Below are 57,671 nucleotides of genomic sequence, written 5' to 3'. Positions count from 1 at the left end.
TGGTTGCGCTGCTGCTCTTTAGTGCGGTGCTGCTGATTGTGTTGATTGGCACGCTCTACCCGATGATTTACGGGCTGTTCGGCTGGGGACGGCTCTCCGTAGGCGCACCGTACTTTAACCGTGCTACGCTGCCCTTTGGCCTGCTGATGCTGCTGGTTATCGTGCTGGCAACGGTCAGAAGCCGCAACGTGTCTTTCCGCATCCAGCTTCCGGCACTGCTGGCGCATGCCGGGGTGCTGGTGTTTGCGGCGGGGATCGTCTTTTCCAGCGGTAGCCGTCAGGAGATAAGCCTGAACCTGAGCCCTGGGCAGCAGGTTGAACTGGCGGGTTACATTTTCCGTTTTGAGCGTCTCGACCTGGAAGCCAAAGGTAACTACACCAGTGAAAAAGCGCAGATCACGCTGTGGCACAATGAGAAACGTATTGGCAGCCTGCAACCTGAAAGGCGCTTCTATGCCGCGCGCCGTCAACAGATGATGGAGCCGGGGATCCGCTGGAATCTGATGCATGACTGGTACGCGGTAATGGGTGAAAAAACCGGACCTGACCGCTATGCCATGCGTTTGTACGTGCAGACCGGCGTGCGCTGGATTTGGGGTGGGGGACTATTAATGGTCTTTGGCGCGCTGCTGAGCGCGTGGCGAGGGAGAAAGCGCGATGCGTAAATTAATTACAACGTTGCCGGATGGCAGCGTAAACGCCTTATCCGGCCTACAGGTAGCGCGAACCGTAGGCCGGATAAGCGCAGCGCCATCCGGCAAAAAGTTTTTACTCTTAACGCTCGTCCTGTTTTTCATCACTTTCGCTACACATGCCCAGGTTGTGGATACCTGGCGCTTTGAAAATCCGCAACAGCAGGAACAAGCGCTGTCCATTGCCAGCCAGCTTCGCTGCCCACAGTGTCAGAACCAAAACCTACTGGAATCCAATGCGCCGGTAGCGGTCAGTATGCGCCATCAGGTTTATAGCATGGTGGCGGAAGGGAAAAGCGAAGCTGAGATCACGACATGGATGACCGAGCGTTACGGTGACTTCGTTCGTTATAATCCGCCGCTGAATGAGCAAACGCTGCTGCTGTGGGCGTTGCCGTGCCTGCTGTTATTGCTGGTAGGTGTGGTGGTCTGGCGAGTGAGAAGACGTCAGCATACGGAGGAAGGTGAACAATGAACCAGTCCGAACCGCTGTTACGCCCAATGCCTGTGAAGCGGCTGACCGCTGCGGCGGTGCTGATGGTTGTGGCCTGCATTGGAGGCTACTTGTTGACGCCAAAATGGCAGGCGGTTCGTCAGGAGCAAACGAGACTGGCAGACCCTTTACATGCTTTCTCCGATGAAAATGTTCAGGAAAAACAGTTGCTTTTGCTGCAATCGCAGATTCGCGCTAATCCCCAGGACGGCGTGAAATGGGCGCAACTCGGGGAGTACTATCTTTGGCAAAACGCGTATCATAATGCGCTGCTGGCCTACGAGCAGGCGCTGCGTGTCGGCGGTGAAAATGCTGAGATCTATTCCGCGATGGCAACGGTATTGTATTACCAGGCCGGACAACATATGACGCCACCCACTCGCGAGATGATTGATAAGGCTCTGGCGCTGGATCCGGCAGAGGTCACCGCGCTGATGCTGTTAGCCTCAGATGCGTTTATGCAGGCAGACTACGCCCTGGCTGTTTCAGTGTGGCAAAAGGTTATGGATTTAAACTCGCCTAGGGTGAACCGGGCACAGCTCGTTGACTCTATTAATATGGCGAAGTTATTGCAGAATCGGCAAAAATAAATTTGTTTTTTTTGTGATTTGTATCATTTGGCCTGTTTAAAAAACAGGCAAACGAACAAATGGGCGAAAAAAACTCACACCATGACTTCTTCATTTTTGAACATATTAAAATTCTTTTATAACAAAAAGTTATTCATCAATACCGCGATAAAATTGCATTTTTATGCATAAAATCAGCCAAAAGCCCTGTTCTTAGAGGGTTGCGCGGAATGCCATGCAGATGATAATGATAATAAGCGTTAAAAAACTCCATAAACGAACGCAACACAATTCATACCCTTTCAGTATGTACTATTCCCACACACCGCATGTGGAATAGCGCTCCATCGAGGAAGTCCGTTGTTATGAAAAATTTGAAAGTCAGCCTGGCATGGCAGATTCTAATCGCCATGGTGCTGGGCATTCTGCTAGGGAGTTACCTGCATTACCATAGTGACAGCCGTGAATGGCTGGTTGTAAACCTGCTGTCACCGGCGGGCGATATCTTTATCCATCTGATCAAAATGATCGTTGTGCCCATTGTCATCTCTACGCTGGTTGTCGGTATTGCCGGAGTCGGTGATGCAAAACAGCTGGGCCGCATTGGCGCCAAAACTATTCTCTATTTCGAAGTGATCACCACCGTGGCGATTATCCTTGGGATCACGCTGGCTAATGTGTTCCAGCCGGGTTCCGGGATTGATATGTCGCAACTGGCGACCGTGGATATTTCGAAATATCAAAGCACGACTGCAGAAGTACAGAGCCACGCGCATGGTTTGATGGGGACAATTTTGTCACTGGTGCCGACCAATATCGTCGCCTCGATGGCAAAAGGCGATATGCTGCCAATTATCTTCTTCTCGGTGCTGTTCGGTTTAGGCTTGTCTTCCCTGCCGGCAACTCACCGCGAACCGCTGGTGACCGTGTTCCGCTCTATTTCCGAAACCATGTTTAAAGTGACCCACATGGTTATGCGCTATGCGCCAGTCGGCGTTTTCGCGCTGATTGCCGTTACCGTCGCAAACTTCGGTTTTGCCTCCCTGTGGCCGCTGGCGAAGCTGGTGCTGTTGGTGCACTTTGCCATCCTGTTCTTCGCGCTGGTGGTGCTGGGGATTGTCGCGCGTATCTGTGGGTTGAGCATTTGGATCCTGATCCGCATTCTGAAAGACGAGTTGATTCTGGCTTACTCTACCGCCAGCTCCGAGAGCGTACTGCCGCGTATTATCGAGAAGATGGAAGCCTACGGCGCACCGGCGTCAATCACCAGCTTTGTGGTGCCGACCGGCTACTCATTCAACCTTGATGGTTCAACGCTGTACCAGAGTATTGCCGCGATCTTTATTGCGCAGCTGTATGGTATCGACCTGTCGCTGTGGCAGGAAATCGTGCTGGTGTTGACGTTGATGGTGACCTCGAAAGGGATTGCGGGCGTGCCGGGCGTATCATTCGTCGTGCTGCTGGCAACGCTGGGCAGCGTGGGGATCCCGCTGGAAGGCCTGGCGTTTATTGCCGGTGTTGATCGTATCCTCGACATGGCGCGTACCGCGCTTAATGTGGTGGGTAACGCACTGGCGGTGCTGGTTATCTCCAAGTGGGAACACAAATTTGACCGCAAAAAAGCGCTGGCCTATGAGCGCGAAGTATTAGGTAAGTTTGATAAGACCGCCTTGTAGGCCGGATAAGGCAACGCCGCCATCCGGCAACCTGCTCCGGGTTGCCTGATGGCGCTACGCTTATCAGGCCTACAACGACTACCCGTTGGTTAACTTATCAAACTCTTCGCAGCCGGTATCGAATCCTTCCGTACAGCTCAGATTCAGCCAGTGCAGTGCCTTCTGTTTATTCTTCACGATAAAACCCTGCTCACCGTTTAAGAACATCATCCCGGCCCAGTATTCGGAATAACCGGTGCGGGAGATGGCTGAGCTACGTTTGAAATACCACGTCGCTTTCTCATCGTCTGCGGGAATACCCACGCCGTTGGCGTAAATCAGCCCAAGCAGCATTTGCGCGTCGACGGCAGAATCATTTTCCAGGTCTTCGGAGGCGTTTTGCAGCAAGGTAATGGCTTTGGGGTAATCGGTGTGTCCAGCCTGAGTGTTGACCAGAATACGCGCCAGCGTAATTTCCCCGGTTTTACTGCCTGCCAGGGTCGCTTTTTCCGCCAGCGTTTTGGCCTGGGGGTAATCCAGACTGACCGGATTGGTAATCTTAATCTGTGCCAGCAATGCGTAAGCATCGGCATCACCATTGTCGGCGGCTTTTTGCGCCCAATATTCCGCTTTACCCAAATCGCCTGAGCTAAACCAGGTATCAGCGAGGAAATATTGTGCACGTCGATCTCCGGACTCGGCGGCTTTCAAAAACTGACTACCGGGCTCTTCGGCATGGACAAAGCATGTCATTAACACCATCAAGGCGAAAAGTCGTTTCATCTTATATTTAGATTTAGTGTAGGGAATGAACAGTATAGAGAGATTATTTGCATAAAAAAACGGCCTCCGAATGGAGGCCGTCAGGGGAAGCTTAACCCATCGCGCTTTCGCGCAGGCTGGCTTTCAGCTTGGTGTACTCATCAATGACATACTGCTCGGCAGCGCGCTGATCGGCAATGCGTTCAACGTTTACAGCACAGTACTTGTACTCCGGCGTTTTGGTAATCGGACTTAAGTTCTCGGTTACCAGTTCATTACATGCGCCAATCCACCACTGGTAGGTCATGTAAATCGCACCTTTGTTTGGACGATCGCTGACTGCCGCACGGGTAATGACCCGGCCTTTACGCGAGTTCACCCACACCAGCTCTTCATCCTGGATGCCCAGGCGTTCTGCGTCGGCGGTGTTGATCTGGGCATAGCCCGGTTCATCCGCCAGCGCGGCCAACGCCGCACAGTTACCGGTCATCGAACGGCAAGAGTAGTGGCCGACTTCACGCACTGTAGACAGTACCATCGGGTACTCCTCAGTGAGTTTGTCGATTGGCGCTACCCAGTCGCAGGTGAAGAACTGCGCCAGGCCGTTCGGGGTGTCGAACTTCTCTTTGAAGAGATAAGACGTACCCTGGTCGGCTTCTGAGGTGTCGCGGCAAGGCCACTGGATATAACCCAGTTCGCCCATTTTCTCGTAAGTGGCACCATAGAAATCCGGGCACAGATGACGCAACTCGTCCCAGATTTCCTGGGTGTTGTTGTAGTGCATCGGATAGCCCATACGGGTGGCGATTTCACTGATAATCTGCCAGTCCGTTTTCAGATCCCACTTCGGCTCAACGGCTTTAAAGAAGCGCTGGAAGCCACGGTCAGCTGCGGAGAATACGCCTTCATGCTCACCCCATGACGTAGACGGTAAAATAACGTCTGCGGCAGCGGCAGTTTTGGTCATGAAGATATCCTGCACGATGACCAGTTCCAGATCCTCAAAGCCTTTGCGCACTGCGGAGAGTTCAGCATCGGTTTGTAATGGATCTTCACCCATGATGTACGCCGCGCGTACTTCGCCATGCGCTGCACGGTGCGGCAGTTCGCTGATGCGATAACCGGTATGAGCAGGCAGACTTTCCACGCCCCAGGCTTTAGCGAACTTCTCGCGGTTAGCCGGATCTTTCACATACTGATAGCCCGGATAAGTATCCGGCAGCGCGCCCATGTCACATGCGCCCTGAACGTTGTTCTGCCCACGAACCGGGTTAACGCCCACGCTCGGCTTACCGAGGTTGCCGGTCAGCATTGCGAGGCTAGTCAGTGAACGCACGGTTTCCACGCCCTGATAGAACTGGGTAACACCCATGCCCCACAGGATGGCCGCGCTTTTCGCCGTGGCATACATACGTGCAGCCTGACGAATATCCTGCGCGCTAACGCCAGTGATATCTTCGACGGACTCCGGCGTGTAGCCTTCGACGATCTTGCTGTACTCTTCGAATCCTTCCGTACGGGAGGCGACGAACGCCTGGTCGTACAGTTTTTCTTCGATGATGACATGACCCATAGCATTGAGCAGCGCGATGTTCGAGCCGTTTTTCAACGCGATGTGCATGTCGGCAATACGCGCGGTTTCAATTTTGCGCGGATCGCAGACGATGATTTTCGCCCCGTTACGTTTAGCATTAATCACGTGATTCGCCACGATCGGGTGGGAATCCGCCGGGTTGTACCCGAAGATGAATACTAAATCTGTGTTATCAATTTCATTGATAGCATTACTCATTGCGCCGTTACCGACCGATTGGTGCAGACCTGCAACCGATGGGCCGTGTCAGACGCGAGCGCAGCAGTCAACGTTATTGGTACCAATAACGGCGCGCGCGAATTTTTGCATTACATAGTTGGTTTCGTTACCCGTACCGCGAGATGAACCGGTCGTCTGAATAGCGTCCGGGCCATACTTCGCTTTGATGGCGCTCAGACGACTGGCGACGTAATCAAGCGCTTCATCCCAGGAAACGGATTCCAGTTTGCCGCCACGCTGGCGACGGATCATAGGGGTTTTCAGACGAGGGGTCAGGATCTGGGTATCATTGATAAAATCCCAGCCATAGTAGCCCTTCAGACACAGGGTACCCTGGTTGGTTTTCCCCTGCGCCGCTTCAGCCCGGACGATTTTGCCGTTATCGACCACCAGGTTGATTTTGCAACCTGATGCGCAATATGGGCAAACCGTGACGACTTTTTTCATCGGTCTCGCTCCAGTTAATCAAATCGCGCATACGCGCTTGTCGTTTTTGTTATGCATCTTTTATGCCATGTTTTTATCAGGGGCATTAGTCGATATTACGGGCGAATTTTGCGCAAAACCCTGACGAAAAACAGTCTGTCGTCATATTTGACGTGACGAATCTCCAATACGTGACGCCCCGGCAGTGTGACCGAGGTTATGTTTCCCGCACATCCTTGTGCCTTATCGCTGTCACTCTGTGCAGAATCAATCACACTCATTTAAGTTGGCCAGAAATGGGGAAAAACAATGAAGCCAGCCATACTGGTTGTGGATGATGACATCGCTGTCTGCACGCTTTTACAGGATGTGCTGAGCGAACACGTCTTTACGGTGACCGCCTGTCACACCGGGCAGGAGGCGCTGCGCTGCATTGAGACTCAGCCGGATATCGCTCTGGTATTACTGGATATGATGTTGCCCGATACTAACGGCCTGATGGTGCTACAACAGGTGCAGAAGTTGAGGCCCGGATTACCGGTGGTGATGCTGACCGGGCTTGGCAGCGAGTCGGATGTAGTTGTTGGGTTGGAAATGGGGGCTGACGACTATATCGGTAAGCCGTTCAATGCGCGGGTGCTGGTGGCTCGGGTAAAGGCGGTGCTCAGACGCGTTGGCGTGTTAACGGCAGAAAGCGGCGGCCCACAGACCACGGGGCTTTCTTTTAATGGCTGGCATCTGGATACCGCCGGTTGCCAGTTACATAATCCCCAGCAGTTGAAGGTGGAGTTGACGCAAGGGGAATACAGCCTGCTGTTGGCGCTGGCCCAAAATGCCCGGCGGGTGCTGAGCCGAGAACAACTGCTGGAGCTGACGCGCAGCGACAGCGTTGAGGTGTTTGACCGCACTATTGACGTGTTAATCATGCGGCTGCGGCGAAAAATAGAGAACAACCCGCACCAGCCAATGTTGATCAAAACCCTGCGCGGGCTGGGTTATGTGTTTGCCGCCGACGTGCAACATCACGATAAGGCGGCGTGATCGTGCGCAGTTGCCGGATGCAGCGTAAACGCCTTATCCGGCCTACAAAAGCGATAACAACTCCGTAGGCCTGATAAGCGTAGCGCATCAGGCGTCAGCCATTTCTGCTTTCAACTCTGCCAGCGTCTTCGCGCCATCTATCGCATTCGCGCACAGCAAACTTGCCCGCGCACAGGCGTGTGCCAACCTGACGCTGTCCGTCAGCGACCAGCGCTCATGACAGCCATACAAAAATCCAGCGCAAAACGCATCTCCCGCCCCGACGCTGCCAACGATCTCCTCCTGCGCCAGGTACTGCGACGGGATCCAGACGCCCGGCAGATCCGGCGCTTCACCCCAGGCACCTTCCGGACAGTGGATCACCACCCGCTGGCGTACACCTGCATCCAATAATTCGCGTGCGGCGGTGGCGATGTGCGCAATATGCAGTTCGCCGTTGGGCTGGCGGATCTCCAGCCCGCTGAACTCCCCGGCTTCCAGCTCGTTAATCACCAGATAGTCGAGATGGCGCAGGGCTGGCATCACCAGCGGTTGATAGCGCGGGTCGCCCTTGCGTGAGACCAGATCCAGCGACGTTTCAAAGCCGTTGTCGCGCATTTGCGCCAGCAGCCGTGCGCTACGCGTCCCGTACTCCTCATCCGGCATGTCCAGACTGTCTAGCAGCAGCAGATATCCCAGATGGAAGATTTTCATCGAGGTATCCAGTTGCTCAAACGCAGGCAGATCGAGTAGCCGATTGGCACCCGGTGAGTGGAAAAAGGTGCGCTGACCGCTGGGATCGGTCATCACCTGCGACATCGACGTGGGGGCGAATGTGGTGCGCTGCACGTGTTGGCGATTAACGTGATACTGCTCCAGCATCGCCATGATGTAGTCGCCGTCGCTGTCCTGACCGATTAACCCCACCGCCTGCAACGGCAGCCCAGTGTGCATTTTTGCCAGCGTCAGCAGCACATTAAGCGGCGCACCGCCCGTGGCGCGTTCGCTACGGGTGATTTCCGCCAGCCAGCCACGTTCCGGCCACTGCACAATTTGATGCACGTGATCGACCAGCATGTTGCCTGCGGCGATAACGCCTTTGCGTTCCATCAGACCCGTCCCGCGCTGCCAAAAATGCGCATCTGTTCCGAAACGGTATCGGTAATGGCCTCTTCAATGCCGAGCAGCAGTTCGGCGAATTCGTCGTACAGCGGCTGGCGATTCGCCATCCGTGTTTCTACCGCCGACAGCGCCGCCTGCGACATGCCGGTATAGAAGTTGATTTTGTGAATGCCGATTTCAATCGCGCGCTTGAAATCGTCGTCGCTGATACCGGAGCCGCCATGCAGTACCAGCGGGATTGCCGCCTGCTGGCGAATGGCGTCCAGACGCGGGAAGTCGAGCAGCGGTTCGCCTTTGTATTTGCCGTGGGCATTGCCAATGGCGACCGCCAGCGCGTCAATCCCGGTTCTGTCGACGAAATCACGCGCCATCATTGGGTCGGTAAACAGCGACTCGTCGGCATGACCGTACAGCGCGCCGCCCTCATCACCGCCCACCGCACCCAGTTCGGCTTCCACCGACACGCCGACGGCATGGCACATTTTCACCACTTCGCGGGTCTGGCGGATATTTTCTTCATACTCCAGCGTGGAGCCATCGAACATCACTGAACTGAACCCTAAGCGTAGTGCCCGCACTACCGATTCAAAGTGCAGGCCGTGGTCAAGGTTTAGCACCACCGGAATGTCATGCCGCGCGGCTTCGAACTTGACCGCCTCGACCAGAGAATCCAGCGAGATATATTTAAAATGTACTTCGGCGATATTGATGATAAACGGCGAACGTTCCTGCTTTGCCGCGGCAAACAGCGCGCGCAGGAAGTGTGAATCCAGAACATTAAATGCCCCTAAGGCATAGTGATGCTCACGGGCATGGGCAAGGCCATCAGCGAGAGATATCAACGGCATAATGCGCTCCTTGGTTAGCGGAACAGGCGATATTCGTTACACAGCACCAGCTGCGCCGGCTCGTCTTCTTCAATGTCGTTATAGCGGGCGATCGGTTGCAAAAAGTGATTATCGTGGTCGTCGTCATTAACAGAAGAAACCTCGCCGACCAGCACATCGCCAAAACCTTCTTCCGCCCAGAAGCTGTGATACAGGCCCGGCGGCAGGCAGATGCTTTCACCCGGCGTCAGGCGTAACTGACTGCCCGCTGCATGGGTTTGCCGACAGCCGTCAATTACCACGCTGACGTCGGTCTCCTCCGTTTGTTCCCGGATCCCCGCATTCCACAGTTCCACAATTAAATTGCCGCCGCCGCGATTGATAATGTCTTCGCGTTTGCGCCAGTGAAAATGCATCGGCGTGACCTGCGCATCGCGAACATGCATGATTTTCTCGGCGTAGCATTTCTCGTAAGGCATGCCTTTCGGCGAGCCATTACGCAGAGTGAACAGCGTTAACCCTTGCGCGGCGAAATTGTTGCCGCCAAATGCGGTGACATCCCAACCGAGCTTAAGGTCGAACACTTCGCTCCAGGCTGTGGCATCAAGCTTGCGCCATTGGGTCGGGGGGAAGCTGGCAAAAGGGGGGAGATGCACGTCGTGCTGAGAGAAAAACTGGCGCGTGTGGCCAAGGATCTCGTTTATTGCGGAGCGTTTCATCGGCTGAATCCTCCTTAATATAATGCCGGATGGCACCGCGCTTATCCGGCCTACAAATTCATAGCGATCTTGTAGGCCGGATAGGGCATTTTTGCCGCCATCCGGCGTTGTTGTGGCGGGCTATTTAACCGTCCAACCCTTATAACTGCCGACGTTGTTTTTATCGATCATCGTCACCGGGATCAGCACGGGTTCTTTCGGGGCGGGTTTCCCCTGCAATATGTCATAGCCGATTTCGACCACTTTGGCAGCCATCACCTGCGGATCTTGTGCCGGAGTCGCCACAAATAGTGAGTTTTCGCGCTTCAGCGCTTCTTCACCGTCCGGGGATCCATCTACGCCGACAATAAAGAATTCGCTACGCTGCGCCTGTTTTGCCGCCAGATCGGCACCGATCGCCGTCGGATCGTTAATGGCGAATACGCCGTCGATCTTCGGATTCGCCGCCAGCAACGCGGTCATGATCTCCAGCCCGCCTTCGCGACTGCCTTTGGCGTTTTGGTTATGCGACAGCACCTTGATGTCCGGGTGGCGTTTGAACTCAGTCTGGCAGCCTTCCACGCGGTTCTGGACGGCGGAAACCGGCGGCCCGTTGATGATGACGACGTTGCCTTTGCCTTTCAGGCGGTCGGTAATGTATTTACAGGCCATTTCACCTGCCTGGGTGTTATCGGAGGTAATGGTCGCGTCTGCGCCTTCCGCCGCCACGTCAACGGCAACCACCACGATCCCGGCGTCTTTCGCGCGTTTTACCGCCGGGCCGATGCCTTTAGAGTCGGCGGCGTTAAGGATAATCATGTCGACTTTGGCGGCAATAAAGTTGTCGATCTGCGACACCTGTTGACCCAGATCGTAGCCGCTGGAAACCAGCGTTACTTTAACGCTATCACCTGCCAGCTTGCGTGCTTCCAGCTCCGCGCCTTTGGTGATCTGCACGAAGAACGGGTTGGCCAGATCGCCCACCGTAACGCCAATCGATTTCAGTTCTTTTGCCTGCACAAACGGAGCTGCAGCAAGCAGGGCGCCAGCACAGAGCGCGGTTACTAATGGCTTCAAACGCATACTCGTTTCCTCACGTAGGGTATTGTTGTTATACGCCTGATGGCGCTGCGCTTATCAGGCCTACGAATGAGCAGGCCAGTAAGCTTGTCTATGCACTTTGATGGTGTCGGGTACGGTATTTGTCGATCAGCACCGCTATGATGATCACCGCCCCTTTGATCACCAGTTGCCAGAAATAGGAGACGCCCATCAGCGTCATGCCGTTATTGAGCGTGGCGATTATCAACGCCCCCACCAGCGTGCCGGTGATGGTGCCGATCCCGCCAACAAAGCTGGTGCCGCCGAGGATCACCGCCGCGATGGCGTCCAGCTCGTAACCCATGCCTAAGTTGCCGTTGGCGCTATACAGCCGCGAGGCGCTCATCACCCCGCCAAGGCCTGAGAGCAAACCGCTCATGCCGTAGACGAACAGCAGCACCAGCCACACTTTGATCCCGGTTAAACGTGCGGCCTGCATATTGCCGCCGACCGCGTAGATATGAACGCCGAGCGTGGTGCGGCGCAGAATGAACCAGCACACCACCACCACCGCCAGCGCAATGACCACCAGCCACGGAACCGGGCCGAGATAGTTGTTACCGATCCACTCAAAGCTGATATTGGAGTTAATCACCGTTGTACCGTCGGCCAGCAGATAGGCCGCACCGCGCAGCGCCGTATAGGTTCCAAGCGTGACGATAAACGGCGGTAGTCCGGCAAAAGCAACCAGCGCGCCGTTAAACAGCCCCAGCACCAGACCGAGCATCAGCGCCGCCGGAATCGACAGCATGGCAAGCTCAGGAATAAGAGAAACGACCATGGCTGCGACAGCGGTGGTACCGAGAATCGAGCCAACCGAGAGGTCGATCCCGCCGGTCAAAATAATGAAGGTCATGCCAGCTGCCAGCACGATGTTGATTGAGGCCTGACGGGTAATATTCAGCAGGTTACTTTCGGTAAAAAAGTTAGGCGCGATAAAGCCAAATACCGCCACAATCAGGATGAGAATCGGTAAGATGCCGACCGTTTGCATCAGATCGCTCATCAGCATTTTTTTTGCGGAGGCGGATTTCGCCACCTGCTGGGGAGTGGTTGGATTATTCATGGGGCACCGCCTGATGGTGGGAGTCGTTCACGCCGGTTGCCAGCGTCATAATATTTTCCTGGGTAATGCTTTGTCCGTTCAGCTCGCCGGCAATACTGCCTTCCCGCATGACGTACACGCGATCGCTCATACCGACGACTTCCGGCAGTTCGCTGGAGATCATCAGGATCGCTACGCCTTTGCGCGCCATATCGTTCATGATCCGGTAGATCTCGCTTTTGGCACCGACGTCCACGCCGCGCGTGGGTTCATCGAGGATCAAAATACGTGGGCCGATCGCGACCCAGCGTGAAATCAGCAGTTTTTGCTGATTTCCGCCGGACAGCCCACCCGCGCGTACCTGTGCGTGCGGAACGCGGATGTTGAGCAGCTTGATGGCGTCATCGGAAATAGCCTGCGCCTTTTTGCGATCGAGCATGCCCCAGTTGGCGTCACGCTCCAGCGTTGCCATGGTGATGTTTTCTGCCGCTGCCAGCTCTAAAAATAATCCCTGTTCTTTGCGGTTTTCCGTCAGAAAGCCAATGCCGTGGTCAATCGCCTCGCGCGGGGAGTGGATCACTACCGGTTCACCGTCTACTTCAATCATGCCGCCGATGGCTTTACGCACGCCAAAAATAAGCTGAGCCAGTTCAGAACGCCCGGCACCGACTAGCCCGGCCAGGCCGACGATCTCCCCGGAGCGCACCAGCAAGCTGCACGGCTGGACTTTATGGCCGTCGGTCAGGTGATGAACATTGAGGCGTGCTTTACCTAAGGGAATATCGCGCTCTTTGTTGAACAGATCGCTCAACGGACGGCCCACCATCATGCGTACCAGCTCCGAGGCGTTGAGCTTGTCGCGGGTCAGGCTGCCAACATATTGCCCATCGCGCAGGACGCTGACGCGGTCCGAGAGTTCGTACACTTCCGCCATGCGGTGGCTGATGTAGATAATCGCCATCCCCTCATCGCGCAGGCGCATGATCAGTTCAAACAGGCGGTGAGTTTCACGTGAGGAGAGGGCGGCGGTGGGTTCATCCATTACCAGAATGCGGCTGTTACGGTGCAGGGCGCGGGCAATTTCCACCTGCTGCTGTTCGGCGATGGTCAATGTCATCACACGGTCGCTGGCCTTAAACTGGGCGCCGAGTCGGTCGATGACTTTCTGCGACTGCATGACCATCTCTTTACGCTGGACCAGCCCGCCGCGCGACAGCTCGCTGCCAAGAAAGATATTTTCCGCTACCGTCAGGTTCGGCGCGAGCTGCATCTCCTGATAAATCAGCGTGATGCCTGCGCTAAGCGCATCTTTAGGACCGCGAATATGGAACGGCTGACCGTCAATCAGGATCTCACCGCTGGTGGCGGTATAGGCGCCTGCGAGGATCTTCATCAGGGTGCTCTTCCCCGCGCCATTCTCGCCCATCAGGGCATGAATCTCGCCCGGCCAGACCGTTAAATCGACCCCTTTCAGCGCGTAAAATTTGCCAAACGCTTTAGCAATGTTGCGCATCTCCAGAACCGGTGTCCTGCTCATGGCGGATCTCCTGTGGGGTGGCCGATATCAGCAGTCCATCACAGGAATGTAAATGCAAAATGTCAGAAGCCGTTCATATTTGTCATATTGCGATTTTTCTTCACGGAGCGTGATATGCCGCAACCGGGACGTCACTTTCTCGCCAGTGCGCGCGGACGATTGCTGTTCTTCAATCTGCTGGTGGTGGCTGTCACGCTGATGGTGAGCGGCGTGGCGGTGCTGGGTTTTCAGCATGCCAGTCAGATTCAGGAGCAGGTGCAGCAGCAAACCGTTGACGACATGACCGGCAGCATGAACCTGGCGCGGGATACGGCGAACGTGGCGACGGCGGCAGTGCGGTTGTCGCAGGTGGTCGGGGCGCTGGAATACAAAGGGGAAGCGGAGCGGCTGCAGGAGACGCAAAGGGCGCTGAAGCAGTCGCTGGAACAACTGGCTACCGCGCCGCTGGCACAGCAAGAGCCGGTGCTGGTCGAGCGTATTATCCAGCGCAGTAATGAACTACAAAGCAGCGTAGAAGGGATGTTGCAGCGCGGGCAGCGGCGACACCTGGAGCGTAACGCGTTGCTCAGTTCGCTATATCAAAATCAAAGCTATTTACGTCATCTGCAAAAGTTGACCGGCGCGCAGGATAATGTGCTGCTGGGGCAGATGGACCGCTTAATTGTTGCCGCCATCGACACGCCCACGCCGCGTTCGGTGGTGAAACAACTGGATGCGGTGATGTCTGCGCTTCCCTTGCGCCATGCTAGTCCGCTGATTAGCGGTATCCTCAACGACTTCAACCAGGAGCTGCATAAGCTGGAGCCGCTCTCTTCCGCGCTGGAGCAGAGCGATTTGGCCATCAACTGGTATATGTTTCATATCAAAGCGCTGGTGGCGATCCTCAACAGCGATATCAATCAGTATGCCTCGCAGGTGGCGCTGATCTCAGAGCAACGGGTGGCGCAAAGCCATCAGGAACTGCAATCCGGCGCGTTGTTTATTTTAGTGTTTGCGCTGCTGGCGGTGGTGATCACCGGTTTTGCCGGGTGGTATATCTACCGTAATCTCGGTTCCAACCTGACGGCCATTTCACGGGCGATGACCCGGCTGGCGCACGGTGAATCAGACGTCAGCGTACCGGCCCTGCAGCGTCGTGATGAGTTAGGCGAGCTGGCCCGCGCCTTTAGCGTCTTTGCCCGGAATACGGCGTCGCTGGAGCACACCACCCGACTGCTAAAAGAAAAAACCAGCCAGATGGAAATCGATCGCACCGAACGTCAGGGGCTGGAAGAAGCGCTGTTGCACAGCCAAAAGCTGAAGGCGGTGGGGCAATTGACGGGCGGATTAGCACATGATTTCAATAACCTGCTGGCGGTTATTATTGGCAGTCTGGATCTGGTGAATCCGGAGTCGCCCGATGCGCCACGGGTAAATCGGGCGCTAAAAGCCGCCGAGCGTGGGGCGTTGCTTACCCAGCGACTGCTGGCCTTTTCGCGCAAACAGTCGTTGCACCCTCATGCGGTGGAACTGAAAACGCTGCTGGAAAATCTGGGCGAACTGATGCGCCACTCTCTTCCGGCCACGTTGACGCTGGAGATTGAAGCCCAGTCTCCCGCCTGGCCCGCGTGGATTGACGTCAGCCAACTGGAAAACGCCATTATCAATCTGGTGATGAACGCCCGTGACGCCATGGACGGGCAGGCGGGCACGATTAAAATCCGTACCTGGAATCAGCGGGTCACGCGCAGCGATGGGCGCAAGCAGGATATGGTGATGCTGGAGGTGGCCGACCAGGGTAGCGGGATGTCGCAGGAGGTGAAAGCCCAGGTCTTCGAGCCGTTTTTCACCACCAAACAGACCGGTAGCGGCAGCGGACTGGGGCTGTCGATGGTTTACGGTTTTGTGCGCCAGTCCGGAGGTCGGGTGGAGATTGAAAGCGCTCCCGGGCAGGGAACGACGGTCAGGCTACAACTGCCTCGCGCCGTTGTGCCAGTGCAGGCTCAGGCAGAACCGGTGGCGGTACATGCGGCGAACAGCGGTGAAAAACTGGTGTTGGTGCTCGAGGATGAGGACGATGTACGCCAGACGTTGTGCGAGCAATTACACCTGCTGGGCTACCTGACGTTAGAGGCCGCCAACGGCGAACAGGCGATGCATATGCTGGCGGCTTCATCCGAGATTGATATTTTTATCAGCGACTTAATGCTGCCAGGTGGTTTAAGCGGCGTGGATGTGGTTAACCATGCCCAGGCACATTATCCGCAGTTGTCCATCCTGCTGATAAGCGGTCAGGATTTACGTCCGGCGCATAACCCGGCGTTGCCGGATGTGGCGCTATTGCGTAAGCCTTTTACTCGGGGAGAGCTGGCGCAGGCGCTGCGGCATTCGCGTAATTGAGATTCCTCCGCTACCCGTGCAAATACGCTTTGATTACCGTGGGGCGAGTTTCTTGATGAGGCTGGTTTTATGCAACGCTCCGCGACATTCCTTCTTTTTAGTTTGCTAATGCTGACCACCGTATCGGCACAGGCGGATATTATCGATGACGCCATTGGTAATATTCAGCAGGCGATTAACGACGCATACAAACCGGACAACGGGCGGGATTATGATGATTCGCGTGACGAAAGCTGGCAGCGCCAGATGAGTGACGACCGGCGCAGGCAATATGACAATCGCCGCCGCCAGTTTGAAGATCGACGTCGCCAACTGGATGACCGTCAGCGCCAGCTCGATCAAGAACGGGGTCAGTTAGAAGACGAAGAACGCAGAATGGAAGAAGATTACGATCGTTAGCGGTAACGATTAAATTTATGTGTATTTTATCTTTCTGGCAGGGATTTACCTGCTCGCCCAACAGCTCACCATTTTATGTTAATGAATGCACTTGAGCACAGTGCATGTATGCACTACAATCTCTCTATGCTTATGGAAAAGGTGCTGGCAATGGAATGTCTAAATCATTAAATATCAGAAATTTTCGGGATACATGGCTTGAAGATTTTTTTGAACGGGCGACATCGCACAGAAAAATACCTGCGGATATTCACACTGCATTAGCCAGAAAGTTGGATATCATTAATGCGGCTGTTTCGCATCGGGATTTGCGCTCGCCACCCGGTAACAGATATGAAGAGTTAACCGGAAAATTACAGGAATATTCTTCAATCAGAGTAAACAAGCAGTACCGATTAATATTTAAATGGATTAATGGTAAGGCCGAAGATGTGTACTTAGATCCACACATCTATTAGAGAAAACGTAAGGTAACGATATGAAACAGGCATCCAGAAAACCAACGACTGTGGGTGATATCCTGCAATATGAATACCTGGAACCGCTTGATCTGAAAATCAACGATCTGGCTGAAATTCTGCATGTTCACCGCAATACAGTGAGCGCACTGGTCAACAATAATCGCAAATTAACAACGGATATGGCGTTTCGTTTGGCAAAAGCGTTCGATACCTCCGTTGATTTCTGGCGTAACCTACAGGCGGCGGTTGACCTGTGGGAAGTTGAAAATGACATGCGGGCGCAAGAAGAACTGAACCGGATTGTTTCAGTTAAAGATTTTATTGCGCAGCGAGATGTCGGCGCAAAAAAAGTCGCTTAATCATCTGTTTGTAGGCCGGATAAGATGTTTTCATCGCATCCGGCAAATTTCCTTACTCCAGCACAATCTCCATTCCGTCATATCCTGCCTCAAACCCTACTGGTAGCGGATGTTCCATCATCCACAGATCAAACTGATGGCTGATATGCGTCAGGATCACCCATGGGCAGCGGATGACGTCGTTCAATGCGATAACGGTGTTTAAATCACAATGATTGCGCGGTGGCTCGGCGCGCGGGGCATGGCTGCAGTCAATGATAATCACCTGAGGCTGGTTATTGTGGAGAAACTTCAACGTCTTGTCGGGAAGTACGGCGGTATCGGAGAGCCACGCCACGCGGCTATGTGCGGTCTCCAGCAGATAACCAAACGTCAGCTTTGAATGGTTGAGCGGTAGCGGCGTTACCTGCAATCCTTGCAGGTCGAACACCACGAACGGTGCCACGGTATGGCTAAAATCGAGGATGCCGGGATGCTTAAACAGATCGTCGCAACCCTGTTCATCCGGCGGACCGTACACCGGGATGGTCGCCCCGACACCCCAGCGCAACGGAAACAGCCCTTGCACATGATCCATATGATAGTGGGTCAGCAAAAACTGCTGGAAGCTGCCCGCCGGCCAGTCGTCCATCAGATGCGGGATCCCCGCGTCCAGCAGCGTCACCGCATTATTGAACCTGACCACTCCGCTACAAGGGCGTCGACGGTATTGCGCCTGTAAGCGTGCTCGTTGGCAGGCCGCACAGTCGCAGCCAAATGTCGGCACCAGCTGCGCGCCGCCCGTTCCCGTCAGCGTAATGGTCAGACTCATGGCTCCCCCTACAACGGTTTAGTGAAGCGAAAATGGCTCTGGGTATAGCCTTCGCGCTGATAAAAACGGTGAGCGTTAAGGCGTTGAGTGCTGGTGGAAAGCTCGGTCATCTCTGCACCCGCTTCGCGCGCGGTGGCTTCGGCCCAGGCCAGTAACTGACTACCTACCGTTAATCCTCGCGCCTGCGGCATCACCACCAGTTCCTGTATTTCGCCAATCCAGTTAGCGTGGTGCAGATGAAACTGCAGGTGCAGACCGATCAAGCCGACGACCTGTCCGTCGAGCTGCGCCAGTTGGTAGTGCATATTGGGATCTTGCAGATTTGCGGCGTATCCGGCACTAAAGGCCTGCAGGTCGAATTGACCCTGTTTCAACTCACAGATGAGCGCATAAACCGCATCGGTATCGTATAGCGTAGCGCGGCGTAATTCACAGACAGACATGTTTCTTCTCCTTGCGTCCCATCAGTGTGAGTAGTGTATCGACAGACTGTAGCAAACTTCCATCGTTGTTCAGGACGTGGCAGTCATACGGGGCGTAGCGGGCTGCGCGCTCAAGACGGGCGGCGATTTCCGTTTCGCTCTCCCGTCCACGAGCCTGCAAGCGCTGGCGTAAAATCGCCGGAGAAACCTGTAAGCAAATGGGGAGTAAAGATGTGCCGTAACGGGCCTGCGCCTGGGGCAGATGCGCCCGTGAGCCGTTGACCACCACATCAAAACCGGCGTGTAGCCAGAGGTCAATCTCCACGCCAACGCCGTAGTAGAAGCCATTGGCGTGCCAGCTCAGCGCCAGCAGGTTCTGCCCGGCGCGGGTAAAAAACTCTTGTTCGCTCAGCGCAATATGATTTTCATTCCCGGCGTTGGCGGCGCGGGTGATGTAACGGTGCGCCACCAGCAGTTGCGCCGGTTCCTGCTGGCGGAGTTCGGCCAGCAGACTGTCCTTACCGGAGCCGGATGGCCCCATCAGCCAGATCAGTTTACCCATAGTCAGAATACCCTTTTGCCCTGACGCCAGACGTGGTCGATATGGATGTTGCCGCCTTTGCGGTGTGCCAGCACCAGATCCGCGCGTTTGCCTTCGGCAACAACGCCACGATCGTCGAGATTTAATGCCCGCGCCGGATTGCGGGTCACCAGACGAATGGCCTGTGGCAGCGTAAAGCGGTTGGCGTCGTCGTCCGCTACGCGAAACGCCGCATCGAGCAGGCTGGCGGGGTAGTAGTCGGAAGAGAGAATATCCAAAAGCCCCAGCTCAGCCAGCTTATGCGCGGCCACGTTGCCGGAGTGAGAACCGCCGCGCACGATGTTGGGCGCGCCCATCAGCACGTTCATACCATGCTGGCGCGAGGCTTCAGCCGCTTCGAAGGTAGTGGGGAATTCGGCGATCACGCTGCCAAGCTGGTGCGATTCCAGCACATGATCATGGGTGGCATCATCATGGCTCGCCAGCGCAATCTGGCGCTCACGACACATCTGGGCAATCGCCGTGCGATTGGGCTGTGACCAACGCGCCGCCAGCGCTAATTGTTCTTCTTCATAGCGGGCCATCTGCTCGTCGGTGAGCGAATACTTGCCTTGATAATACTCGCGGTACTTCTCGCGATTGGCGAACTGACGCTGGCCTGGCGAGTGATCCATCAGTGACACCAGCGTTACCGGCTCGCGGCCGACCAGCTTTTCAAACAGCGGCAGGGTAGTGTGATGCGGCAGCTCACAGCGCAGGTGCAGGCGATGCTCGGCGCGATTGACCCCGCGCTTTTGCGTCTCTTCGACCGCATTGATCATCTTCTCCAGATTTTCCAGACGGTCGCCGCCGTCGCGCACATCGCCAATTGCCACCGCGTCCAGCACGGTGGTAATGCCGCTGGCGACCATTAGCGCGTCGTGGCTGCTCATCGCCGAGTGGGCAGGCCAGTCTACCTTCGGGCGCGGGGTGAAAAATTTGTCGAGATTATCGGTATGCAGCTCGATAAGCCCTGGTAGCAGCCAGCCGCCTTCGCCGTCCAGCGCCTCAGGTAGGCTGCTCGGACTTTCTGCAAAGGTGCGAATGACCCCGCCCTCGATTTCCAGCGATCCATGCACCACTTCATCTTCCAGTACCAGCTTTACATTATTGATAATCATGCTGTTGTTCCCATCAGATGCAGACGATCCGCTACGCGGTCGCGCACGGTTTGATCGTGAAAAATGCCGACAATTGCTGCGCCGCGGGCTTTCGCCTCTTCAATTAATGCGACGACGGCGGCGCTATTTTTGGCGTCCAGCGAGGCGGTAGGCTCATCGAGCAGAAGAATTGGGTAATCGACGATAAACCCGCGAGCGATGTTGACGCGCTGCTGTTCGCCGCCGGAAAAGGTCGACGGCGCCAGGTGCCACAACCGCTCCGGCACGTTCAGGCGGGTAAGCAGGTTAGCTGCTTTGGCTGCACACTCCTCACGGGAGACCCCCAGATCCAGCAGCGGTTGCATCACCACATCCAGCGCGGAAATCCTCGGGATCACGCGCAGGAACTGGCTCACCCAGCCGATGGTTGAACGGCGAACTTCCAGTACTTTGCGCGCCGGGGCCTGCACCAGATCAACCCATTCATCGCTGTGGCGGATGTGGATGTGTCCTTCATCCGGCAGGTAGTTGGCGTACAGCGAACGCAGCAATGTGGATTTGCCGCTGCCCGAGTGACCGTGCAGCACCACGCATTCGCCGCTTTTAACGTCCAGAGTGGCGTTTTGCAGCACCGGCAGACGCACGCCGTTTTGCTGATGCAGGACAAAGGTTTTACTGACATTTTCAACGCGGATCGCGTTCATTTTTAGCCTCTTTAGACATTTTTGCGTTCGATTGCCTGATGGCGCTTCGCTTATCAGGCCTACAACCAATGCCGCTCCGTAGGCCGGATAAGGCGTAGCCGCCATCCGGCACAACAAAAAATCAGTTCTGCAACACCGACGACACCAACAGCTGGGTATACGGATGATGCGGATCGTCGAGCACGCGGTCGGTTAACCCACTTTCCACCACCTGACCCTGCTTCATCACCAGTAAACGGTCGGCCAGCAGGCGCGCGACGCCCAAATCGTGGGTGACAATCACTACCGCCAGATCCAGTTCCACCACCAGGCCGCGCAGCAGGTCCAGCAGTTTGGCCTGTACGGAAACGTCCAACCCGCCGGTAGGTTCGTCCATAAACACCAGTTTGGGATGGGTGACGAGGTTGCGGGCAATCTGCAGGCGCTGCTGCATGCCGCCAGAAAAGGTGGTGGGCAGATCGTCGATACGCGAGGCAGGGATCTCTACCTCCTCCAGCCAGCGCTGCGCGGTGGCGCGGATGTCGCCGTAGTGACGTGCGCCGGTGGCCATCAGACGTTCGCCGATATTGCCGCCTGCGGAGACCTGACGGCGAAGGCCATCCAGCGGATGCTGATGCACCACGCCCCATTCGGTGCGCAGCAGACGGCGACGGTCGGCCTCATTCATGCCGTACAGCGAACGGTTCTGATACAAAATCTCACCGCTCTGCGGCGTCAGCCGTGAAGAGATCGATTTCAGCAGCGTGGTTTTGCCGGAACCGGACTCGCCGACGATGCCCAGCACTTCGCCTGGCCACAGGTCAAAAGAGACATCGCTGAAGCCTTTGCCCGGCGCGTAGAGATGGGTCAGGTTGTTGACTGAAAGCAGCGGTTGCGTCATTTGCTGAGGGCCTCGCTCTGTTGGCGGCAGTAGTCGGTGTCGGAGCAGACAAACATGCGTTTGCCGGTGTCATCGAGCACCACTTCATCGAGATAGCTGTGGGTTGAGCCGCAGATGGCGCAAGGCTCATCCCAGCTCTGCACGGTAAACGGGTGATCGTCGAAATCGAGGCTCTCCACGCGGGTGTAAGGTGGAACGGCATAGATACGCTTTTCGCGGCCAGCGCCAAACAGTTGCAGGGCTGGCATCATGTCCATCTTTGGATTGTCGAATTTCGGGATGGGCGACGGGTCCATGACGTAGCGGTCATTGACCTTCACCGGATAGGCGTAAGTGGTGGCGATATGGCCGAAGCGGGCGATATCTTCATACAGTTTCACCTGCATGATGCCGTACTCTTCCAGCGCGTGCATGGTGCGAGTTTCCGTTTCACGCGGTTCGATAAAGCGCAGCGGCTCAGGGATCGGTACCTGGAAGATGATTATCTGATCTTCCACCAGCGGCGTTTCCGGGATGCGGTGGCGGGTCTGGATCAGTGTCGCATCTTCCGTACGCTCAGTGGTATTCACCCCGGTCACACGCTTGAAGAAATTACGAATCGACACGGCGTTAGTGGTGTCGTCTGCGCCCTGGTCAATCACCTTCAGTACGTCCGGCTCGCCAATCACGCTGGCGGTAAGCTGAATACCGCCGGTTCCCCAGCCGTAGGGCATCGGCATTTCACGTCCGCCAAACGGGACCTGGTAACCCGGGATTGCCACCGCTTTCAGAATGGCGCGGCGGATCATGCGTTTGGTCTGCTCATCAAGATAGGCAAAGTTGTAGCCGGAGAGGTTAGTGGTCACGGGTGGCCTCCTGTTGCAGGCGTTTGAGCAGTTCCAGTTCGGCCTGGAAATCGACGTAATGGGGAAGTTTGAGGTGCGAAACAAAACCCGCCGCCTCGACGTTATCCGCATGCGCCAGCACGAACTCTTCGTCCTGCGCCGGTCCTGTGACCGTTTCATCGTATTCGGCTGCCTGTAGGGCGCGGTCCACCAGCGCCATCGCCATCGCTTTACGTTCGCTCATACCGAACACCAGCCCGTAGCCGCGGGTAAAATGGGGAGATTCGTTTTCTGGTGCGACAAACCCGTTCACCATTTCGCATTCGGTCATCAGCAGTTCGCCGACGTTCACCGCAAATCCCAGCTCTTCCGGTACGGTTTCCAGTGCCACATAGCCGCTGCGGATTTCGGCGGCAAACGGGTGGTTGCGCCCGTAGCCGCGCTGGGTGGAGTAGGCCAGCGCCAGCAGATAGCCCTCATCACCGCGCATCAGCTGTTGCAGACGTGAAGCACGTGAGCAGGGGTAAACCGGCGGCGTGCGGGTGATGTCGTCGGGTGTCGCGCCATCATCCTCTTCACGCTTTGCCAGCCCCTGGTTGGCCAGCAGGGAAAAAACGTGCGGGGAGGCATCCTGCGTGCTATCCGCGCTGCGCAGAGGCGGCGTTTCGCCATTGGCCAGCAGGGTAAAATCCAGCAAGCGATGGGTGTAGTCATAGGTTGGACCCAACAGTTGCCCGCCGGGAATATCTTTGTAGACCGCCGAGATTCGGCGCTCAAGGCGCATTTCTGCGCTGTTAACCGGTTCACTGACCGCCACTTTTGCCAGCGTAGTGCGGTAGGCGCGGAGCAAAAAGATGGCTTCGACGTTATCGCCGCTGGCCTGCTTCAGCGCCAGTGCCGCCAGTTCACGGTCGGCAATACCGCCTTCGGTCATCACCCGGTCAACGGCCAGGTTCATCTGCTGTTCGATTTGCGCCACGCTCAGTTCAGCAATGGTTTCATCGCCCCGGCGTCGGTTTTCCTGCAGGGCGTGGGCGTTGGCTATCGCCTTTTCGCCCCCTTTGACGGCGACGTACATCAGCACACCTCCACATGAGTCGTTCGCGGAATAGCCAGCAGGCGTTCGCCGCAGGTGAGGATCAGATCGACTCCCAGCGGGAACGGATGCGGGCGTTCGGTGAGTTCGTGAATCAGGCATTCCGGCAGTTGGGGCGCGATCATGCGCTCTTCGGCAATGCCCGCTCCGGTCAGACGCAGCATGCGTCCGCCGCTTAAGCCAGAGACCTGCACAATCAGCGTGGCGCTGGTCTCTGGCGCGACGGCTGAACCGGCGGAGAGGGCGTTAAGCTGTTCGCTGCTGATGCGCTCGTCGGCGACGGCAAAGGCCGCCAGCTGCGGCTGATCCACCAGCGGCGCGTTGGTATGAAAACGCAGGTTCTGGCGGGCAATATCGTTATCCATCGACGGCGCCAGCCAGACCGGCGTGTCGCCATCGACCAGGGTCAGCAGCACGCTGGTGGTCGCCAGACCCAGCGGCTGCCAGCCGTGTTTCAGTTGATGCAGGGCGACGATTACGCCCGGCTCGCTCATGGCTTTCAGCAGGCGACGAAAGCTCTGCTGAGCATCCTGAACGGGTAAATTAAAAGCGGTCAGAAGTGCTGTAGATCGTGTCATGCGTTATCTCCGCGTACCAGCGTGAAGAAGTCTACCCGGCTGGCGTTGACTTCGGCACGGCGTGCGTTAATCAGCGCATAGCGTTCCGCTTCCAGCGGGGCAATTAAGGTTTCCATTAGGTTCTGGAAATGCGTTTGTTCCTGCAGCAGTGCGTCAATCACCGCGCACTGCTCGGCATGTTGTTTATTGCGTCCCAGCAGGTAGCTGTAACCCAGCGTGCCGCTCTTCAGACGTACCACTGCGCGAGTTAGCGTGGTGTCACCGGCAAAGAAGCGGTTGCCGGTACCGCCCATACGGGCCTGGATCTGCATCAGTCCGCTTTCCGGGGCGCGGATAAGTTCATAGTCCGGCGTCAGTTTGAGCGCGGTGATGCGGGCGTTCAGGGCATCGGCATTGCTGTAAGCCAGCGCGCGCATCCAGCGCTGGCGGGTGGCGGTATCGAAATGCATTCAGTGCTCCATAGTGAATTCGATCATGTCGGCGCGGGTCAGGCTGACGGAGTATTCCGCCGCGTGTTCTTCGCCTTCACGGTGGTTCAGGGTGCGCACGCACAGCAGCGGCGCCATATTGGGGATTTCCAGTACCTTGCTCTCTTTGGCCTGCGCGCGGCGGGCGCTGATGCGCGTTTGCGTGCGTAGCAGCGTCAGACCGGACTGTTCGCGCAGGTAGTCATGCAGCGAACCGCTGTTGAAGCCTTGCAGCAGCGGCCACAGCGAGAGGTCGGAAAAATAGTGGTCGATCTGGCACAGTGCGATGCCGTTAACCCGGCGCAGGGTGCGCAGGTGAATCACGTTATCGCCCTCGTTTATGCTGAGCGCATCGGCAATGTGGCTGGAGGCCGGACGCAGCACCGCCAGCAGTTTTTCGCTGGTGGGATGGCTGCCCTGGTCCAGCAGATTCTGACTAAAGCGCGCCTGGGCATTAAGCGGGTAATCGAACGGGCGCATCAGCACCAGCACGCCGACGCCCTGACGACGCTGAACCCAACCGCGTTCAACCAACTGGTCAATGGCGCGGCGCAGGGTGTGGCGGTTTACCTCGTAGCGCGCGGCAAGCTGATGCTCGGCGGGCAGATAGTCACCGCAGCGATAATGTTGACGTAGCTCCTGCTCAAGTCTCGCGGCAATTTCCTGATAACGCGTTGGATAACTGGTCGGATGTGTAGACAAGTGCATAGCAATCAATGCCTCGCTAATCAGATAAAGTGCTTACGCAAACGCTGGGAAAGGAAATCCAACAGGCTGACGGTGACGATGATTAACACCATCAAGGCGCAGGTTTGCTGGAACTGAAAGCCGCGAATCGCTTCCCATAAGGTCACGCCAATACCGCCTGCACCCACCATTCCGACCACCGTGGCCGAGCGAACGTTGGATTCAAAGCGATACAGCGAGTAGGAGATAAGCAGCGGCATGACCTGTGGCAGAACGCCGTACAGAATCTCTTCAATTTTGTTGGCACCGGTGGCGCGAATGCCTTCTACCGGACCTGGCTCAATAGCTTCTACCGCTTCGGAAAGCAGTTTGGAGAGCACCCCGGTAGTGTGGATAAACAGCGCCATCACCCCGGCGAATGGGCCTAACCCGACGGCGACCACGAACAGCATGGCGAAGACCATTTCATTGATGGCGCGGCAGGCGTCCATCAGGCGACGCATCGGCTGGTAAATCCACCACGGCACGAGGTTATCGGCGCACATCAGGCCGAAGGGAATCGACAGCACAACGGCGAGGGCAGTCCCCCAGACGGCAATTTGCAGGGTGACGGCCATTTCACCGAGATAGTCCTGCCACTGGCTGAAGTCCGGCGGGAAGAAGTCGGCGGCGAAGGTCGCCATATTGCCGGAATCCTGGATCAGCGTGAGCGGGGCCATTTCGGCACCTTTCCACGAGACCACCAGCACGGCGAGAAGAATGGCCCAGCTCAGCAGCGAGAACCAGCTACGTTTGGGCGGGGCGACGGTGATGGTTTGCATGTTTAGCTCCTGGGTGTCGATGTTTCGGGTCTGTTGTAGGCCGGATAAGGTGCTGGCACCGCCATCCGGCATGGAATCCCTTGCATTGCCTGATGGCGCTGCGCTTATCAGGCCTACAATTTGGTCACCAGGTTTACTGCACCGCTTTGGTGACGCTGGTCATAGCGCCCAGTGCGGCGGTCAGACGGTCAAGGTCATCGAGCTGCGCTTTCAATGCCGAGGTTTTGCTGGTTTTCTCTTCCTCGTTCAGCCCTTTGTTGTCCTTCACACCCTGCATCTCTTTAAACAGTGCCAACTGGCGAATCGGCACCAGTTGCAGATCGCTGGAGGCGCGGAACGGTGCCCATCCCAGGCGTTCCAGTACGGTTTTCTGTTCCGGCGTTTTGCCGTAATTCATAAAGAAGTCGTACACCTTGTCCTTGGTGGTTTCGGAGAGGTTTTTACGCCAGACGATCGGATCGCCCGGGATCAGCGGTGACTTCCAGATCACCTTCAGCTCTTTCAGTTTTTCCGGTGCGGAAGTTTTCAGCTTGTCGAGGTTTTCGGTGTTGTTGGTGGCGACATCGACCTGCTTGTTGGCGACGGCCAGCGCGTTGGTTTCGTGTCCGGCGTTAACGGTGCGTTTGAAGTCGCTGGCGGAGATGTTGTTTTTGGCGAAGACGTAGTAGCCGGGGACGAGGAAGCCTGACGTTGAGTTGGGATCGCCGTTGCCGAAGGTCAGATCCTTACGTTTGGCGATCAGATCGTTCAGGTTATTGATCGGACTGTCTTTGTTAACAATCAACACGCTCCAGTAACCTGGGGATCCGTCGGCGGCGACGGTCTGGGCAAACACTTGCCCGTTAGCGCGATCCACCGCTTCCATTGCCGAGAGGTTGCCGTACCAGGCGATATCAACTTTGTTAAAGCGCATTCCCTGGATGATCCCGGCGTAGTCCGGGGCGAAGAAGGCGTTCACTTTCACGCCCAGTGATTTTTCCATGTCCTTCAGGAACGGTTCCCACTGCGGTTTCAGGTTTTGCTGTGATTCGGTCGAAATAATGCCAAAGTTCAGCGCTTTTTCTTGCTCTTCGGCATGGGCCGGGGTGAGCAGTGTGCTGAGACTAAACATGCTGGTGAAGGCCAGCGCGGCAACTGTCTTATAGCTCATGTCGTTTCCTTAATTAGTCATTGTTCCAGGCTATTTCACTTGCCAGCCTGAATCCGGGCAGTGCTCAAAATCCTCACGTACTGCGTGTACGCTCCGGTTTTTCCGCGCTGGTCGTCTCCAGCCTGGCTGCGCCAATAACGCCTGGTTTTTTAGAACTATGCAGCCTGCGCGTTCTGTTCGACGCGGTTCATGCTGCGGTAGAGATGGTCAAAACGATCGTTATCAAAATGCTGGCTGCTGCCATCAAAGAAGACGTTGCCCTGGCGCAGCGCGACGATGCGTTCGCAGTAGCGCAGGGCGTAATCCACCTGATGCAGCGTGACGACCACGGTGATGCCGTCGGTCTGGTTTATATCGCGTAGGGTGTCCATCACGATGCGTGCGGATTCCGGGTCCAGCGAAGCAATCGGCTCGTCGGCGAGGATCACTTTAGCCTGCTGCATCAGCGCACGGGCGATTGCAACGCGCTGCTGCTGACCGCCCGAAAGCGTGGAAACGCGCTGGTATGCAAAGTGCGCCATGCCCACGCGGGTCAGCGCCTGTAATGCACGCTGTTTTTGTTCCTGGCTAAACCAGCTAAAACAGGTACGCCAGAACGGCGTGCTGCCGAGCGCGCCAATCAGGACGTTCTCCAGCACCGTCAGACGGTTCACCAGATTGAACTGCTGGAAGATGTAGCCGGTGTGGGCGCGGCTTTTGCGGATATCGCGCGCCAGGCGGCCTTCATGTTGAACGGTGCGGCCCAGCAGCTCGACGCGGCTGCCGGGGGATTTATCACCGGTGATCAAACCGCTTAAATGACGTAAAAGGGTGGATTTGCCGGAGCCAGACGGCCCAAGCAGAGCCACCATCTCACCGGAACAGATGTTCAGATCAACCGCATTGAGCGCCTGATGTTGATTGAAGGACTTGGAGAGTTTCTCGACGCGAATAATCGTTTGCATGATGCGGCCTCCCTAAAAAAGTGGCCCCATCGTGGCGGATTAATGTGACGTTTTCGTTAAGGGATGGTTACTCGACGATGAAGAGTTGAGCGCTATTTGATGACAGTACGGGAGGGCTGGCCTCCCGTTGGATTACTCTGTAGGGGGTTGCTGTTGTTTGACGACGTTGATCATCCACGGCACGCCATACTGGTCGCTCACTTTACCGAAACCGTGGGCCCAGAAGGTTTCCTGCCAGTCCATTTCGATTTTTCCGTTTGCTGCCAGATTATCAAACCAGCGTTTGCCTTCATCGACGTTTTGCGTGTCGAGCACCAGCGTGAAGCCAGAGTAGTGAGCATTTCCGTCCGGGGCGCTATCGCTCATCATGATGTCACTGCCCGCAACGCGCAGGTTGGCGTGGGCGATGGCAGTGTCGGGGAATTTCAAGCCTGAAGGGCAACCATCTTCGCTATCCTGCGCCGATTTGGGCATTTCACCGAAGTTGATTTTGTAGAGTAGCTCAGCGCCTAACGTTTTTTGATAGTAGGCGATAGCGTCAGCGCAGTTGCCTGCAAAGGAGATATAGGGACTTAACGGCATAATCTTTACCTCAGGTAAAAGAAGCCAATTAAGTGTAGTTAGCGTCTGCAAAAATAAACCAGGCGGGAAGTATGAGCTTCCCGCCTGGCAGATGAGCTGGTGTTGACCTGATTAGCGTCGCGCTATCAGGCAATTTGCATCAGTTCTTTTTCACAAACTCAGATTTCAGCTTCATTGGGCCAAAGCCATCGATTTTGCAATCGATGTTGTGGTCACCTTCAACCAAACGAATGTTTTTCACTTTGGTACCAATCTTCAGCATGGAAGAGCTACCTTTTACCTTCAGGTCTTTCACGACGGTAACGCTGTCGCCGTCAGCCAGCAGGTTGCCGTTGGCATCTTTAACGATCAGTTCGTCGCTGTCCTGCGCCGGTTCAGCATCGTTCCATTCGTGAGCGCATTCCGGGCAGATGAACATGCCGTTATCTTCGTAAGTGTATTCGGAGTTGCATTGCGGGCAGTGTGGTAATGACATGTGGATTTCCTCAAAAGTCAGCAGGGGCAAATGCGCCCAAAAAATGGCAGATTGCCGAAAAAGGCCGCAATTATACATAAAATCCCTGCATTTGTCGGGACTACTGCGCGATTACGCAAAATGATCTGCTGTAAAGACCCTCTGCTTTCACCTCAATGAAAGTATGGCGGAATATTTTTTAAGGGAAATTGCTACGCTTAGATATTTAAGATAAGGTGAGGCGAAATATCTGATATTCATAGGTAACATTGCTTAGAGATGCCTAAGTCATTGTGATTGAATATCATTGAACCCCTTAAATTTAGTAGGGGGATTCCGCTGGCATTTTTTAAAACTGAACTACGCTGTCTATCTTTCTTACTTATTTTCATAAGTGAGAGGCATCAGGCCAGCGGTTATACACCAAATTTATTTTAATAATATCAATTGGTTGTTTTGATTTTAATTATTTCTATACGTAATTATAAAAGCCAAAAAATCTATAAATAAAACGATTGGGCTAAATAAAAGCAATGCCATTTGCGTTAAGGAAAAATTTTCCATGCACACACAGACAATATATGAATTAAGTCAGGAAGCGGAACGCTTGCTGATGCTCTCGCTTGAACATCTCAGGCAATTGCAAAAATTGCCTATGACGTCGTTGGATGATGTCGCGCTAAAACAAGGAGAGCATAGCAGTCAGGTTGTTCAGCCCCTGCATTTCAGCGCGCGTGGCATGGATGTCCAGCAAGCAACGCTCAATAATGAGCTGCGCAAGATTACGCGTCTGGAAATGGTGCTGGCGATTGTTGGCACGATGAAAGCGGGAAAATCGACGACGATTAACGCGATTGTGGGGACAGAGGTGTTACCTAATCGTAATCGCCCCATGACGGCGTTACCAACGCTAATACGCCATACGCCGGGGCAGAAAGAGCCGGTGCTGCATTTTTCACATGTCGCGCCGATCGATGCCTTAATGAAGGTTTTGCAGCAGCGCGTGCGCGAGTGCGATCGCCTGCGTCTTACGCAGACCCTGGAAATTGACAAGGATATGAATGTCCTGCTGCAACATATTGAAAATGGTGTGGCATTTGAACGGTATTATCTTGGCGCACAGCCTATTTTCCATTGCCTTAAAAGCCTGAACGACCTGGTGCGCCTGTCAAAAGCATTGGACGTTGATTTTCCTTTTGCCGCCTATGCCGCGATTGAGCATATTCCGGTTATTGAAGTTGAGTTTGTCCATTTGGCCGGACAGGCAAGCTACCCAGGGCAATTAACGCTGCTGGATACGCCGGGGCCGAACGAGGCAGGACAACCGCACTTACAAAAAATGCTCAATGAACAGCTGGTGCGGGCCTCTGCGGTGCTGGCGGTGTTGGATTACACCCAACTGAAATCGATTTCCGATGAGGAAGTGCGTCAGGCGATTATGGCGGTCGGCAAGTCAGTACCGCTGTATGCGCTGGTGAACAAGTTCGATCAGAAAGACCGCAACAGTGATGATGAAGAACAGGTGCGGGCGTTGATTTCCGGCACGTTGATGCAAGGCGGAATTGCCCCTGAAAGAATTTATCCGGTCTCCTCAATGTGGGGCTATCTGGCGAACAGGGCACGTCATGAGCTGACGACGCGCGGGCGACTGCCGGATCATCAGGAGCAACGTTGGGTGCAGGATTTTGCCGAAGCGGCGCTAGGCAGACGCTGGCGCACCACCGATCTTGACGATACGGAACACATCCGCCATGCCGCCGACCTGTTGTGGGAAGACTCGCTGTTTGAACAGCCAATTCAGAAAGTGATCCACGCCGCTTATGCTAATGCTTCGTTGTATGCGCTTCGCTCAGCGTCACATAAGTTATTGAACTATGCACAAAGCGTGCACGAATATCTGGAATTTCGCGCCCACGGGTTAACGGTCGCCTATGACAAACTGCGGCTGAACATCACGCATATTGAAGAGGATATGCAGCAGTTAGAAGTGAGCCAGGGGCGGGTGAGCGATGAAGTCAGCCATGAAGTAGAACTGGCGCTGGAGGCTGCCGCTGCCTATCTCAGTGAGCAACAGACTGAGATTCTTTGCGGTATCAACACGTTCTTTGTCAAAGAAAACGTCCTGATGATGTCACAACACGGTCTGGGGAATGCTGTGAATACGGCAGAAATGGCCGGAGAGATGTTGGTGTTGCATGATGAAGGGCAGGCGAAAATTGTGTTAGATAAAATTCGCTCGTCCTGTGAGGGGGTATTGCTGGCGGCGCAGGAAAGCATCAGCCGGGACTTAGCCCTGCGTTTTGAACAGCTTGAGTCGACGCTCTCCCGGGCGCTAAATGACGCGATGCGGCCAATTGAGCAAAGGGTGAAAGAGGAGCTAAACCACGCCGGTTTTCGTGCGCGGATCCGTTTTCCAGCGTTCCATACGGCGATGTTTAATTTCAATACCCGCCAATTGTTTAACGAGGCCATTGAGCAGGATATTCCGGCAGAAAATGCGCCGTCTACTGGCGGTGTGGTGCGTGACACTTTCTCTCGTTGGCTAAATCAACCCAACTGGGGATGGAATGATTACGTCGAAACAAAAACGCGTTATCTCATTGATATGGGCGCATTGCATAAAAACCTTGTGCAGTACGTCTCCCAGTTTTGCCAACAAATTCGTAAAGCTTTAGCTGCTCAGGTCGATATCTCCGTTACGGCTGGCATGGCCACATTTTTTGCTGATTTCTCTCTGTGCCTGGCGCAATTGCAGGCGAGTCTGAGTGAGAGTCTGACGCTACGCCAACAAAATGAATCCGCGGTGAATGCAATGAATGAGCAATTGCAGCAGCGCATTACGATTGCGGCATGGCTTTATGAAGATTCCCGATTGCTGCGTGACGATATCAATACCCTTTTTGCAACCGAGCACACATGACTAACGTTTTACTGGAAGGCCCCGGGAGGACGCTGGAGTGTGTCTACCCGAAGTTTATGGTCGATCTGGTTCAGGGAGATGAAACCAAACGTTCCGGCGGTTTTCTGCAACAGCAGCAGCGGCTGCGCGCGCGTCTGACGCAGGAAGTGTTATCCCAGACGCAACTGCGTGCGTGGGTGATGGCGGGAGTGTCCAGCGAACATCTGGTGATGCGCCTTAAGCTGGTGGAGAAGCTGGCAGGCATGATTGACCCGGGTCATCTGGCGCTGGTACGGATCGCCGAAGGGCTGATGTTTTTGCAACAAACAGAACACCCGCGTGGGCTTTCAACCCCCGGTCTTTTACAGCAAATAAATTCACTGACTGACTGGTTTACCCAACGCGCGGCGTATAAAGAGAAGGCGCTGACCCAGCGCGGCCTCACGGTTCAGGCGGGCGAGCATAGCGAACAAATTTTTACCCGCTGGCGGGCTGGCGCGTATGACGGCTGGTCGTTACCAGGACGCTGTTTTGTCGCGCTGGAGGAGCTACGTTGGGGAGCTTTTGGTGATGCCTGCCGGTTAGCGAATGCCGATGTGGTGTTAATGCTAAAAGACAACCTGCGAACCATGGCGGCTCAGGCATTGGCGGATAGCGTGAATGCAGCGCCTGCTACGCGTCATTACTATCATCATTGGCTCAGCACGCCAGCTGTCGGCGGATCGGGCGAGTATAACGATATGCTGAGCTGGCTGGGGAGCTGGTGCGATGCGCAACGCCATCCTGTGAGCTGGTCGGTGACGCAGCGTTGGCAAAATGTGGCGCTGGGAATGCCGCGATTGTGTTCGGCAAAGCGGCTGGTCGATGCGATGGTTGAGGAGATTTTTGCACCGACCCTGCTCGTCAATTGAGCAGGGCTGGTGAGTAGGATAAAGGCAGGTTTAGTGGTGCAAAGAGTCTGCCGGGGTGGCCACCGCTTCGTTGGCGACCAGGTTTTTATTAAAATGTTTGGCGTACAGCGCGGTGATAATCGGCACCAGAATGGCGGTGACAATTACGCTGGCGGCAACCAGCGCCGTAGCGGATGCGGCAACCGGTTCGAACGCCGGGTTAATCTGAGCGATAATCACCGGGTTTGCTACCGCAGCGCCTGCTGCTGAAGAGGCTGCGACGCCTGCCGTACCGTTCCCGCCACCAATAACACGGTCAGCAATAATCAGCGGGATACCGGTGATGACGATAACCGCGACACCCAGCAGGATACCCAGCAGACCGGTATCAACGATCACGCTCAGGTTAATAGTGTTACCCAACGCGAAGCCGAAGAACGGGATCAGCACCGGTGTGGCTTTGCTGAAGAAAGAACGCAGGTCGTGATCCAGGTTGCCCAACGTAAAGCCAATCAGGAACGGTAATACCGCGCCGATGAAATGGTGTGGCTCGAAGGAGGCCAGACCCGCAGAGCCGAGGATCACCATGGTCATTAACGGACCGGATTCCAGAGACATCAACACAAATGCGCCGGACTCTTCTTTGGTGCCGTACTGGTTCATCAGGCTGGCGTACAAACCACCGTTGGTCATGTCCATTGCGGAGACAATTGCCAAAACTGAGAGGCCTGCAAAGAACCCGGTTTGAATACCGGTATCAGGAATAAATGAAGCAGCAATCATTGCCACTACCCACGCCACGGCTATTTTGGTTATTACCAGCGTACCGGACTTGCGTAATACCGTACCGGTTGCCCGCAAATCAATAGATGCGCCGATACAAAAAAACCACACTGCCAGAATCGGTACCGTTCCGCTGATCATTCCTTTGGTAAACGAACCGAAATACGCACCGGTATCCGGAGCTAACGTATTTAACACTGCGCCTAATAACAGAGGAATCAACATCATTCCGCCGGGGATGCGTTCAATCGTGGCTTTAATTTTCATAAACGTCCTCATGTCTTGTCGCTGCTAAAATTCGCGCAAGAGGGTAAAAATTAATAAATTCAAATGGTTGCTGGTATTTCTTAACAAAGAAAATCGCTATCTCTTTGTTTTATAAAATCTAACGCGGCATACGTTGAGCGTGTTGCTGCTCCCAGGGATATTGCGTCTGGAATTAGTTTGCATTCACAGGAACATTGATTCAATCAAAATAAAACGATGTTTTAGTTATCTTCATCACATATTCCGTGCAAAAGTTCTTAAGCACCATGATTATTAAAAAAGCTGTGATCTTTTTGTGAAGGGATTAGGTGGTTTTTTTGCTAGCAGAATAATAGTGACCGCTGTGATTGTTGGTGCAATAAAGCGATTTATTCTTGTATTTAATTGTCATTAAATCGCAAGCATTACATGTAAAAAAGCTGACTAAGAATGACCTAATTTACGCATGTTGACGAAATGAAAAACTATATGTGAAGTTGATCACAAATTTAAACGCTGTTAGGGTAAAGAGGTCATTAACCGCCCAATCAGGCGTCAACAGGTTCGGTTGTACTGTGCGTTTCTCGTCAGTGTAAGTAAACCTGCTACGCTTGTTACAGGGAATGCGCCTGTGCATTCCCCGCTCGGTGATGACCCTGACGCATGGGCGTTAGGGGACTCGAACTGGAGCGTGACAGGGCTAAGTCTATGAGGACGAGTATGCTAAAAAGGAAAAAAATAAAACCGATAACGCTGCGCGACGTTACCATCATTGATGACGGTAAATTGCGAAAAGCCATTACCGCAGCGTCGTTAGGTAATGCGATGGAGTGGTTCGATTTTGGTGTTTATGGATTTGTTGCTTACGCATTAGGTAAAGTGTTCTTCCCGGGGGCTGACCCCAGCGTGCAGATGGTTGCTGCACTCGCCACCTTCTCTGTTCCCTTTCTGATTCGACCGCTTGGCGGATTGTTCTTCGGTATGCTCGGCGATAAATACGGTCGTCAGAAGATACTCGCTATCACCATCGTGATTATGTCGATCAGTACCTTCTGTATCGGTCTTATTCCCTCGTATGCCTCAATTGGTATCTGGGCACCGATTCTGCTGCTGCTGTGTAAGATGGCGCAGGGGTTCTCGGTCGGCGGAGAGTATACCGGGGCATCGATTTTTGTCGCAGAGTACTCGCCAGACCGTAAGCGCGGATTTATGGGCAGTTGGCTGGACTTCGGCTCGATTGCCGGGTTTGTGCTGGGCGCGGGCGTGGTGGTCCTGATCTCAACTATCGTCGGCGAGGATAACTTCCTTGAGTGGGGCTGGCGTATTCCGTTCTTCCTAGCTCTACCGTTAGGGCTGATTGGTCTGTACCTGCGCCATGCGCTGGAAGAGACGCCGGCGTTCCAGCAGCACGTGGATAAACTGGAGCAGGGTGATCGTCAGGGTCTGCAGGAAGGTCCCAAGGTCTCGTTTAAAGAGATTGCAACTAAGCACTGGCGCAGCCTGTTGGCATGTGTTGGTCTGGTGATTGCCACCAACGTCACCTACTACATGCTGCTCACCTATATGCCGAGCTATCTGTCGCATAACCTGCATTACTCTGAAGACCACGGCGTGTTGATTATTATCGCCATCATGATTGGTATGCTGTTTGTGCAGCCGATTATGGGGTTGCTCAGCGACCGTTTCGGGCGTCGTCCGTTTGTGATCATGGGCAGTATTGCGCTGTTTGTGCTGGCGATTCCGGCATTTATTCTGATTAACAGTAATGTTATCGGCCTGATTTTCGCCGGGTTGCTGATGTTGGCGGTGATCCTCAACTGCTTTACCGGGGTGATGGCGTCAACGTTACCGGCGATGTTCCCGACGCATATTCGCTACAGTGCGCTGGCCGCCGCGTTTAATATCTCGGTATTGATCGCCGGTCTGACTCCGACATTGGCCGCATGGCTGGTGGAAAGCTCGCAGAATCTGATGATGCCTGCTTATTATCTGATGGTGATTGCGGTAGTAGGTTTAATTACCGGCGTGACCATGAAAGAGACGGCTAATCAGCCGCTGAAAGGCGCGACACCTGCTGCTTCGGATATTCAGGAAGCGAAAGAGATCCTCGGCGAACACTACGATAACATTGAACAGAAAATCGAAGATATCGATCAGGAAATTGCTGAGCTACAGGTTAAGCGCACGCGTCTGGTGCAGCAGCATCCGCGTATTGAAGAGTAACGGTGTTATTGCCTGATGGCACTACGTTTATCAGGCCTACGGGCAGCGCCGTACTTAGTCGGCCGGATAAGGCGCTAGCCGCCATCCGGTGCCTGGCCTTGGCATTCGTGTTATTGCCTGATGGCACTACGTTTATCAGGCCTACGGGCAGCGTTGTACTCAGTAGGCCGGATAAGGCGCTAGTCGCCATCCGGCGCATGGCCTGGGCATTCGTGTTATTGCCTGATGGCACTACGTTTATCAGGCCTACGGGCAGCATTGTACTCAGTAGGCCGGATAAGGCGCTAGCCGCCATCCGGCGCATGGCCCGGGCATTCGTGTTAATGCCTTGGCACTACGTTTATCAGGCCTACGGGCAGCGTTGTACTTTCGTAGGCCGGATAAGGCGCTAGCCGCCATCCGGCGCATGGCCTGGGCATTCGTGTTATTGCCTGATGGCACTACGTTTATCAGGCCTACGGGCAGCATTGTACTCAGTAGGCCGGATAAGGCGCTAGCCGCCATCCGGCGCATGGCCTGGGCATTCGTGTTATTGCCTGATGGCACTACGTTTATCAGGCCTACGGGCAGCATTGTACTCAGTAGGCCGGATAAGGTGTCTTATGATATCAACTTAAGGTTGGCTTAATCTGTGTCAGGCAAACTCTCCTCCATAGTTTCGGAGGAGAGTGTCATGAAAACCCGTATTTATGAAAGTTTGACCACCGTGTGCAGCGTGCTGATCGTCAGCAGCTTTTTGTATGTGTGGGTGAGCTCTTACTGATCTTTCGCCAATTCCACCCATGCGCGAGTGCCGGTGGCTCCCTGGCGATTTTGCAGATAGAAATGCCCCTGATGTAACTGGGTGATACGACTGACAATGCTCAGCCCCAGCCCAATCCCACCAAAACGGCTGTCCATTCGGACGAATGCTTTACTTAACTCCCCGCATTTACTTTCATCAATGCCCGGCCCTTCATCTTCGACGGCCAGGACGGCATCATGCTCGGTGTTCAGGCTAATCGTAATATGGGTGCCTTCCGGGCTGTAACGATGCGCGTTTTCCACCAGATTTCGTAGCAGCATCCGCAACAGCGTAGCATCGCCACGCACGACAACGTCCGCCGCGCTTTGTGGCAGGAGCAGCGTCTGTTTACGTTGGTCCAGCATGGTGCTGAGTTCATCGTAGGATGGCAGAATAACGTCCTCCAGCAGTTTGACATGCTGGTAGCTCCCGGCTGAAAACGACTGCCCGACGCGGGCGAGTTGCAGCAGCTGCGATACGCTGTCCATCATTTGATCAAGGCGGGCAATCAACGGCGTAACGTCGACCTTATGGGTTTTGGATAATAATTCCAGATGCAGGCGAACGCCTGACAGCGGTGTGCGAAGTTCGTGGGCGACATCGGCGGTAAATAAACGTTCGTTTTCAATAGTGCTGGTCAGCCGCGTTACCAGGTCATTGAGCGCTGAGACAACGGCCTGGATCTCAACGGTTGAGCTGTGAATTTCAATCGGGGCCAGGTTATCGGCTGCTCGCGCCTCTAACTCTTTTTGCAGATCTGCCAGAGGGCGGGTAATACGTCGCACCGCCTGGTAGCAAATTAGCAGCGTCAGGCTGACCATAAAGATGCCGGGGACGATCAGGCTGGCGATAGCCTCGCGGATCTCATGCATGATGTGGCGATCGTTGTTACGGTTATCGCGCAGCGCCTGTTCGAATAACTGTATTTGCTCGGTACTTTCGTGCCACAACCAGAAGGTGCTAATGAGCTGAAAGACCAGCAGAATTAGACCGATCGTCAGTATTAACCGTTGGCGAAGAGGGAGAGGTCGTTTTAGATATTGCAGCAGCTTCACTTAGCTTTCCTCAGTGGCGACCAGCATATAGCCAAATCCCCTGACCGTACGGATGCGTGATTTCCCCACTTTATCGCGCAGATTGTGAATGTGCACTTCCAGCGTATTGGTCGACGGTTCGTTATCCCAACTGTAGATGTCGTTATACAGAATTTCCCGGTGAACAGGACTGCCTGCCTTGAGCATCAGACGCGACAGGAGCGCGTATTCTTTCGGCGTTAAGATAACCTCTTGTCCGTCCATCCACACCTGGCGACGACCGATATTCAGCGTCAGATTGCTGACAATTAATTCACTTTCACCCTGATTGTTGTGGCGACGCAGAAGTGCCCGGATGCGGGCGTGCAGTTCTTCCAGTGCGAACGGTTTGACCAGATAGTCATCGGCACCCACGTCCAGCCCGCTGACCCGGTCTTTGAGCGTGTCACGGGCGGTGAGGATCAGCACGGGGAGAGAGTATTTCTTCTGTCTGATGCGGGTCAGGAAGTGCAAACCGTCTTCATCCGGCAAGCCCAGGTCCAGAACAACCAGACTGTAATGTCCGGTCTCCAGACACTGCTCGGCTGCACGGGCGGTTGACACGCCATCACAGGCGTAGCCTTCTGTTTGTGCAGCGAGTATCAGTCCCTGTAGTAACAACGTGTCGTCTTCAACAATCAGAATTTTCATTCGTTTAGCCTCCCCGGCAGGGTTGCAGAATATCATCTGCCGCCTGATATTTCTGTGTTTGCACGCCCGTTAATCCCAGCAGAGTTGAGAAGAGATTATCCTGCGAGAAGTCTTCTGAGCTTGCCCGTTTTTGCAAACATGTCTGAGAGACCTGATAGCGTTGCTGATAATCCTCGGAGAGCCACAGCAGCATCGGCACATGTTTTTGCGTATCTGGTGCAATCGAATACGGCAGGCCGTGCAAATAGACGCCATTTTCCCCTAAGGATTCGCCGTGATCGGAAAGATAGACCAGGCTGGTGGTGAAATTATCCTGGTGTTCTTTCAGTATATTGATCGCTTTATCAACAATATAGTCAACGTAAAGAATGGTGTTGTCGTAAGTATTGACCAACTGTTGCTGCGAACAGGTCTGGATTTCGTTGGTATCGCAGGTTGGCGTAAATTTCTTAAACTGCGCAGGATAGCGGTTGTAATAGGTCGGACCGTGGCTGCCGATGGTGTGCAGCACAATCACCCCGTCGCCTTGCAGGTTATTAATGTACTCTTCCAGCCCGTGGAACAGGACTTCATCGTAGCATTCACCGTCAATACACTGCCCTGGCAGGTTCAGCTTAGTCATATTCTGGTGTGGAACCCGATCACAGGCTCCTTTGCAGCCGCCGTCGTTATCGTTCCACAGAACGTTAATTCCCGCCCGCTGAATGATGTCGAGTACGCCTTCCTGATGCTGTGCCAGTTCTTCGTCGTAGTGCGCGCGTGGCATATCCGAGAACATGCAGGGTACTGATACTGCCGTTGCCGTTCCGCAGGATGTGGTGCGGGGGAAATAGACCACATCATCTTTTTCCAGCAGCGGGTTGGTCTGGCGCGAGTAGCCTGACAGCGAGAAGTTATCGCCGCGCGAGGTCTCGCCGAGAACCACAATCGTCAGGTTCTTACGCTTTTCTTTTACCATCAACGGATTGCGATGGGCATCTTCGCCAATGCGCACCAGCGGCAGGTGGGCCAGTCGCTGGTGTGAATACCAGGATGACGTCGCCACAATGCTGTTGGATGGACTGAGGGATTTCACCAGTTCTTTGTTGTTGCGAAACAGTGAGGCGTAATCTTTATAGAAGAACGCTGCGACCAGCACGATCAGCAGCGCGGAGATCAGAATATTCGCGCCACGAAACAGTATGCTGCGCATAACTGGCGTGATCGGTTTAATTTTTACCCAGCAGGCAATGAGCGCGGCCAGAATGCCGCTCACCCCGAGCGTGATGAGCATTTGCGGCGTCAGCAAAGCAAAGGTTTCGGCGGGCGTAGTGTCCATCATATTGGCGATCATCGAGCGGTCGATGATGATGCCGTAGGTCATGATGAAATATTGGGCCGATGCACCAACCAGAATGAAAATGCACGCCACCAGGCGATTAAGCCACAGGAATGAGGCCAGCGTCAGCACGATGTTCATGACGCTGAACGCGACGACTGGCATTGATAAAAACACCAGCACGTTACGCACAGAGTCCAGAGGCAGGTCTTGCAGCACTTGTTTATAGAACGCAATGTTCAGGAAGGTCGCAAGATAAAATGAGATCAGCAGGAGCCAGCTGATTAGCCCGAGAGTGGGCCTTTTAAACAAGAGCTTTAACATTAAGGGGGTTCCATCGACTAAGTGGCGCAAATCCTCTCAAAGTAAAGTTAAGCCAACCTTAAGTTCTTAATGTTGATTTCTCGAATATCAGCGAGGCAGCGGAGGCCCGATGAACTGACGCCATCGGGCAATGACGATTGCTTAAGTTAGTTATTGTTCACTGGTGCATCCAATGGATACGGGTTTTTATGGATCCGGTTGTAGTTCAGTGCGTACAGCGCGGTGATGATCATCAGCGTGACGAACGACCACATCACTTCTTTGGCGCCGGAACCGACAACCGCCCAGATGCAGTAGACAAAGGCGATAAAGGTCACCAGTAAGTACATCGGGCGTGCTTTACCAAAGTGGCCATGGCCGAGCAGCAGCAGCGCGGCGCAGGTATACAGATACGGCACCAGGGTGAAGATAACGGAGACCGAAGAGACCAGACCAAACTCTTTTGCTGCGTTCGGCGACATGCTGCTGAACTGGAAGATGGTCATCAGGATGCCGACGATAATTAACCCAGCCACTGGCGTACCGGCTTTGTTCACGCGGGCAAAAATTGGTGGGAACAGGCCGTCATCGGCTGCGGCTTTGGCGGTTTGCCCGGCAAGCAGCGTCCAGCCGCCCAGAGAACCAAGACACCCGGCAGCAGCACAGAAGGAAACTATCGCCCCAGCGGTGTCACCCAGCGCCATACGTGCGGCATCACCGAACGGAGAGGCTGATACACGCAGCGCCGCGTTAGGGATCATACCCATGATTGCGGTGGTGGAGAGCACGTAGCAAACAGCGGCAATCAGCACACCGCCCATGGTGGCGATAGGTACGTTACGTTTGGGATTTTTAACCACGCCAGCCGCAACGGAGGCGCTTTCCACCCCGATAAATGACCACAAGGTGACGTTCAGAGTGCTTTGAATCGCGCCGAAGGTGTTCATCCCGCTGACGTTCCAGGCTGCCATATAGGTTTCACCGCGGAACCAGAACCAGCCGAAGACGGCAATCCCGACAATTGGCACCAGTGCCAGTACCGTTGCGACGGCCTGCACGCGGGTGATCATTTTCGGTCCGACAATGTTCAGTAATACGAAGATCCACAGCACTACGACGCAGGTCAGCGTCAGGACCAGCGGATCTTTTAAGATGGGGAAGAAGTAGCTCAGGTAACCGACGCCAATGACCACCATGGCGATGTTACCAATCCAGCAGGCCAGCCAGTACAGCACGTTGGTCTGGTAGCCCAAAAAAGGACCGAAGCAGCGGCGGGCGTAAGCATAAGAACCACCGGGACTGGAGTCTAAGGACGACATTTTGGCGTACACCATCGACAGTGCCAGAGCACCGATAATCGTGACCAACCATCCGTAGATTGCAATCCCGCCAGTTGACGCAAGGTTTGCGGGTAGCAGGAATACACCGGAACCCATAATATTCCCCGACACCATAAGGGTGACGGGGATTAAGCCCACTTTGTGAGCATCAGCATCCGTCGACATATTTTTTAACTCCTGATAAGGATAAATGACGCCTTATCATACCTCGTCAAAAGTCTATTTAATGATGACGGAGCTGGGGTATCGCTAATGCTGATATTATTATGGCTTATCGCTAACTGATTAAAAATCAGGCGGCGGATGGCTCCCTATGTTGACTCACATAATGCAGAGGCGTCATCCCATAGAACTCTTTGAATACGGAGATAAAGTATGAGGTACTGTTATATCCACACAGTTGAGAGACCTGAGAAATGTTTTTGCCGTCCATCAGTAATTGATTGACGGCATATCGCATGCGACATGTGGTAATTATTTGGCTGTAACTTGTATTTTCACTTTTGAGCTTTTTCTTTAACAAACTGGGACTCAGGCATAAGCAACTGGCAACCATGCTTAAATTCCAGTCTTTATGTATATCGCTCTCAATAATGTGATAAACGCTATCGCTGATACAGTTGCGCAGCATATACATGAGCAAAGAAATAAACTTTTTGCTGTCGAGAAAGCGTGATAACACCGTGAACAGTAGCGAGCGCGTACGCTCTCTTTCAGCTTCGTTCACTGTGTCCATTACGCTGTGTTGGGCTGCCACCCTGAAGACATCCGGCGTCAGACACGCGGCGGTCATCACTGGGCTGGCACTGCGTTGCCAGAGTGGGATCTGTGAAAGGTCTTTATTTAAAAAGCGCAGATAATCTTTAATGATATCGCGGCTGATATGTACGACCAATGCGTTATTAAGTGATGAGAAATCGATAATATTATTATCGCATGCCACCAGCGCCATATGATTAGCTTTTAAACTGATGGCTTCTTTACCGTTAATCCTTAACCAAACATCCTTCTCCGTTAATACAACAACACAAGCTTCTTTGCTGCAAAGCCTCATACCCAACTCCAGGAATATGAACATAAAACACCGTAGCTCAACATCAGATGAGCCAAATCGGCTAAATTGAAATTGTATGATGAAACCAGGACTGCAATAAAATAACGTGTCTGAAATTAATTACAATGTTTGGCGGGATTTTTCTTATGTACACATTTTTGTACGCAAGTGGAAAGGCGCTATTTGCGTATAAAAAAAGCGCGGGGTGGTCCCGCGCAAAAAGGTATGACAATGTTATTGTTTTGCAGCAATACTCAGGAATTACTCAAGCATGACATGTCTACCTTAAACATCGGACTATCTATAAAACGACATTATGCTTTCACGCACATAACGTGGTACACACCGTCAATAATTTCCGTTCCTTCGGTTTCATGTTCAAATCCAGGGAAGTGGTGGTCCCAGGACTGCAACGAACGTAGATAACTAATCTGCGGGCTATTGGCGTCGCCAAAGTTTTCCCCGGACAGCAGCATCGGAATTCCTGGTGGGTAAGGAATAACGGAGTTCGCGGCTATACGACCCGGCAGATTTTCAATGGCCACCATCTCAACGTTATCGCTGACTATCGCGTTATAGGCTTCACGCGGGGTGATTTCAGCAACAGGCAGGCCGGAGTAGGCCGCGTTAAGACGTGCGCCAGGGTTGTTCTCTTTCAGCCAGGCGAACATGGTGTCGCCCAGATCGTGAATGCCCATGTTGGCGTAAGTGTCTGGATGTTCCTCAACCAGTTCTGGCATCACCTGTGCCAGCGGGGTATTGGCATCGTAATGGTGTTTGAAAGAGCACAACGTGTTGATCAGTGTGCCCCATTTCCCGCGGGTAATCCCCATGGAGAACAGGAACATAATCTGGAAATCGGTGGTACGGGTCGGCACGATGCCGTGACGGCCAAGCCAGGCGGTGACCAGTGCAGCCGGTACGCCGTTCTCTTCCAGTTCACCATCGTCGCCCATTCCCGGAGCCAGAATGCTGACTTTGATCGGGTCCAGCATGCTCCAGTTATCCGGCAGGTCTTTAAATCCGTGCCAGGATTCACCGGGGCGCATTACCCAGCAGTTCTGGTCGGTGGTCAGGAGTTGGGTTGGCGCATCGGCAAAGTCATAGGTTTTGCCGGTCTGCGGATCGGTCACAATCTCTTTGTTCCACGGTTTGAAGAACCAGTCGCCTTCGGCGGTGAATTCTTTGTACAACCGTGCCATGGCCTGACGGAAATCGACCGCTTCGTCGATCACTTCCTGGGTGAGCGACAGGCCGCTGTTACCGTCCATCATGGAGACCGCCACGTCGTTTGAAGCACAGATGGCATACAGCGGAGAGGTAGTGGCGTGCATCATGTACGCCTGGTTAAAGCGGGAGAAGTTCACGGCCCCACGACCTTCACGAACGTGAATGTAAGATGCCTGAGAAAGCGCATTCAGCAGTTTGTGGGTCGAGTGGGTGGCAAAAACGGTAGGACCGTTATGATCGCCCGGCGCGCCACGCATGGCGTAGTGATCGGCGTAAATTGGGTTGAAGCGAGCATAGCCGTACCAGGCCTCATCGAAGTGGATGCGATCGCTGGTTTGCGCGAGCAGGTCCTGGGCCTCTTTGGCGTTGTAGCAAACACCGTCGTAGGTACAGTTGGTCACAACGCTGTAAGACGGTTTTTGCCCGGCTTTACCTTTGGTCAGCGGGCTTTCGCTGATCTTTTTCTGCAATGTTTCAGGCTGCATTTCCTGCGGGTAGATAGGCCCGATAATGCCGTACCGGTTGCGGCTTGGCACCATGTACACCGGTTTTGCCCCGGTGAGGATAAGCCCCTGCTCGATGGATTTATGGCAGTTACGATCCAGCACCACGACGTCATCATCGGTCATACAAGCCTGCATGATGGTGCGGTTAGAGCCGGAAGTCCCGACCACCACGGACCAGGAGCGGTCAGCGCCAAACACGCGGGCAGCATATTTTTCGCTCTCGCCAAACGCGCCGGTATGATCCAGCAGCGAGCCGAGCGATGCGCGTTCAATACCCATGTCGCTACGGAATAAGTTTTCACCATAGTAATCATGGTAGAAACGACCGGCCGGCGTTTTGGTGAATCCGACGCCGCCCTGGTGACCCGGTGCTGCCCAGGAGTATTCATGGATGTCGCCGTACTTCATCAGCGCGCTGAACAGCGGTGGCAGAAGTTGTTGGCGGTAGCGGGTCATCGCCGCAACGGCGCGACCGGCGATAAAGTCTGCGGTATCTTCCAGAATCCAGGCGAATTCATCGACAAGCTCCAGCAGGTCGCGATCCAGCGATGCGGTGGCTTTTTCGCGATCGCCCAGCAGGAAAACAGGTACGTTTTGCTGGCGCTCGTGGAGCTTGCCGATCAATTGCCTGACGTTCAGGTGCTCGTCTTGTTGTTCCATTTGATAGCTGAACATCAGGCAATCAATGGCTTCATTGGCGGCGAGGATTGCGTAACCATCGTCGAATGAGGTGGACTTAATGACGGTAACATTTTGGCGGCTTAATGCGTCAGCCAGACGTTCGACAGCGCTACCGACCCAGGTGTCCTGATGCAGAAACTCACTTTCAACAATTAATACTTTCATCATCTTTTACCCGGTTGTGGAAAGGTTGCAATCTATGAATTGCAGACACACCGTATGAATGTGACGCAGGCAAGTATTATCCTGTCAAAATGGGCTGTAAAGCGGGTAAAAAATAGTCTAATTTGTGTTTAATTTGTTTTTAAACAGTGGGTTATGTTTGCTTGTTGGCGGTTTTTCACCGCCGTTTATCGACAGGGGGAATATTTTTTTGGCTGATACTGATATTGCCGAATGATATCAACCAGCGATTGTTTGCCGATGCTGCTGGCTCAGTTTGCGGTACTGCTGCGGCGACATGCCGACAAACTTGCTGAAGGTGTCATAAAAACGGCTGCTGGATCGGAATCCGGCAGTCAACGCAACGTCGAGAATGGTTTTATCGGTATCGCTAAGCAATGCGCGGACGTGATTGATCCGCATTGCCGTGATGTACTGCTTCAGGGTGAGTTGCATTACGCGTTGGAAAATCCCCATCGCGTAGTTGGCGTTGAGCTTCACGTGTTCCGCGACGTCGTTGATGGTGAGCGCCTGATCGTAGTTGTCGGCAATAAAGCTCAGCATTTGGCTGACGTAAAACTGGGCGTGCCGCGACACGCTGTTTTTGTGGGTCCGCGAGGTTTTATTGACCAGGATAGGCTGCCAGCCGGAAAGGCTAAACCGTTTGAGCATCAGACCAATTTCATCAATGGCGAGCTGGCGAATTTGTTCGTTCGGGTTGCTCAGTTCCTGTTGCCAGCGCTGAACCTCAAAGGTGCTCAACTGCTGCGACGCCAGCGATTTGATGACCATTCCATGGGTAACATGGTTGATCAGCTCGCGATCCAGCGGCCAGGAGAGGAAAAGGTGCATCGGTAAATTGAAGATAGCCATACTTTGGCAGTTGCCCGGACGCGTGAGCTGATGCGGTGTACAGGCCCAGAATAGCGTGATGTGTCCCTGTTTTATCTGCACGACTTCGTTGTTGATAAGGTACTCGACGTCACCATCAAACGGAACATTGATCTCCACCTGCCCATGCCAGTGGCTGGCAGGCATAGCATGCGGTGAGCGCAACTCGATATCCATCCGTTGATATTCTGAGTACAGCGATAGCGGGCTGCGGGTTTGTTCTTCATCGCTACTGCACATGTGCGGATCGGGAGGAAGAGGCGATGTCGGTAATGTACTCATGGTTGCTCCATTTCCTGAATTATCAGAATCATGTCATTTAACACGTATTAAGGCTGAGAATCAGGACACAAATTGGACCGTTACCATTGAGCATAGCGACATTTTGCGGCCGCATACTCTGCTTTTTGGGTAATTTTGTCCCATAAACTCAGATCCAATAGGGCGCAGAGTGATGATCTGAGTTTATGGGAATGCTCAGCAGGGAAGTCGGAGGTTTTCATCTATGCGCTGTGCCACCATGACTGTGTTCACTAATGTTCTGGAGAGTCATGATGTCTGCACCCAAAATTACCTTTATCGGCGCCGGTTCCACGATTTTCGTCAAAAATATTCTTGGGGACGTCTTTCACCGCGATGCGCTTAAATCTGCGCATATCGCCTTGATGGATCTCGATCCTACGCGTCTGGAAGAGTCACACGTTGTTGTGCGCAAGTTGATGGATTCTGCGGGCGCGTCTGGACGAATCACCTGCTATACCGATCAAAAAGCAGCATTACAGGATGCTGATTTTGTGGTGGTCGCTTTCCAGATTGGCGGCTATGAACCTTGTACCGTCACCGATTTTACGGTGTGTAAACGCCATGGTCTGGAGCAGACGATTGCCGACACGCTGGGGCCGGGCGGCATTATGCGCGCGCTGCGCACCATCCCGCATTTATGGCAGATTTGTGAGGATATGACCGAAGTCTGTCCGCAGGCCACAATGCTTAACTACGTTAACCCGATGGCAATGAACACCTGGGCAATGTATGCGCGCTATCCGCATATTAAGCAGGTTGGGTTGTGTCATTCGGTGCAGGGGACGGCGGAGGAGTTGGCCCGCGATCTGAACATCGACCCTGCTTCTTTGCGCTATCGCAGTGCCGGGATCAACCATATGGCGTTTTATCTGGAGCTGGAGCGCAAAACGGCGGACGGTGCCTATGTGAATCTCTACCCGGAGCTGCTGGCGGCCTATGAATCCGGTCAGGCGCCGAAACCGAATATTCACGGAAATACCCGTTGCCAGAACATTGTGCGTTATGAAATGTTCAAAAAATTGGGGTATTTCGTCACCGAATCGTCGGAGCACTTCGCCGAATATACGCCGTGGTTTATCAAACCGGGGCGTGAAGATTTGATTGAGCGCTATAAGGTGCCATTGGATGAATATCCGAAACGTTGTGTGGAACAGTTGGCGAACTGGAAAAAAGAGCTGGAAGAGTACAAAACGGCTGAGCGGATCGACATTAAACCGTCGCGCGAATATGCCAGCACTATCATGAACGCTATCTGGACCGGTGAACCGAGCGTCGTGTATGGCAACGTTCGCAATGACAATCTGATCGATAACTTGCCGCAAGGCTGCTGCGTTGAGGTCGCTTGTCTGGTTGATGCGAATGGTATTCAGCCAACGAAAGTCGGGACTCTCCCGTCACATTTGGCGGCCATGATGCAAACCAATATCAATGTTCAGACCCTGCTAACGGAAGCCATCCTGACGGAGAATCGCGATCGCGTTTATCACGCGGTGATGATGGATCCGCATACCGCCGCGGTACTGGGGATTGAAGAGATTTATGCGCTGGTGGACGACCTGATCGCGTCTCACGGCGACTGGCTGCCGGCCTGGCTGCACCGTTAATACACAATCACGCCGGGCATTGTATCCGGCGTTTAACCTCTGACGTTTCCTCTTACAGAAGGCGGGCGCTGGTAACAGCGACCCGATACCCTATGAGCATATCTCTGACAACAAAACTCAGTTATGGATTTGGAGCGTTTGGTAAGGATTTCGCCATCGGTATTGTGTACATGTACCTGATGTATTACTACACCGACGTAGTGGGATTATCGGTGGGGCTGGTCGGAACGTTGTTCCTGGCGGCAAGGATTTGGGATGCGGTAAACGATCCCATTATGGGCTGGATTGTGAACGCCACCCGATCGCGCTGGGGAAAATTTAAACCCTGGATCTTGCTAGGTACGCTGGCGAACTCATTGGTGCTGTTTTTGCTTTTTAGCGCACATCTTTTTGAGGGTACTGCGCAGGTCGTATTTGTTTGCGTGACGTATATATTATGGGGAATGACCTACACCATTATGGATATTCCATTCTGGTCACTGGTGCCAACCATTACGCTGGATAAACGCGAGCGTGAACAACTGGTGCCGTACCCCCGTTTCTTCGCCAGCCTTTCTGGGTTTGTTACCGCAGGCGTGACGCTGCCTTTTGTGAGCTATGTTGGCGGAGCAGATCGTGGTTTTGGTTTTCAGATGTTTACGCTAATTCTCATCGCGTTCTTTATCATTTCCACCGTTGTGACGCTACGGAATGTGCATGAGGTTTATTCGTCAGACAGTGAGGCCACGGCAGACAGCAGTCGTCTTGGGTTGAAAGCGATCGTTGGGCTTATCTATAAAAATGACCAGCTATCCTGCCTGTTAGGTATGGCACTGGCTTACAATATTGCATCCAATATCATTGCTGGCTTTGCCATTTACTATTTTACCTACGTGATTGGCGATGCAAGTCTCTTCCCGTACTACATGTCTTACGCAGGTGCGGCAAACCTGCTGACACTGATTTTCTTTCCTCGGCTGGTAAACGCGTTGTCACGACGGATCTTGTGGGCTGGGGCATCGGTGTTGCCGGTGCTTAGCTGTAGCGTACTACTGGTGATGGCGCTGGCAGATTTCCATAATATCTTACTGATTGTTATAGCGGGTGTTTTACTGAATATTGGTTCTGCGCTTTTCTGGGTGTTGCAGGTCATTATGGTGGCAGATACCGTTGATTACGGCGAATACAAACTTAATGTTCGTTGTGAAAGTATCGCTTATTCGGTGCAGACAATGGTGGTAAAAGGTGGGTCAGCATTTGCCGCTTTCTTTATCGCGTTGATACTCGGGGTGATTAATTACGCGCCAAATGTCGCGCAGTCTGCCGAAACCATCGTTGGCATGCAGTTTATTATGATAGCGCTACCCGCACTCTTTTTTGTGGTGACCTTAGTCCTGTATTTCCGCTTTTATCGACTGAATGGCGACACCCTGCGCAGGATCCAGATCCATTTACTGGATAAGTATCGCAAGGTGCCGCAGCACCATGAGCAACCGGATATCCCGGCTATTGCGGTAGTGGCTCCAGGCGATGTGAAGGCATAGCGATGGAATGGTATTCGTTGATTGGATATTTGGCGGCCAGCCTGACGACGCTCTCTTTCTTGCCGCAAGCCATTAAGGTTATTACCACCCGCAACACACAAGGCATCTCCGGTTTGATGTATGTGATGTTTGTGTGCGGGCTGGTTTTGTGGCTGATTTACGGATTATTGATTGAAGATACTGCCGTCAGCATGGCGAACTTTCTGACACTGTTGTTCGCCTTGCCGATTTTGGTTATCAAGTACCGCAGTAGGTAGCGTAGATTGCCGGAGAAGCGTTAGCGCTCTCCGGCCGTTTTCAACTGCCGATTGTGCCAGCCCGCCAACGCGAGGACCGTTGTTAACGCACCGAGCAGGGCGCAGAACATGTCCGACTGGGTATCCCACGGGTCACCCTGCGTGCCAAGGAAGTCATCCGCACCTTGCCCCATTGCCAGCGCAGCCCACCATTCGATCAGTTCATACATTGCGCTAATCGCCAGTGCTACGCAGCAGACCAAAAATGCCAGCATCTTACGACCACGGACAATATTGCCGCGCACTAAAATCTCTCTTGCCGTCAGGGCTGGTACCAGCCCCTGGAAGAAGTGGCCCAGCTTGTCATAGGGGTTTCGACTGAGATCCAGCCATTCCTGAACCTGAAAACCGACGGGGACTTTGGCGTAGGTATACATCCCGCCTACCATCAGAATGATGGCGTGCAAGAAAATCAACGTATAAAGCAGCGGCGTCAATGGGTACTGCTTCATGGTTGCCAGTAACAGCGGGACGACAATAATGACTGGCGTGACTTCCATCAGCCAGGTGATTTTCTCCGAGGCAGAGATACCGGTGTAGATAAGAATCAGCGCCAGGATCAATGCGCCGGTGCGCAAGATTGTGGGGTTCAGAGTGCGGAGCATTGCGAATTCACACGTAATGGAAAAGGTCACTATTCCCTGTGAGCGGCAAAAATTCAATACCAGTAAATGGGGGGATAAAGTTGGCCCGGGGGGATCGCTGGACTGACGCCAAAAATTTAGTGCCAGTCCAGTGCCGGGCCGAATGGGTTACTTCGCGCAGTTAGCGCATTGTTTGCTGACGATTTGCTGGAAGAAATCGTTGCCTTTGTCATCGACCAGAATGAAAGCCGGGAAATCTTCTACTTCGATTTTCCAGATAGCTTCCATACCCAGCTCCGGGTATTCCACGCATTCCAGATGCTTAATGCTCTGCTGCGCCAGTACCGCTGCCGGTCCACCAATGCTGCCCAAGTAGAAGCCGCCGTGTTTGTGGCAGGCGTCAGTCACCTGTTGGCTACGGTTACCTTTTGCCAGCATGATCATGCTGCCGCCGTGAGACTGCAACAGGTCAACGTAGGAGTCCATACGACCCGCGGTGGTTGGACCTAAAGAACCGGACGGGTAGCCTGCAGGTGTTTTGGCCGGACCCGCGTAGTAGATCGGATGATCTTTCACGTACTGCGGCAGACCTTCGCCGGACTCAATACGTTCTTTTAACTTCGCGTGGGCAATGTCACGACCAACAATGATAGTACCGCTCAGTGACAGACGAGTAGAAACCGGGTACTGAGAGAGCTGGGCGAGGATCTCTTTCATTGGGCGGTTAAGGTCAACTTTAACCACTTCGCCTTCGCCCGCCTGGCGCAGAGATTCTGGAATGTACTGACCTGGGTTATGTTCCAGTTTTTCAATCCAGATCCCTTCGCGGTTGATCTTGGCCTTGATGTTACGGTCTGCGGAGCAAGAAACGCCCATACCAACCGGGCAGGATGCGCCGTGGCGAGGCAGGCGGATCACGCGGATATCATGTGCGAAGTATTTCCCGCCGAACTGAGCACCAAGGCCGAGTTTCTGCGCTTCTTCCAGCAGTTCTTGTTCCAGTTGCAGATCGCGGAACGCCTGGCCGTGAGCATTGCCTTCAGTCGGTAGCGCGTCATAGTAGTGTGTGCTAGCCAGCTTCACCGTTTTGAGGGTGCTTTCCGCTGACGTACCACCAATAACGAATGCGATGTGATACGGCGGGCAAGCTGCGGTACCCAGCGTGCGCATTTTCTCAACCAGGAAGTTTTTCAGTTTGCCGGGAGTCAGCAGCGCTTTGGTTTCCTGATACAGATAGGTTTTGTTGGCTGAGCCGCCGCCTTTGGCCACGCACAGGAATTTGTATTCGTCGCCGTCCACGCTGTACAGATCGATCTGTGCGGGCAGGTTGGTGCCGGTATTTACTTCTTTGTACATATCCAGCGCCGCGTTTTGCGAGTAGCGCAGGTTATCTTCGATATAGGTATTAAATACGCCTTTGGAGAGCGCCGCTTCATCGCCGCCGCCGGTCCAAACACGCTGACCTTTTTTACCCATGATGATTGCCGTACCGGTGTCCTGGCAGGTTGGCAACACGCCTTTGGCGGCGATTTCGGAGTTTCTCAGGAACTGCAGCGCCACGTACTTATCGTTTTCGCTGGCTTCGGGATCATGGAGAATTGAGGCTACTTGCTGTTGGTGTTCTGGGCGGAGCATGAAGGAGGCATCGTGGAAGGCTTGCTGGGCCAGTAGTGTAAGTGCTTCAGGGGCTACTTTCAGGATTGTTTCGCCTTCAAACTCGCCGACGCTGACGTGATCGGATGTCAGCAGGTAGTACTCAGTTTTGTCTTCCCCCAGTGGGAAAGCCGCCTGGTAAGTGAATTCAACTTTTGACATTTGCTTCCAGCCTTTTCATTTTTCTCAGGAATTTTAAAATTCTCTGTGTCTTCATGGTGGCGTGCCGTACCAACGTGGACGGCACGCGAACTGTGATTACAGGAAACCGTACATTGCGGCGAAGATCCAACCAAAGACACAGGATACGCTTACGCCGATCAAGCCAGGCAGAATGAAGCTGTGGTTGATAACGAAGCGGCCGATGTGGGTGGTGCCGGAACGGTCAAACTGGATAGCAGCCAGATCGCTCGGGTAGGTCGGCAGAATGTAGTAACCGTAACATGCCGGAGCAGAAGCCACGATGTACGCGGGATCAACCCCGATTGCCAGCGCGACCGGAACAATCGCTGCCAGCGCCGCTGCCTGGGAGTTTACAAATTTGGATACCAGCAGCAGAACAATTGCATAGGCCCACGGATACTCTTTCACCATATTGCCCAGCACACCTTCGATTTCTGTCATGTGCGCGCCGAACATTGTTTCGGCCATCCAGGCAATACCGTACACCGCCACAATCGCGATCATACCGGAACGGAAGACTTCGTTTTTAGATATTGAAGCGGGATTGGTCTTCGTCAGGATAATAATCAGCGCACCGGTCAGCAGCATGAACATCTGGATAACCAGCACCATTGACAGCGGTTTGCCGCTAAAGGTAGGACGCAGCTCAGAGAACGCGCCAAGCACGGCAACCACGGCGATAGCAGCCAGGAAGATCCACATGGCCAGCCAGTTGCTTTTCGGCAGCTTTTTGTCTAACAGCGTGGCGGTATCGCCATACACATAGTTATGGTTTTCAGGTACGGAAATGAACTTCTGGAACTCTTCATCTTTATCCAGATCCTTACCACGGAACCAGCTGAAGATACCGATCGCCAGGATACCCAACAGGGTAGACGGGATGGTGATGCTGAGCAGGTCGAGGAATTCGAGATGCTTGCCTTCAAACGTTACGTTACCCAGCATTGCCACCAGTGACACCACGGCTACAGAAACTGGGCTGGCGATAATCCCCATCTGTGCACCGATAGAACTCGCCGCCATCGGACGTTCCGGGCGAATATTGTTCTTAATGGCAACGTCATAAATGATTGGCAGGATGGTGTATACCACGTGCCCTGTACCGCAGAGAATCGTCAGGGTGCAGGTAACGAAAGGTGCGACGATGGAAACGTATTTTGGGTTACGGCGCAGCAGCTTTTCAGCGATTTGCAGCATAACGTCAAGGCCGCCGGAGGCTTGCAAGGTTGCCGATGCGGCCACCACGGCAATAATAACCAGCATTACATCTACAGGTGGTTTACCCGGCTGGAGATGGAAAACGAAAACCAGAATGACCAGGCCGATACCGCCTAATAAACCCAGCGCGATACCGCCCTTTCTGGCACCATAAAACAAACATATTAATATTATGAGAAGTTGTATACTAAATAACATTTTATTTACCCTCGCGAAAAACCCAGTCAATTTTTTGAAAAATGGATCTGTGCCACATTCTTTTTTGCCAGAATAAGCATCAAAAAATGGTCAGTATTCGATATGTCCGTATTTGCGATTAATGTTCAAATGTCTTGCTAGAATGTTTTTTCAAATTTATGGAAATATTTAGCTTTTTTCTGTGGCTTTGATCAGAGGAGAAAATCCTCAGGCGATGGGAAGCAGAGCTGGGCATGGAAAGCTGCGGTTGACGCTGTAATTTATCTGTTTTGCGTTTTCCGCTATTACGTGAACCACCGACAGAATGGGTGAGTAGATTATTTATGTGATCACGGTCACGCCATCTCATAATGTGATGAGGTCGGCGTGCGGATACTTTTATTTGCTCACAAAAATGTACGGTGTCCATGGTACGTAGCATGGTCTCCATTGCTACCAGTCTAGATTTTTTATGTCTGGTTAATTTCAGACTAATCCTTTATGGGTAAAAATACACACTCTGCGAGTTAGATAATACTTAATTAACTTTTGTTAGCGATTTTGAAATTAAAAACAGTGTGATGGTTGTCAATATTAAAATAATACATTTAACATGCCGGATACAAATATATTTGATCTAACGCAAATTTATAATTTTACAGTGCCAGCTGGTGAAATTGGGATTTTTCATTATTTTAATAATTGTTACTTTCAAATAACAAATAATCCCAAGTGTATTTATTGGCAATATTGTTTAAGCAATGAGTAGTGTTCAGCCTGCACACGATAACGATAAACAGGTCTGCCGGTCACGCCATAATGGATGCTGGTAAATAAGATGTGACAATTGACGAGCCAGATAAGGTATTTACGGCAAGAGACGCGCGAGATATTGACCTCGTTGGCCAGCTCATCCGTGGAGAACTCCTGATCCTGGTGCTCATCAATCCACTGACACAGCGTGCGTAACGTTTGTGGCGTTAACCCTTTAGGTAAGCGCCGTGCTTCCTGTTCATTGGAAGAGCTGCCGTGAATCAGCTGGTCAAGCTCAGACTGTTCATAGTACTGATGCTTGTCCATCTCATTTTTCTTGTGCAGCCAGCCGGTGAGCGCCTCTTCAAACCGGGAAGCCTGGAAAGGTTTGATCAGGTAGTCAACAACACCGTAGTGAAGTGAATCTTTGATGGTGGTGGCATCAGCGGCGGAAGAGATGACGATGACATCACACTTGCAACCTTCGCTGTGCAGAACCGGTAGCAGGTCCAGACCGTTTTCTTTTTGCATATAAATATCTAGCAAAATCAGATCGATATGATGACCGCTATGAAAGATTATCTCTTTTGCTTTCTCCAGCGTGGAGGCTGTGCCGCAGCAGTGAAAACCGGAGAGTTGCGCGACATAACGGCGGTTTAATTCCGCTACCATTGCATCGTCATCGACAATTAAGACATTGATCATCTGCTGGCCCTCTCACCATTCCACGGTAACTGTACAAAAAATTGGGTGAAGATCCCTGGTTCAGACTCGACGGAAATATTACCGCCAACGTTTTCAACCTGTTGTTTAACAAGCGCTAAACCAACGCCCCGTTCGCTTCCTTTTGACGAGACGCCCTTCTCAAAGATGTGCTCAATGTTTTCGGGGGCAATCCCCGGACCATCATCATTCACTTCGCAATGCAACCAGCCGTGTCGATAATGCAAGGATACGCTGATCTCACCACCAGGTTCTTGACCTAGCGCTTCCAGGGCGTTTTCAATCAGATTCCCCAGAACGGTAATCAGTACCGCCACCTGATCTTCGTTGCTATTTTCCGGTAACTGGCTTTCATTGCTAATGACCAGACTATGGCCTAAATCAGATGTGCGATTAATCTTACTGAGTAAAAATCCTGCGATCACCGGTGATTTTATTTTTCCTAACAGTGAGCCAATTTCTTCCTGATAATTGTTTGCGGTCTTCAGGATGTAATTTTCAAGCTGCTTATAACTTTTCAGATGCAATAATCCCAGAATCACGTGCAATTTATTCATGAATTCGTGGGATCGTTCACGAAGTGCGTCGGCATAGTTGACCATACCATCCAGACGTTGCATGAGTTTTCGGACTTCAGTCTTATCTCTGAAGGTTGAAATGGCACCGATGATTTTACCGTTGCTGAGTACCGGGACCGTGTTAATTAAGAGTAGCCGATCCTTCACCATGATCTCTTCATCGCGGCGCGGCGTTCCGTCATGTAGTACCTGTGAAAAATCGACCACCTGTGACCACGCATGGCTGAGTGTGGAGAGCTGGGCATCATCTTGTGATTTGTGATAATCCAGCAGCTCCTGCGCCGCCTGGTTAATCAGGGTCACTTCACCGCATTCGTCAACGGCAATAACACCTTCCTTTATAGAGTGCAGCATCGCCTGGCGTTGTTCGAACAGATTGGAGATTTCATAAGGCTCCAGGCCAAACAGAATGCGCTTGAGGACTTTGACAAATACCCATGTGCCGAGTAGCCCAACCAGCACGCCAAATAAGATTGACCAGATGATGCTGCCGCGGCTGTTATTGATCTGCTCAGTCACCCGGCTGAGCTCAAGGCCGATCGACACCACGCCAATCTGCCGATGATGTTCGTCATAGATAGGAGTAAATACACGTAGAGCTTTAGCCAGGAATCCGCGATTAATGGCGACATTCTCTTTACCTTGCAGGGCCAGCAATATGTCATCACCTTTAAATGGCTGACCGATTCGCTGCGCTTCGGGATGGGAGTAACGAATGCTTTGCATATCAGTGACGACGATAAACAAAAAGTCGTTGCTCTTATTCACCGCCTGGGCAATCGCCTGAATGCCGCTTTCCTCGGGCTTTTTCATTAGGCCCTGGCGGATCTCCGGAGAGTTGGCTAGCGTTCGCGCGACCGCAAGCGCTTTACTCGCTAATGCATCGCGCGTCATGTTGCTGATCTGCGAGAAATAAATCAGATGAACGACAAGCAGCACGGAGAAGAGTACTGCACTAACCATGAGGATCACGGTGGTGCCAAGCTTCATCGGGCGTTTACGTATAGCAGTACGTTGCAGGGAGTATCTCATCACGGTCCTGAAATCACGGTTTGTGCGGGTATTATTGCCTGATGGGGTGCGTAATTCAAAGGTGGTAGGGATTATGGCGCTTAAGTTGTCAGTCCTTCTTCTTTATATAGCGTAGAGTGAATTTCTTTCTATATAGAGGTTTTCATACCGATTCTCTCCCTTTTTAGGGACGCTTACAGATAATTTCCTTACGATTGTGGATAACTCTGTGTGTAAATGGGTATAAGGCGGGGTTTTGCTGTGGAATGCAGCAGTCAGTCATTTTTCTGTCATTTAAGGGTTGCGGGCCGCAGGAAACTCCCTATAATGCGCCTCCATCGACACGGCGGATGTGAATCACTTCACACAAACAGCCGGTTCGGTTGAAGAGAAAAACCTGAAAATGAGGGTTGACTCTGAAAGAGGAAAGCGTAATATACGCCACCTCGCGACAGAGCGCTAAAGCGCGTCGCAACTGCTCTTTAACAATTTATCAGACAATCTGTGTGGGCACTCGAAGATACGGATTCTTAACGTCGCAAGACGAAAAATGAATACCAAGTCTCAACGAGT

At 53.4% G+C, this 57,671-nt stretch carries 51 protein-coding genes and 1 pseudogene (1 of these 52 running past the window's edge); 15 read left to right on the top strand and 37 right to left on the bottom strand.

Annotated features, from left to right (window positions below; all coding sequences use genetic code 11):
• The 3 genes and pseudogenes from nrfF to gltP form a co-directional block, all read left to right on the top strand.
• Window positions 1-1,167, top strand: a pseudogene (gene nrfF / locus SK38_RS15810) (heme lyase NrfEFG subunit NrfF) (it extends 1,063 nt beyond the left edge of the window).
• Window positions 1,164-1,775 (top strand): heme lyase NrfEFG subunit NrfG, encoded by a 612-nt coding sequence (nrfG, locus tag SK38_RS15800; protein WP_048236337.1) that lies wholly within the window; start codon window positions 1,164-1,166, stop codon window positions 1,773-1,775. Before nrfF ends, nrfG begins: the two are co-directional and overlap by 4 nt.
• A 344-nt stretch (window positions 1,776-2,119) precedes the next feature.
• Window positions 2,120-3,430 carry a glutamate/aspartate:proton symporter GltP gene (gene gltP, locus SK38_RS15795; protein WP_020996087.1) on the top strand — a complete coding sequence of 437 codons (1,311 nt, stop codon included), beginning with the start codon at window positions 2,120-2,122 and terminating at the stop codon, window positions 3,428-3,430.
• A gap of 78 nt (window positions 3,431-3,508) precedes the next feature.
• On the opposite strand, the gene yjcO is transcribed toward gltP, so the two are convergent.
• Both yjcO and fdhF read right to left on the bottom strand, forming a co-directional pair.
• Complete coding sequence (yjcO, locus tag SK38_RS15790) at window positions 3,509-4,192, bottom strand: Sel1 family TPR-like repeat protein YjcO (protein ID WP_048236335.1); 684 nt, start codon at window positions 4,190-4,192, stop codon at window positions 3,509-3,511.
• Between the two features lie 91 nt (window positions 4,193-4,283).
• Entirely contained in the window at window positions 4,284-6,431 is a 2,148-nt protein-coding gene (gene fdhF, locus SK38_RS15785; RefSeq protein WP_081003612.1) for a formate dehydrogenase subunit alpha, read from the bottom strand.
• Window positions 6,432-6,719: 288 nt separating this feature from the next.
• Between fdhF and SK38_RS15775 the strand changes: the two genes are divergently transcribed.
• Window positions 6,720-7,451, top strand: coding sequence for a response regulator (locus tag SK38_RS15775; protein ID WP_048236333.1), 732 nt, complete (start codon window positions 6,720-6,722; stop codon window positions 7,449-7,451).
• Between the two features lie 87 nt (window positions 7,452-7,538).
• On the opposite strand, the gene SK38_RS15770 is transcribed toward SK38_RS15775, so the two are convergent.
• From SK38_RS15770 to SK38_RS15745, 6 genes are all read right to left on the bottom strand, one after another.
• Window positions 7,539-8,543, bottom strand: coding sequence for a carbohydrate kinase family protein (locus tag SK38_RS15770; RefSeq protein WP_122983985.1), 1,005 nt, complete (start codon window positions 8,541-8,543; stop codon window positions 7,539-7,541).
• The gene (locus SK38_RS15765; RefSeq protein ID WP_048236331.1) at window positions 8,540-9,400 is read right to left on the bottom strand and encodes a ketose 1,6-bisphosphate aldolase; all 861 of its coding nucleotides are present in this window, start codon (window positions 9,398-9,400) and stop codon (window positions 8,540-8,542) included. The genes SK38_RS15770 and SK38_RS15765 overlap by 4 nt, the downstream gene beginning before the upstream one ends.
• A 14-nt stretch (window positions 9,401-9,414) precedes the next feature.
• Window positions 9,415-10,098, bottom strand: coding sequence for a D-lyxose/D-mannose isomerase (locus tag SK38_RS15760; protein WP_008786945.1), 684 nt, complete (start codon window positions 10,096-10,098; stop codon window positions 9,415-9,417).
• Window positions 10,099-10,218: 120 nt separating this feature from the next.
• Window positions 10,219-11,160 (bottom strand): ABC transporter substrate-binding protein, encoded by a 942-nt coding sequence (locus tag SK38_RS15755; RefSeq protein WP_048236330.1) that lies wholly within the window; start codon window positions 11,158-11,160, stop codon window positions 10,219-10,221.
• An 88-nt stretch (window positions 11,161-11,248) separates the two neighbouring features.
• A complete protein-coding gene (locus SK38_RS15750) occupies window positions 11,249-12,244 on the bottom strand; it encodes an ABC transporter permease subunit (protein ID WP_008786947.1) in 996 nt (331 codons plus the stop codon).
• Complete coding sequence (locus SK38_RS15745) at window positions 12,237-13,760, bottom strand: sugar ABC transporter ATP-binding protein (RefSeq protein ID WP_003844755.1); 1,524 nt, start codon at window positions 13,758-13,760, stop codon at window positions 12,237-12,239. Before SK38_RS15745 ends, SK38_RS15750 begins: the two co-directional genes overlap by 8 nt.
• A gap of 114 nt (window positions 13,761-13,874) precedes the next feature.
• Between SK38_RS15745 and SK38_RS15740 the strand changes: the two genes are divergently transcribed.
• From SK38_RS15740 to SK38_RS15730, 4 genes are all read left to right on the top strand, one after another.
• The gene (locus tag SK38_RS15740) at window positions 13,875-16,139 is read left to right on the top strand and encodes a hybrid sensor histidine kinase/response regulator (protein ID WP_048236329.1); all 2,265 of its coding nucleotides are present in this window, start codon (window positions 13,875-13,877) and stop codon (window positions 16,137-16,139) included.
• A 69-nt stretch (window positions 16,140-16,208) separates the two neighbouring features.
• Window positions 16,209-16,538, top strand: a complete 330-nt coding sequence (gene yjdP / locus SK38_RS15735) for a DDRRRQL repeat protein YjdP (RefSeq protein WP_048236327.1) — start codon at window positions 16,209-16,211, stop codon at window positions 16,536-16,538.
• A gap of 155 nt (window positions 16,539-16,693) precedes the next feature.
• Window positions 16,694-16,996 (top strand): type II toxin-antitoxin system RelE/ParE family toxin, encoded by a 303-nt coding sequence (locus SK38_RS24175; protein WP_032942116.1) that lies wholly within the window; start codon window positions 16,694-16,696, stop codon window positions 16,994-16,996.
• A gap of 20 nt (window positions 16,997-17,016) precedes the next feature.
• Window positions 17,017-17,358 carry a HigA family addiction module antitoxin gene (locus tag SK38_RS15730; RefSeq protein ID WP_008786950.1) on the top strand — a complete coding sequence of 114 codons (342 nt, stop codon included), beginning with the start codon at window positions 17,017-17,019 and terminating at the stop codon, window positions 17,356-17,358.
• Window positions 17,359-17,410: 52 nt separating this feature from the next.
• Here the strand turns inward: SK38_RS15730 and phnP are convergent, their stop codons facing one another.
• From phnP to SK38_RS15650, 16 genes are all read right to left on the bottom strand, one after another.
• Window positions 17,411-18,169 carry a phosphonate metabolism protein PhnP gene (gene phnP, locus SK38_RS15725; RefSeq protein WP_048236326.1) on the bottom strand — a complete coding sequence of 253 codons (759 nt, stop codon included), beginning with the start codon at window positions 18,167-18,169 and terminating at the stop codon, window positions 17,411-17,413.
• Window positions 18,170-18,177: 8 nt separating this feature from the next.
• The gene (gene phnO, locus SK38_RS15720) at window positions 18,178-18,612 is read right to left on the bottom strand and encodes an aminoalkylphosphonate N-acetyltransferase (RefSeq protein ID WP_008786952.1); all 435 of its coding nucleotides are present in this window, start codon (window positions 18,610-18,612) and stop codon (window positions 18,178-18,180) included.
• Window positions 18,599-19,153: a ribose 1,5-bisphosphokinase gene (phnN, locus tag SK38_RS15715; RefSeq protein WP_008786953.1), complete on the bottom strand. Its 555-nt coding sequence runs from the start codon at window positions 19,151-19,153 to the stop codon at window positions 18,599-18,601. Before phnN ends, phnO begins: the two co-directional genes overlap by 14 nt.
• A gap of 2 nt (window positions 19,154-19,155) precedes the next feature.
• A complete protein-coding gene (gene phnM / locus SK38_RS15710) occupies window positions 19,156-20,292 on the bottom strand; it encodes an alpha-D-ribose 1-methylphosphonate 5-triphosphate diphosphatase (RefSeq protein WP_008786954.1) in 1,137 nt (378 codons plus the stop codon).
• On the bottom strand, window positions 20,289-20,975 hold the full coding sequence (phnL, locus tag SK38_RS15705; protein WP_003826708.1) for a phosphonate C-P lyase system protein PhnL: 687 nt from the start codon (window positions 20,973-20,975) through the stop codon (window positions 20,289-20,291). Before phnL ends, phnM begins: the two co-directional genes overlap by 4 nt.
• Before the next feature lie 121 nt (window positions 20,976-21,096).
• Entirely contained in the window at window positions 21,097-21,855 is a 759-nt protein-coding gene (gene phnK / locus SK38_RS15700; protein WP_003844769.1) for a phosphonate C-P lyase system protein PhnK, read from the bottom strand.
• A complete protein-coding gene (gene phnJ / locus SK38_RS15695; RefSeq protein WP_049259807.1) occupies window positions 21,852-22,643 on the bottom strand; it encodes an alpha-D-ribose 1-methylphosphonate 5-phosphate C-P-lyase PhnJ in 792 nt (263 codons plus the stop codon). Before phnJ ends, phnK begins: the two co-directional genes overlap by 4 nt.
• 46 nt (window positions 22,644-22,689) lie before the next feature.
• Window positions 22,690-23,757 carry a carbon-phosphorus lyase complex subunit gene (locus SK38_RS15690; RefSeq protein ID WP_048236324.1) on the bottom strand — a complete coding sequence of 356 codons (1,068 nt, stop codon included), beginning with the start codon at window positions 23,755-23,757 and terminating at the stop codon, window positions 22,690-22,692.
• A complete protein-coding gene (phnH, locus tag SK38_RS15685) occupies window positions 23,757-24,353 on the bottom strand; it encodes a phosphonate C-P lyase system protein PhnH (RefSeq protein ID WP_008786957.1) in 597 nt (198 codons plus the stop codon). The genes SK38_RS15690 and phnH overlap by 1 nt, the downstream gene beginning before the upstream one ends.
• Window positions 24,350-24,802 carry a phosphonate C-P lyase system protein PhnG gene (gene phnG, locus SK38_RS15680; RefSeq protein WP_048236323.1) on the bottom strand — a complete coding sequence of 151 codons (453 nt, stop codon included), beginning with the start codon at window positions 24,800-24,802 and terminating at the stop codon, window positions 24,350-24,352. The genes phnH and phnG overlap by 4 nt, the downstream gene beginning before the upstream one ends.
• Complete coding sequence (gene phnF / locus SK38_RS15675; RefSeq protein ID WP_020996086.1) at window positions 24,803-25,528, bottom strand: phosphonate metabolism transcriptional regulator PhnF; 726 nt, start codon at window positions 25,526-25,528, stop codon at window positions 24,803-24,805.
• Window positions 25,529-25,548: 20 nt separating this feature from the next.
• Window positions 25,549-26,328, bottom strand: a complete 780-nt coding sequence (phnE, locus tag SK38_RS15670) for a phosphonate ABC transporter, permease protein PhnE (protein ID WP_016155398.1) — start codon at window positions 26,326-26,328, stop codon at window positions 25,549-25,551.
• 133 nt (window positions 26,329-26,461) lie between these two features.
• The gene (phnD, locus tag SK38_RS15665) at window positions 26,462-27,478 is read right to left on the bottom strand and encodes a phosphonate ABC transporter substrate-binding protein (RefSeq protein WP_008786961.1); all 1,017 of its coding nucleotides are present in this window, start codon (window positions 27,476-27,478) and stop codon (window positions 26,462-26,464) included.
• Between the two features lie 155 nt (window positions 27,479-27,633).
• Entirely contained in the window at window positions 27,634-28,422 is a 789-nt protein-coding gene (phnC, locus tag SK38_RS15660) for a phosphonate ABC transporter ATP-binding protein (RefSeq protein ID WP_003826726.1), read from the bottom strand.
• Between the two features lie 132 nt (window positions 28,423-28,554).
• Window positions 28,555-29,004 (bottom strand): VOC family metalloprotein YjdN, encoded by a 450-nt coding sequence (gene yjdN, locus SK38_RS15655; RefSeq protein ID WP_032942129.1) that lies wholly within the window; start codon window positions 29,002-29,004, stop codon window positions 28,555-28,557.
• A 139-nt stretch (window positions 29,005-29,143) separates the two neighbouring features.
• Window positions 29,144-29,479 (bottom strand): zinc ribbon domain-containing protein YjdM, encoded by a 336-nt coding sequence (locus tag SK38_RS15650; RefSeq protein WP_003031835.1) that lies wholly within the window; start codon window positions 29,477-29,479, stop codon window positions 29,144-29,146.
• Window positions 29,480-30,020: 541 nt separating this feature from the next.
• Between SK38_RS15650 and crfC the strand changes: the two genes are divergently transcribed.
• The gene (gene crfC / locus SK38_RS15645) at window positions 30,021-32,378 is read left to right on the top strand and encodes a clamp-binding protein CrfC (protein ID WP_048236322.1); all 2,358 of its coding nucleotides are present in this window, start codon (window positions 30,021-30,023) and stop codon (window positions 32,376-32,378) included.
• Window positions 32,375-33,268, top strand: a complete 894-nt coding sequence (locus tag SK38_RS15640) for a diguanylate cyclase regulator RdcB family protein (RefSeq protein WP_003826733.1) — start codon at window positions 32,375-32,377, stop codon at window positions 33,266-33,268. The genes crfC and SK38_RS15640 overlap by 4 nt, the downstream gene beginning before the upstream one ends.
• Before the next feature lie 30 nt (window positions 33,269-33,298).
• Here SK38_RS15640 and kdgT read toward each other — a convergent pair whose 3' ends face one another.
• Entirely contained in the window at window positions 33,299-34,297 is a 999-nt protein-coding gene (kdgT, locus tag SK38_RS15635) for a 2-keto-3-deoxygluconate transporter (RefSeq protein ID WP_048236321.1), read from the bottom strand.
• A gap of 699 nt (window positions 34,298-34,996) precedes the next feature.
• On the opposite strand from kdgT, the gene proP reads away from it, so the two are divergent.
• Both proP and pmrR read left to right on the top strand, forming a co-directional pair.
• Window positions 34,997-36,499: a glycine betaine/L-proline transporter ProP gene (proP, locus tag SK38_RS15630; RefSeq protein WP_003826737.1), complete on the top strand. Its 1,503-nt coding sequence runs from the start codon at window positions 34,997-34,999 to the stop codon at window positions 36,497-36,499.
• A 673-nt stretch (window positions 36,500-37,172) separates the two neighbouring features.
• Window positions 37,173-37,262 carry an LpxT activity modulator PmrR gene (pmrR, locus tag SK38_RS15615; protein ID WP_003826741.1) on the top strand — a complete coding sequence of 30 codons (90 nt, stop codon included), beginning with the start codon at window positions 37,173-37,175 and terminating at the stop codon, window positions 37,260-37,262.
• Here pmrR and pmrB read toward each other — a convergent pair.
• From pmrB to melR, 7 genes are all read right to left on the bottom strand, one after another.
• Window positions 37,256-38,338, bottom strand: a complete 1,083-nt coding sequence (pmrB, locus tag SK38_RS15610) for a two-component system sensor histidine kinase PmrB (protein ID WP_048236318.1) — start codon at window positions 38,336-38,338, stop codon at window positions 37,256-37,258. The two genes, pmrR and pmrB, sit on opposite strands and share 7 nt — an antisense overlap.
• Window positions 38,339-39,007, bottom strand: a complete 669-nt coding sequence (gene pmrA / locus SK38_RS15605) for a two-component system response regulator PmrA (RefSeq protein WP_008786966.1) — start codon at window positions 39,005-39,007, stop codon at window positions 38,339-38,341. It abuts the gene before it with no gap.
• 4 nt (window positions 39,008-39,011) lie between these two features.
• Window positions 39,012-40,649: a phosphoethanolamine transferase EptA gene (gene eptA / locus SK38_RS15600; RefSeq protein ID WP_048236317.1), complete on the bottom strand. Its 1,638-nt coding sequence runs from the start codon at window positions 40,647-40,649 to the stop codon at window positions 39,012-39,014.
• Between the two features lie 146 nt (window positions 40,650-40,795).
• On the bottom strand, window positions 40,796-42,133 hold the full coding sequence (gene adiC / locus SK38_RS15595; protein ID WP_003031853.1) for an arginine/agmatine antiporter: 1,338 nt from the start codon (window positions 42,131-42,133) through the stop codon (window positions 40,796-40,798).
• A gap of 127 nt (window positions 42,134-42,260) precedes the next feature.
• The gene (locus tag SK38_RS15590; protein WP_008786968.1) at window positions 42,261-43,022 is read right to left on the bottom strand and encodes an AraC family transcriptional regulator; all 762 of its coding nucleotides are present in this window, start codon (window positions 43,020-43,022) and stop codon (window positions 42,261-42,263) included.
• A gap of 314 nt (window positions 43,023-43,336) precedes the next feature.
• Window positions 43,337-45,604: an arginine decarboxylase gene (gene adiA / locus SK38_RS15585; RefSeq protein WP_020996085.1), complete on the bottom strand. Its 2,268-nt coding sequence runs from the start codon at window positions 45,602-45,604 to the stop codon at window positions 43,337-43,339.
• Between the two features lie 237 nt (window positions 45,605-45,841).
• Window positions 45,842-46,774: a transcriptional regulator MelR gene (gene melR / locus SK38_RS15580; protein WP_048227451.1), complete on the bottom strand. Its 933-nt coding sequence runs from the start codon at window positions 46,772-46,774 to the stop codon at window positions 45,842-45,844.
• A gap of 269 nt (window positions 46,775-47,043) precedes the next feature.
• On the opposite strand from melR, the gene melA reads away from it, so the two are divergent.
• The 3 genes from melA to SK38_RS15565 all read left to right on the top strand — a co-directional run bounded on the left by melA (window position 47,044) and on the right by SK38_RS15565 (window position 50,179).
• Window positions 47,044-48,399, top strand: a complete 1,356-nt coding sequence (gene melA, locus SK38_RS15575) for an alpha-galactosidase (protein ID WP_156183262.1) — start codon at window positions 47,044-47,046, stop codon at window positions 48,397-48,399.
• 92 nt (window positions 48,400-48,491) lie between these two features.
• Entirely contained in the window at window positions 48,492-49,922 is a 1,431-nt protein-coding gene (gene melB / locus SK38_RS15570; RefSeq protein WP_048236314.1) for a melibiose:sodium transporter MelB, read from the top strand.
• 2 nt (window positions 49,923-49,924) lie between these two features.
• The gene (locus SK38_RS15565; protein WP_008786972.1) at window positions 49,925-50,179 is read left to right on the top strand and encodes a SemiSWEET transporter; all 255 of its coding nucleotides are present in this window, start codon (window positions 49,925-49,927) and stop codon (window positions 50,177-50,179) included.
• A gap of 20 nt (window positions 50,180-50,199) precedes the next feature.
• Here SK38_RS15565 and SK38_RS15560 read toward each other — a convergent pair whose 3' ends face one another.
• The 5 genes from SK38_RS15560 to SK38_RS15540 form a co-directional block, all read right to left on the bottom strand.
• A complete protein-coding gene (locus SK38_RS15560) occupies window positions 50,200-50,823 on the bottom strand; it encodes a DUF2238 domain-containing protein (RefSeq protein ID WP_032941584.1) in 624 nt (207 codons plus the stop codon).
• A 147-nt stretch (window positions 50,824-50,970) separates the two neighbouring features.
• Entirely contained in the window at window positions 50,971-52,617 is a 1,647-nt protein-coding gene (gene fumA, locus SK38_RS15555; RefSeq protein ID WP_008786974.1) for a class I fumarate hydratase FumA, read from the bottom strand.
• 96 nt (window positions 52,618-52,713) lie between these two features.
• Entirely contained in the window at window positions 52,714-54,054 is a 1,341-nt protein-coding gene (gene dcuB / locus SK38_RS15550) for an anaerobic C4-dicarboxylate transporter DcuB (protein ID WP_003031873.1), read from the bottom strand.
• Between the two features lie 717 nt (window positions 54,055-54,771).
• Window positions 54,772-55,491, bottom strand: a complete 720-nt coding sequence (gene dcuR / locus SK38_RS15545) for a two-component system response regulator DcuR (RefSeq protein ID WP_008786975.1) — start codon at window positions 55,489-55,491, stop codon at window positions 54,772-54,774.
• Complete coding sequence (locus tag SK38_RS15540; protein ID WP_048236312.1) at window positions 55,488-57,119, bottom strand: sensor histidine kinase; 1,632 nt, start codon at window positions 57,117-57,119, stop codon at window positions 55,488-55,490. Before SK38_RS15540 ends, dcuR begins: the two co-directional genes overlap by 4 nt.
• Window positions 57,120-57,671 lie beyond the last annotated feature (552 nt).

It is taken from the genome of Citrobacter sp. MGH110 (genome assembly GCF_001037515.1).
Classification (GTDB): Bacteria; Pseudomonadota; Gammaproteobacteria; order Enterobacterales; family Enterobacteriaceae; genus Citrobacter; species Citrobacter portucalensis.
Note: the sequence above shows the minus strand (reverse complement) of the source record. Positions and strands in the feature narration are given on the sequence as shown.

Bases quoted from the DNA above. Each gene is read 5' to 3' on its own strand.
- nrfG (WP_048236337.1), top strand. From the start codon at position 1,164: ATGAACCAGTCCGAACCGCTGTTACGCCCAATGCCTGTGAAGCGGCTG.
- gltP (WP_020996087.1), top strand. From the start codon at position 2,120: ATGAAAAATTTGAAAGTCAGCCTGGCATGGCAGATTCTAATCGCCATG.
- yjcO (WP_048236335.1), bottom strand. From the start codon at position 4,192: ATGAAACGACTTTTCGCCTTGATGGTGTTAATGACATGCTTTGTCCAT.
- SK38_RS15775 (WP_048236333.1), top strand. From the start codon at position 6,720: ATGAAGCCAGCCATACTGGTTGTGGATGATGACATCGCTGTCTGCACG.
- SK38_RS15765 (WP_048236331.1), bottom strand. From the start codon at position 9,400: ATGCCGTTGATATCTCTCGCTGATGGCCTTGCCCATGCCCGTGAGCAT.
- SK38_RS15760 (WP_008786945.1), bottom strand. From the start codon at position 10,098: ATGAAACGCTCCGCAATAAACGAGATCCTTGGCCACACGCGCCAGTTT.
- SK38_RS15755 (WP_048236330.1), bottom strand. From the start codon at position 11,160: ATGCGTTTGAAGCCATTAGTAACCGCGCTCTGTGCTGGCGCCCTGCTT.
- SK38_RS15750 (WP_008786947.1), bottom strand. From the start codon at position 12,244: ATGAATAATCCAACCACTCCCCAGCAGGTGGCGAAATCCGCCTCCGCA.
- SK38_RS15745 (WP_003844755.1), bottom strand. From the start codon at position 13,760: ATGAGCAGGACACCGGTTCTGGAGATGCGCAACATTGCTAAAGCGTTT.
- SK38_RS15740 (WP_048236329.1), top strand. From the start codon at position 13,875: ATGCCGCAACCGGGACGTCACTTTCTCGCCAGTGCGCGCGGACGATTG.
- yjdP (WP_048236327.1), top strand. From the start codon at position 16,209: ATGCAACGCTCCGCGACATTCCTTCTTTTTAGTTTGCTAATGCTGACC.
- SK38_RS24175 (WP_032942116.1), top strand. From the start codon at position 16,694: ATGTCTAAATCATTAAATATCAGAAATTTTCGGGATACATGGCTTGAA.
- SK38_RS15730 (WP_008786950.1), top strand. From the start codon at position 17,017: ATGAAACAGGCATCCAGAAAACCAACGACTGTGGGTGATATCCTGCAA.
- phnP (WP_048236326.1), bottom strand. From the start codon at position 18,169: ATGAGTCTGACCATTACGCTGACGGGAACGGGCGGCGCGCAGCTGGTG.
- phnO (WP_008786952.1), bottom strand. From the start codon at position 18,612: ATGTCTGTCTGTGAATTACGCCGCGCTACGCTATACGATACCGATGCG.
- phnN (WP_008786953.1), bottom strand. From the start codon at position 19,153: ATGGGTAAACTGATCTGGCTGATGGGGCCATCCGGCTCCGGTAAGGAC.
- phnM (WP_008786954.1), bottom strand. From the start codon at position 20,292: ATGATTATCAATAATGTAAAGCTGGTACTGGAAGATGAAGTGGTGCAT.
- phnL (WP_003826708.1), bottom strand. From the start codon at position 20,975: ATGAACGCGATCCGCGTTGAAAATGTCAGTAAAACCTTTGTCCTGCAT.
- phnK (WP_003844769.1), bottom strand. From the start codon at position 21,855: ATGACGCAACCGCTGCTTTCAGTCAACAACCTGACCCATCTCTACGCG.
- phnJ (WP_049259807.1), bottom strand. From the start codon at position 22,643: ATGATCCGCCGCGCCATTCTGAAAGCGGTGGCAATCCCGGGTTACCAG.
- SK38_RS15690 (WP_048236324.1), bottom strand. From the start codon at position 23,757: ATGTACGTCGCCGTCAAAGGGGGCGAAAAGGCGATAGCCAACGCCCAC.
- phnH (WP_008786957.1), bottom strand. From the start codon at position 24,353: ATGACACGATCTACAGCACTTCTGACCGCTTTTAATTTACCCGTTCAG.
- phnG (WP_048236323.1), bottom strand. From the start codon at position 24,802: ATGCATTTCGATACCGCCACCCGCCAGCGCTGGATGCGCGCGCTGGCT.
- phnF (WP_020996086.1), bottom strand. From the start codon at position 25,528: ATGCACTTGTCTACACATCCGACCAGTTATCCAACGCGTTATCAGGAA.
- phnE (WP_016155398.1), bottom strand. From the start codon at position 26,328: ATGCAAACCATCACCGTCGCCCCGCCCAAACGTAGCTGGTTCTCGCTG.
- phnD (WP_008786961.1), bottom strand. From the start codon at position 27,478: ATGAGCTATAAGACAGTTGCCGCGCTGGCCTTCACCAGCATGTTTAGT.
- phnC (WP_003826726.1), bottom strand. From the start codon at position 28,422: ATGCAAACGATTATTCGCGTCGAGAAACTCTCCAAGTCCTTCAATCAA.
- yjdN (WP_032942129.1), bottom strand. From the start codon at position 29,004: ATGCCGTTAAGTCCCTATATCTCCTTTGCAGGCAACTGCGCTGACGCT.
- SK38_RS15650 (WP_003031835.1), bottom strand. From the start codon at position 29,479: ATGTCATTACCACACTGCCCGCAATGCAACTCCGAATACACTTACGAA.
- crfC (WP_048236322.1), top strand. From the start codon at position 30,021: ATGCACACACAGACAATATATGAATTAAGTCAGGAAGCGGAACGCTTG.
- SK38_RS15640 (WP_003826733.1), top strand. From the start codon at position 32,375: ATGACTAACGTTTTACTGGAAGGCCCCGGGAGGACGCTGGAGTGTGTC.
- kdgT (WP_048236321.1), bottom strand. From the start codon at position 34,297: ATGAAAATTAAAGCCACGATTGAACGCATCCCCGGCGGAATGATGTTG.
- proP (WP_003826737.1), top strand. From the start codon at position 34,997: ATGCTAAAAAGGAAAAAAATAAAACCGATAACGCTGCGCGACGTTACC.
- pmrR (WP_003826741.1), top strand. From the start codon at position 37,173: ATGAAAACCCGTATTTATGAAAGTTTGACCACCGTGTGCAGCGTGCTG.
- pmrA (WP_008786966.1), bottom strand. From the start codon at position 39,007: ATGAAAATTCTGATTGTTGAAGACGACACGTTGTTACTACAGGGACTG.
- eptA (WP_048236317.1), bottom strand. From the start codon at position 40,649: ATGTTAAAGCTCTTGTTTAAAAGGCCCACTCTCGGGCTAATCAGCTGG.
- adiC (WP_003031853.1), bottom strand. From the start codon at position 42,133: ATGTCGACGGATGCTGATGCTCACAAAGTGGGCTTAATCCCCGTCACC.
- SK38_RS15590 (WP_008786968.1), bottom strand. From the start codon at position 43,022: ATGAGGCTTTGCAGCAAAGAAGCTTGTGTTGTTGTATTAACGGAGAAG.
- adiA (WP_020996085.1), bottom strand. From the start codon at position 45,604: ATGAAAGTATTAATTGTTGAAAGTGAGTTTCTGCATCAGGACACCTGG.
- melR (WP_048227451.1), bottom strand. From the start codon at position 46,774: ATGAGTACATTACCGACATCGCCTCTTCCTCCCGATCCGCACATGTGC.
- melA (WP_156183262.1), top strand. From the start codon at position 47,044: ATGATGTCTGCACCCAAAATTACCTTTATCGGCGCCGGTTCCACGATT.
- melB (WP_048236314.1), top strand. From the start codon at position 48,492: ATGAGCATATCTCTGACAACAAAACTCAGTTATGGATTTGGAGCGTTT.
- SK38_RS15565 (WP_008786972.1), top strand. From the start codon at position 49,925: ATGGAATGGTATTCGTTGATTGGATATTTGGCGGCCAGCCTGACGACG.
- SK38_RS15560 (WP_032941584.1), bottom strand. From the start codon at position 50,823: ATGCTCCGCACTCTGAACCCCACAATCTTGCGCACCGGCGCATTGATC.
- fumA (WP_008786974.1), bottom strand. From the start codon at position 52,617: ATGTCAAAAGTTGAATTCACTTACCAGGCGGCTTTCCCACTGGGGGAA.
- dcuB (WP_003031873.1), bottom strand. From the start codon at position 54,054: ATGTTATTTAGTATACAACTTCTCATAATATTAATATGTTTGTTTTAT.
- dcuR (WP_008786975.1), bottom strand. From the start codon at position 55,491: ATGATCAATGTCTTAATTGTCGATGACGATGCAATGGTAGCGGAATTA.
- SK38_RS15540 (WP_048236312.1), bottom strand. From the start codon at position 57,119: ATGAGATACTCCCTGCAACGTACTGCTATACGTAAACGCCCGATGAAG.